Source organism: Pseudaminobacter sp. Soil_N_29 (assembly GCF_057656055.1).
The window spans coordinates 1-54015 of sequence record NZ_JBDGLC010000014.1; the positions used below are offsets into that span (position 1 = coordinate 1).

A 54015-nucleotide genomic window follows, 5' to 3' on the forward strand; every position below is an offset into this window, starting at 1 on the left:
GGGCCAAGCCGCAGCGCCAAAACGGCTAGCGCTTCGCGGCACCGCTGTCTGCTTCGTCCCTGCTCAGGAACATCTTGGTAGTGGGCGCCAGATGATCGCCGAGCCATTCGGCCATGGCCTCTTCCTCGCGAAGGTTCTGCAGGCAGACCCGCGCAACTTCGTTTTCACCAATGGCCTCCGCAGCCGCAATCAGGATCGTGTATGAGGCGATCTCCATGTGTTCGAATGTGTAGCTGGCGAGCGAGCCCTTCATTACCTCGTCGCTGGAAAAAAATCCGCTGAAGGCCTGGCCCATGGCCGTCAATTTTCCGCTGAAGTCCTTCAGCGCCGAGGTGTCTTCACCCAGTTGCTCCAGGCATTGTCTCAAGCGCTTTGCCTGCTGCCTGGTCTCGTCCAGGTGGACCCGGATGCGCTCCCTGAGTTCGGGATAGCTGTCGAGCCGGTTGATCTGGCCGGACAGCATTGTTTCGGCTTGTTCTTCCATGGCGTGGGCATCCCGCAGCCACTGGATCATCCACTCGCGCGCCTCGGACATGGCAATGCTCCTCTTTCTGGAGCAACCCAACCTCGAACCCGTGGGATTGTTCCGGTCGTTCGAGGGTGCATTCGGGCCGAGAAGCCGGCGGGCGCGCGGCCAGATACGGGAGTTGGATACGCCCTACGAGTGTGTTTTGCCGTCGTGCCTGCGTTCCGGGGCCTCGCCAGCTGCTGGCTCGGCCGATCACTGTTGCTTCGGAGTAGGGTTTACGCCTTCGGAGTGGCGCGCCTTCTCCTTGGTCTCTTCCACGGGCTCGCTGTTTCCGAACCCGCCAGGAGGAAGCTTGTTCTTCGCGGCATCCTGGGAGAATTCGGGATGGCCTGCGTACTGCGTGTCTTTCGGCGGCTTGTCATGATTGGCCGGTTCCGCCGGAGGTGGCTGCGCAGGCTCCGAGGAAAATGCAGGATCATCGAACGGAGGAAACGATCCTGCAGGATGATCGGAGCTATCTTCTTGTGATGCCGTCCGCTGATCAGTTCGCTTGTCTGCATCTACGCTGTTCTTGCCCGGCATGTCGGTCTCCCCGTCTGAGTAGGAAAGAGAACTGTGCGTCGGGCCAATTGTTCCGGGCGATGCCGAGGATTCGGCTGCGGCTGCCAGCTTCGGGAAGGGGCGCGATCACCCGCCTGGAAAATCCGGAGGCTTGGGTGTTGGATTCGGCTTGGGTCGTGGCGAGGGCGGCGGACCGAGCGGCACCGGCTTGTCGGGAACGTCGGGATGCTCTTCAGGCTGACCTTCCCGGTCTTCCTTCCTTGGCGCAGGCGTCTTGAGGTCCGGCATCGAAGACTTTCCTTTCGCGCCTAACTCCTGGCGGAACATAATCGTTCCGAACAAGGTTTTGACTCCTGTGGGGCCAACTTGTCGGCCCGCGCGTTCGCTCGGAGAGCATCGATGGAAACAGCGATCGTCAAGGTGATCTGTGCTGTGGGGCAGTCGGGTCAGATGGGCCTGCATGGGCGCCTGCCCTGGGAGGGCGACCGGGGGCCGGAATACAAGGCAGACGTCGCCCGCTTCTTTGAGCTCACAAAAGGACACGTCCTGGCTGCTGGACCCAAGACCATTGCCAGTGTTCCAAAATTTGCCCGCGAGGACCGGGACTTGTTTATCCTGCGCTCCAGCATGGACCCGGAGCAGACGCTCAAGCGCTTTGCCGGTCGTATCGTCTTCATCGGCGGCGGTCCGGCGGTGTGGGACGCTTATGCGCGCTTCGTCAGCCACTGGGATATAACGCGGCTGCCTTACGACGGTCCTGCCGACCGCTGGTTCGATCCGCGATGGCTCAATGCATCGTGATGGATCACCGCGCTACCAGCATCGAGGATGCACGCCGCCAAAAACAGCTTGAAGGTCGATCCAAATCAAGCCCTGAACAGGCCGGAGATATGCTGGGACCCCGCCTCCTATGTGGGCTCCCAGCATGGGCGCGAGACAGACGTGACAATCATCTTGACGTTCGCGATGTCTTTGCTCTGTCTGCCTCGGCGCGAGCAACGATAGCGTCGTAGACGGCCAGTTCGGCTTGGTCGATCGATGCGACGGCATAGTCGATCGCCAACGACGCCTCCACTTCCAACGCCTTGGCGTGGTTTTCGGCGTGCTTGACGTCCCTCTCGTGCTTTTGCTCGGCGATGTTGGCCTTGAGGGCCGCCTGATCCGCGCTGATTTTCGCCTGCAGCGCCTTCCATTTTTCGGCGAGCGTGGTGCCGACAGCGTGCATGTCCTCATTCACCTTCGCTATCGACGCCTCCACTGTGGCGCGAGTTTTCTCCCTGCGACTAACGATCTTGTCGTGCGCCTCCTTTAGTGCGGCGGAAACATGATCCTCGGCTTCTTTCGCGTGGGCAGACATCTCGGCGAGACCTTCGGAAAGCGGTTTGACCATGGTCGTTCTCCCTGGTGGCAAGTCCCAATGAGGAGATGTAGCGCATCACCTTACCGCTGGAAGAACCCGCACCCTTCAAAAATATGCACCGCCACCTTTGGCGGGTGCGCCGATGCCGAACATCAAGGCAGTCCCTTGAGACCATCGCCGCAATGGGCTGATGATCCGCTCTTCAGCCTGCCCCCTGCGGCCGTCCGGGTCGCGCAGCTCCTTTGCTAGCAACCTTTGGTTCGCCCGAATCCAGACGAACTCCTTCGATTCTGACGGACGCTTTGCGTCATCGGCCGCAAGAGCGGGTTGCGCTGCGTTTACTCCTTTAGATGGCTGCAGCCAGCCATTTGGTTGGAATGACACAGGCGCGGTTTATGCAAAAACTGCCAGGGCAACAGGCCCAGCGGACTTACTTGTCCGTAAGCGATAGAGAGTTCGGACCCGAAATGTCAGCAATCAAGCGTGCGCTCCTGCTCAGCACCGGCGACCGCTATTTCGCCCTCGTGACGAACTTCGCAACCGTATCCATCGTTTCCCGGATCCTGTCGCCGGGCGAGATCGGCGTATCGGTCATCGGCGCTGCCATCGTTGGCATCGTCCTGTCGATCAAGGAATTCGCCAGCAGCAACTTCCTGATCCAGCGCGGCGAGCTGTCGCGCAACGACATCCGCAGCACCTTCACTGTGATGCTGATCCTGACGCTTGCCATTGCTGCCGCACTTCTGCTGGCCGCGCCGTGGCTGGCCTCGGCCTATGAAGAGCCGCAACTGGCCCCCTATCTCCGGCTGGTTTCCGTCGCTCTGCTCGTGGAACTGATCTCCACGCAGATTCTGGCACTGTTGCGCCGCGACATGGTTTTCGGGAAGGTCGCCATCACCAACATGGCCGGAGCCGCTGCTGGCTCTATCTCGACGATCGTGCTGGCTTTACTGGGTTTCAGCTATATGAGCTTTGCCTGGGCGTGGCTGGCCTCGGCCACCGCGATGGCGCTCTTCGCCATTGTCTTCCGCCCGCATTTCTGGATGTTCAAACCCTCGCTGCGCCATTGGCGCGAGATGGTCGCATTCGGCGGCTATCACGGCGCCACCGTCGTCCTGCTCCGCGCCTACGAGGCGCTGCCCTACCTGCTGCTCGGCCGCATGTTTTCGCCCGATGCAGCGGGCTTGCTCAGCCGTGCCAACATGATCTGTCAATTGCCGGACAAGTTGATCATCGGCGGCGCGGTTCCCGTGGTGCTGCCGGCATTCGCCACCGAGGTCAGGCAAGGACGCGACTTGAAGCACCCCTATCTCAAGGCGATCGAACTGGTCACTGCCCTGCAATGGCCGGCCCTCGTCTGTCTGGCCCTGCTCGCCCACCCCGTGATCCACATCTTGCTTGGCCCCCAGTGGAAGGACGTGGTCCCTCTGGTTCAGGTGATGGCGATAGCGTCGCTTTTTGCCTTCTCCTTCGAGCTCAACTACCCCGTGCTGGTGTCGATGGGGGCGATCAGCGACATCTTCCGCCGCGCCCTAATCATCTTCCCCGTTTCGGCAGCCATGATCGGTGCTGCGAGCTTCTTCGGCCTGCAGGCGGTCGCTTCGTCCTTCCTGCTGGTGATCCCCTTCCAGGCTTTCGTGTCCATGCTGATCGTGCGCCGCCGCATTGCCATGCAATGGGCTGACATCGCTGCGCCGCTCTGGCGCAGCAGCGTCGTCACCGCTACTACGGCACTCGGGCCACTCGCAGTCATCATGGCCACCGGCTTCCGGCTTGATCTGCCAATCTGGCAGGGCATATTTGCCGGCTGTCTCGCCGGGGCTGGCTGGGTAATGGGGCTGAAACTGACCCGCCATCCCTTGTTCGACGAGTTGCTCAAGACCCTCTCGCTTCGCCGCTTCGCCGTCCAGCAGCTCCGAGAGATGCCCTAAATAGCCGACTCGCAGGAACGTCGCAGTGCCCGGACGCGCCACGCTGCGATTGCGCGGAGACCGTAGATTCTCAGGGCGTGTGCCGTCCGAGGGCCTCGGCAAGGCGCATGCGCATATGCGCCATAGGGTCACCCATCCGCATCAGGTAGTCGAGAGGCGGCAGCACCGCCAGGCGCGGCGACAGCTCGAAAGCGAGCTTGAACAGCTCAAGCCCGGCCGCGCGCTGCCCCCGCACGATGTGCGAGATGGCAGACCAGTAGGCCCGCTTGCCGAGATTGCCATAGACGCGCCGCCGCAGCCCGCCAACGCCGGGCGCAGCAGCAGCGTCGCGGGTGAAGAAACTGTCGAAGGTCTGCCTGGTTTCGACCAGATCGCGCTTGAAATCGCGCCAGAAGATGGCCGAGATGTTGGCACCATGCACGCGCCTGATGCCGTGCACCGCGTTGGTCACCGCCACGCGGCGGTTCAGCGACAGTCTGAGGTAAAGCTCGAGATCCTCGTTGAAGGCTACGTCGGTTCGGAAATGGCCGACGCGCTTGAGATCGGCCGTCCGCACGAGGGCCGCCCCGCCGCCGAACAGCACCTTGGAAGGCAACGAGCGCTCCAGCGTGAACGCCTCCGACGACAGTAAGCGCCACGGCTCGTCCGGCCTATTCTCAATTGCGGGGGGAGGGTTGGTGGTATGCCAAACCAGTTCGGCGCCGCAGGCGAGCGAAACGTCACTCTCCTGCTCCAGCACTGTCAGGGCACGCGCGAAGCAGCCTTCGACGAGCAGGTCGTCGGCGCACAGCAGCATGAAATACTTCGACGCCGCCCAGTCCACGCCCTCGTTGTAGGAGGCGTGGTGGCCAAGGTTCTTGTCGCGCGCAACAAGCGTGATGCGCTTGTCGTGCTTCATCAGCCTGCGTGCCACCGCGACGCTGTCATCGGTCGAGGCGTTGTCGACGATCAGTATCCGGATGTCATCGACGCCCTGGACTCTGATGCTGGCAACGCATTCCTCGAGATAGCGACCATAGCAATAGTTGGGAATGGCGATGTCGATCAGGGCCATGGCTCGGTCTCCATGCGGCCTTGCGGCAGCGGCGTTGGACGGGAAGCCGGTGTCGCAAGCCGGTTCTCGATCACGCCGATAGCGGTCTCGTAGCGACGGACGGTCCGGTGCCGGCGAATGGCATTGAGAAAATAGCTGACACCGTAGTCGAAGGTACCCGCCGGCAGGGGCAGCGCCGTCTCAGCCGATATGCGCCTTAGCAGGGCATACTCCCTGCGGTCGCAGCGCCACGACCGCATCGGCATGAATTTCACCCGGCCGGTATAGTGCCTGACCAGCGCCGTCGACCAGGCCTTGGTGTGTAGGGCCGACTTCTGGACATTGTAGCGAACCGGCAGCATCCTGCAGTCGCCGCCAAAGGTGAGGTTGAGCGCGCACTGGTCGTTGGGTACGCATTCGCTCATGTAGGCGCAGGCATGTGAATGGGCGAAGAGGTTGCGGGTGAAGCGATCGAGCGCCCGCGTCCGCAGCCACTTCGCGCCATTGATCACCATGACACCGGCGTTGAAGAAATCGGGCGAAACGCCGTTTCGATTGCAGTTCAGGGCAAAGGCGGGATCGTCGAAGCCGGTCGACACCGACAGGTCGAGACAGGCCGCGGCCGACTCCTCAAAGCCGACGATGTGCTCCAGATGCAGATCGCCGAAAGCCAAAGTATCACCGTCGAGATAGGCGATATATGCATAGTGGCGGGCAAGCTGTTCGATCACCGCCACCCTGAGATAGGTGGTCGAAGTCAGATGTTTGCCGATCGTGACCTCGTTGGCCGGCGCATAGCCCGGAGCCGGCGCGACAGCCAGGCCGTGGCCCCGCGACTCGACTGCCTGTCTGAACCGCGGCGGCACCTCGCTTTGGTAGCCGTGCTGGAACAGGAAGAAATCGACCGGCGTGCCATGCGCGAGTGCCACGGAAGCCAGCGCAAACAGCGTCATTTCGTGGTAGTTGGCGTCGGTGACATAGGCGACTGCCACCGGGCCATGTCTGGGTCCGTCATGCGCCGTGCTGGTCACGCCAGGCCCCTTTTCCGTTCGGGCAGGTGCCGGACCTGCTCCAGCAGGATCGTCTCCTGCTCCGATAGTTCCGCCAGATAGCGCGCCACCGTCGCGCGCACCTGAGCGGCGCGCGCGTCGCGCTCTTCGAGTAGCCCCTCCAGGCGCGAGATCAGCCATTCCACCTCGAACTGCTCGACATCGGCGCAATAGTCGGCGAGCCCCATGTCGGCTGCGAGCACGTCGTGCTTTTCGAGATAGCCGAGCGAGATCACCGGGATGCCGACGCGCAGCGCGCAGACCACGTTGTGGAAGCGGGTTGCGACGATGACATCGGTCGCCTGCATCTGCGCCATCACGTGATGCAGTGAACTCGCGGGCTCGTAAAGCACACGCGCAAGCTCCGCCTCGGCCAGTTTCGGTCGCAGGCGGGCCATGAGATCGACCACCGCGACGTGGTCGTTGTCCTGGCCCAACATCAGGCGAACCGCAAAACCGCGTCCGAGCACCAGTTCGACGAACTCGGCAAGCTTCGCGATGTAGGCTTCATAGATGCGTTGGCCCTCGCCGGTCCGGCCGCGATAGTTCATTACCCCCAGCCCGACGATCAGCGGTGCGCCCGGATAGCGCGCCAGTGGCGGGGGCACCGGCAGACTGAACGCAAGGTCCGGGAACACCTCGTCCGCGCTGGTGTCGATCCCCAGCGACGAGACGAAGTCGCGGGAAATTACATCGCGGAACGACCGGTACGTCGCGCAGCGGGACGCGCCGGAAAAGAAGAGCCGACTGAGGTAGTGATAGGCAGGCCCCGCCCCGATGCTGACGAAGGCAATCGCGCAGCCACGCAACCTTGCCATCGCCAGCCATTTGAAGAACACGTATGGCATGCCGAAGGGGGTGTCGCCGAAATCGTCGAAGGCGCCGGTTCCCGGCAGCACCACGATGTCAAAGCAGGCAAGCTTACGGAAGGCGCGGACAGGACCATAGAGCTTGTAGGGAAGCCGGCCAAGCAGGCGGTTCGCCCGATCGAGCCATGGTTGTTTGATACCCCGCCGCGTCAGCTTGATAGTGTTGATGCCGAAGGTCTCCGCAACGACCTCCGGCTCGGTGCAGATCACCGTCAGTTCGGCCTTGGGGCAGATGCGCGAAAGCGTCCGGATCATCGCCTCGAGCGACCCGTCATTGCCGAAATTGCCGACGCCGAACTGGCCCAGAAGGGCGATGCGCAGCGACCTTTTGCCATGATCGGAAACCGCGCTTTCGGCCGGCCGTTGCGGCGTGGGCAACCATTCGGCGCTGCCGGTGGCGCGCTCCTTCCGCATGGTAGCGTCAGCGGCCACACCGCCGGCCAACACGCCCAGCCCCTTGCTGCCCCTGCCCACCATCAGAATGCGCCTCCGCCTCCTGCCTGCTGTTCGGGATGAACCGCATCGGCCGTCGCCATGAGCTTGAGATATATCTTCGTGATGCCCGGCCAGGTGTATTCGGCCGCCCTGGCAAGGCCGGCCTTGACGTGGTCGTGCCGCAGTGCCGGCCTGGAATGCAGGCTGCGCACGGCGTGGGATAGGAGCGAGACGAAATCACCGTTGATGCCCCAGCGTCTCCCAGGGCGAGGGGCTCTCCTGTCAGTCGTTGCCGCGTCCATGTAGGCGCCGGGTAACGGCAGCACGATGACGTTGCTGTTGCCTGGCGACATCCGCTGCGAAGCCCGGACCTTTCTCGTGTCCATCAGGTTTCTTCCGCGCCCATCGGTTAGAGTCTTTGCGGACGAGCGGCACTGCATTGCAGCGCAACTTTGCCCTGACCGTAGCATTGTGTGGCACAAGCGCGGTTTCAAACGATGGGCTTACCGGCCTACTTCTTCGGATTGGAGCCAGTGCGGAGCATTCAGCGATTTACTGACGCGGGCGAGGCTGCGCATGGCCCAGCGTGGTTCATCTCAGTTCGTTTTTTTGGCTGCCTGCCTCTGGAATTCCGGCCAGAGCGCGCCATCTCCCGGGTCTTCCAATCTTGGTGGAATGGCCATTGCCACCAAGCGCCTGCCGTCGGCAGACGGCAGGCATTGTTCTCCCGCGGTGGAGACTGGAGCGGCCGATGCGCAGTTATCTTGCCCAATCCCCTGAAATGCTCCTCCATGTTTTCCGACGATGTGCTGAACGTGATGGACGAGTTGGTGCAGCGCGCAGCCGAGGCGCTACACATCGATGGTCCGGCGGAACGGAACGCGTAGGAACCGCAGCTCCTTTGGTGGAGCACGAAACCGAGACATGGGCTTATTGTTTCCGGCGTGTCCGCAGCGGTTGGTCCGTTCCAAACAGATGACCGGATGCTTCCCGGCAGAATGGAGAGCGTACCAATGACTAAACACAAGGTCGGCTATCTTATCGGCAGCCTCGCAACGGCGTCGATCAACCGCAAATTGGCGACGGCGTTGGTGCGGCTTGCGCCCAAAGAGCTGGAAATGGAGGAGATTTCCTTCAGGGAACTGCCGCTTTACAGCTATGACTATGACGCTGATTTCCCACCGGAGGCGCAAGCGTTTAAAGCGGCAATCGCCGCCGTCGACGCCGTGCTGTTCGTGACTCCGGAGTATAACCGGTCGATCCCGGGCGGCCTGAAGAACGCAATAGACTGGGCCAGCCGCCCCTATGGCAGCAACTCGTTCACGCGCAAGCCGTCAGCCGTCATCGGCACCTCCCCGGGCGCAATCGGCACTGCGGTGGCGCAGCAGAGTCTGCGAAGCGTCCTCAGCTTCTGCAATTCGCCGCAGATGAACGCGCCCGAAGCCTATATCCAGTTCCGGCCCGGTCTCATCACCGATGACGGCGAGGTAACCGACCCCACCACCGAAGAGTTCCTGCGCAACTACATGGCCGAGTTCGAGGCATTCATAACGCGGGTATATACCGCCGTGCCGAAGGGGACATGACGATTGCACGTGCCGGCTGCCCGCTTGAACGTGTCGCGAACTGTCCAGTAAGCGGCTCGACTACCGGCTGCCGTCATTGATGCGGGTCAATGCCTTCTGGGGAAACCCGTCCCACTCTGGCTGCCGCGGCATGGGCACCTCCACGACCCATCGAGCGCAGAATTTCCAAGTTTCAATGCTGAGGAGTGAGATCATGACACGCGTCAAGATGCTGGCAGGCATTGCAGTGGCCGGACTAATGATGGCGCTACCGGCGTCGCCGAGCTTTGCGCAGGAACAAACTCCCTATCAGACGGCCCAGCAGCAACAACAAGGCGGGCCGCAAGTTCAGATCAGCCCTGACCAGTTGCGCCAGATGATCCGGCAGGTCGTCCGTGAGATGATGGCGCAGCGCATGGAAGAGCAGGGAGGGCCAGAAGCCCCGAGAGGCCCGGGGCGGCCCGGAGCCGAGATGATGGGGGAGAGAGGCGGGATGATGCGCGAAAGGCTGCGTGAGCGGGCAGCCGAGGCGCGTGAAGAAGGCGGATGGCGCAAGCACCGTCACGGCCCGCCGTGGATGCGCGGCGTGGGTTTGAAGATCATCTTCGCGGTCATGGATGCCAACGGTGACGGAAAGGTGACCTTGGACGAGGTCAACGATTTCCACGCCCGCATCTTCAGGGCGATGGACGCGGATCAGAAGGGCTACTTGACCATAGAGGATATCCAGGACTTCTTCCGTGATGGCATGCATCGCGGCGGTGCTTCTGGCGATGGCGGCGGTGGAGACTACGGTCAGGAATAAGAGCTGGCCGCGCGCCACCCGCCTGTTGACGCGGAGGGTGGCGCCCAATCGAAAGCGCCGCGGCATTACACCAGGGGCATTTGCAGGAGCGAGCCCAGCTTCCCTCGAGCATAACAGTGCCGCGGCCAGCGCAGCACTCCGCGTGGTCAGCAATGAAAGTGGCGGTCGTTCGCGCTCCCAGACGCCCTTGGCGGCCGTGTGTCACATTTCCTTGATCGTCCCCGGTTAGGCAGGCCCAAATCCGGAGACCGTCAATGCGCTCGACCGCACAACCAAAGCGCCCCAAAATCGGGGAGACCGTTGTCCACGCGACGGCGAGCATAAGAGATTCAACCATAGGCAGATGCTGCGAGATCTTGGCGGACACCTCTCTGCACACGGTCGAACTGGGGGATTATTCCTATCTGGGGCCTCGCTGCATTGTCGGAGACGCGACGATTGGAAAGTTCTGCGCTATCGCCGCGGAAGTCAGGATTGGTGCGCCCAATCACCCGATGGACCGGCCGTCTATGCATCGTTTCAGCTACTGCCCAGAATATTACTCAATGGATGCAGTGCGCGACGGTTCCTTTTTTGATCAGCGAAGGGAAGATCGCGTTGTCATCGGGAATGATGTCTGGATTGGCCACGGGGTAATCGTGTTGCCGGGTGTAAAGGTTGGAGACGGTGCCGTGCTCGCAGCAGGCGCGGTCGTCACCAGGGACGTTCAGCCATACACCATCGCCGGTGGTGTTCCTGCAAAGATCATTCGCGAGCGGTTTACGCGAACGATAGCGGAGAGGCTCACGTCAATTGCTTGGTGGGATTGGCCATTCGAGACAATCATGGCGCGGCTCGCCGACTTTCAGTCAAGCGATATCGAGGCCTTTTGCGAGCGCTGGTCCTAGTACACCTCGCGACGCTTCTGGCGCAAAGCGGTCCTCGTCGCCTGTGACCTCAACGCGATACGCCACGTCAATGGCATCACCGCACCCGAGAGCCAGCAGATCTGCTGCCACGCCCCATCAGGCGGTCGACAGGCTCGGCTTGCGGTTAGCTCGCAAGAGCCCACAGAGACATTATCCTGGCTGCGAGCAAACTTCGTCGCCAACGGTCGCCAAGCTGTCATCAAATTGCGCTAGCGCAGGGCCGCTGCAATGTGAGATCGGCCCGCCATGAACACAATCCCCCCGGGGCAATGTCCTCGCCAATCGCAGGTTCTCACTCGCTGATCAGACGGCTTAAGCGGCCTGCCGCGCTCTCTTCCCAGTTTCAACCAGGCAAGACGATGAACAAGACCAACACACTCGGGCACAATTTTCGCGGTCCCGTTTCGACAGCCATTTTTGACTGGGCCGGCACGGTTCTCGATTTTGGTTGCATTGCGCCGGTGGCGGCGTTTCGTGAGGCCTTCGCCGAGGATGGCGTGGCCATCTCGGAGGCCGAGGCGCGCGCCCCCATGGGCGCCGCCAAGCGCGAACACCTCGAGATGATTCTCGCCCAGCCCGCCGTCGCCGAGCGCTGGCAGGCAAGCAAAGGCGCCGCGTCCACACCAGCGGATGTGGAGCGCCTCTACGCGGCGTTCCTGCGCATCGATGAGGTCCAGTGCGCGCGCTACAGTGCGCTTATTCCGGGGGCGCTCGAAACCATTGCCGCGCTTCGCAGCCGCGCCATCGCCATCGGCAGCACCACGGGCTATCCCCGCAGTGTGATGAACAACCTGATGCCGCTCGCCAAGGCGCAGGGCTATGAGCCTGATCATTGTGTTACGGTGAGCGATGTCAAACGTGGTCGGCCCTATCCGGACATGGTTCTGGACAATGCCATCGCGCTTGGCGCGCCAGATGTGCGCGCCTGCGTGGTGGTGGACGATAGCCCAACGGGTCTGGTTTCGGCTCGTGCCGCCGGCATGTGGGCTGTCGGTATCGTCGCCAGCGGCAATGAAATCGGTTTGTCGCTCGCCGACTGGCAGGCGCTGGACGAGGCGGCCCAGGACGCGCATCGGCAGCGTGCAGGGCGCGTGCTGCGCGAAGCGGGCGCCCACTACACGATCGATACCATTGCCGATCTCCTCCCGGTGATCGAAGCCATCGACGCCCGTTTGCGGGCCGGAGACAAGCCGTGACGCGGTCGTGAAAACGAGCGAACTTACGGCCTGCGGCCGGCTCCGCATCAGTCCCGGCGAGAGCCGGATGCCGGTCACATCGCCGATGATCACTGCCAGCTCGCAATAGTCGCCAAGGTTCACCATAGCGGAATAGCGGACGTCCACTTTTAGGGCCTCACCCCATTCTTCGATTCTGGTGGCAGTGACAGGCCGCTTATTGACTCGTGATTCAAAATCCTCCTACGCTGCTTCCATAAATATCCAGAAAATCAACTGGAGGGGAGCAATATGCAGCGCATCAAGTTCATCGACAGGATGGCATCGGGCGCACTGACAAGGCGCCAAATGCTCCAGGGTGCAGCCGCTTTCGGCGTGGGCCTTACTTTGTCACCGAGATTGTCGGCTGCAGCGGAAGTTCTGACGTGTCTCGAATGGACGGGCTACGACAGTGACGACTATTTCCGATCTTATGTCGGCAAGCATGGGACTGCCCCGAGCTTTTCCACCTTCGGTGGGGAAGAAGAAGCGCTGGCCAAGGTGCGGGCGGGATTTGCCGCGGATCTCATGCACCCTTGCAACTATTCTGTCGGACGCTTCGTGGAGGCCGGTCTGACGGTGCCGATCGACACCGCCAAGCTCTCCAACTGGAAGGATGTTTTCCCCGCGCTTCAGACGGCAGACGGCGTGGTCGTGAATGGAGACGTGGTGATGGCACCAGCCGACTGGGGCAACGCCAGCATCGCCTACCGGCCCGACCTGATTGGAGATGCCTTCAAGGACGGCGAGAGCTGGGGGATCTTCTACGACGACGCCTTCGAGGGCAAGGTTTCGATGCTCGATGATCCGCTCGCTATCGCCATCGGCCAGATGGTCAAGGGCGTAAGCTACCGTGACGCCAATCTACTCACCGGCGACAAGCTCCAGGCTGCCAAGGAGTTCGGGGCCAAGGCGGTGAAGAATTCGCGCTTCCTCTGGACCGACTCGACCGAGCTGCAGCAAGGCCTGGCCTCGGGTGAGATCGCCGCTGCCTATGCGTGGAACGACACCGTGAAGAACCTTCTCGCGGAAGGGATCGAGGCCAGGTATGCCAAGCCGAAGGAGGGGTACTTCACCTGGTTCTGCGGCATGACGATCCTCAATTCCGGCAAGGCGGACCCGGCGCTCGCCTATGACTTCATAGATGCGTGGCTCTCTCCGGAAACCGGCAAGCTCCTGATCGAAGGCTCGGGTTTCGGTCATGCCAACATGAAGGCCTTCGAAATATCCGACCCCGAAGCGGTCAAGGCCATGGGCATCACCGATCCCGTCGAGCACATGAAGAGTGCGATCCTGTTCGAGCCGCAGCCAAGTTCGGTTGTCAATGAGCAGCAGAAGGTCTGGGAAGAGATCAAGGCGCTGAAGCTGTAGTCGCCATGAAGATCGCGCCGGATCGTCAGGTGCGGGCATGGCGAAAGCGGAGCGTCGGCTACGGGCTCGTCGCCTCGATTCTGCTGGTGCTCCTTGCTCCGCTCTTTGCGCTTGTTGTCCTGAGCTTCTGGACCCAGCACGGCTTTGCCATCGATCGGACGCCTACGCTCGCCAACTACTGGAGCCTTATTGAACCTTCGGCGACGGCAACAGTCTATTTCGGCATCCCCTTCTATCTGAAGAATCCCGTGCCGGCGATACTGCTGCTGAAGTCGCTGGCGATATCATTGGTCGCCACTTTGGCGGTCCTGCTCGTCGCCTACCCGATGGCTTACTTTCTCGCCTTTCGGGTGAAGCGCTACAAGGTGCTCTGGCTGATCCTGATCACCATTCCGTTCTGGACGAGCTACCTGCTGCGGGTCTTTGCCTGGAAGATCGTCCTCGGCTTCAACGGCGCAATCAATTCAGGGCTGATCAGCCTCGGCCTGATCGATAAGCCGCTGGACTTCCTTCTCTATAACCCCTTTGCCGTCATCATCACCCTCATCCATGCCTGGGTGACCTTCGCCATCCTGCCGATCTACGTCTCCCTCGAGAAAGTCGATCGCACGCTGCTGGAGGCCGCCACGGACCTCGGCGACGACCGCTGGGTCCGCTTCCGCCGGATCACTTTCCCGCTTTCATTGCCGGGCGTCATCGCCGCGGCACTGCTCGTCTTCATTCCGACGGTCGGCGACTACGTCACGCCGACGCTGGTCGGAGGACCAGGGGGAACAATGATCGGCAACTCCATCCAGACGCTGTTCTTCAAGCAGGACAATGCGCCGCTTGGCGCCGCGGTTTCGATCGTCATGATGCTGGTGATCGCGGCCCTTTGCGCCTTGTTTCTCTGGGCGGTCGGCTACAGCCGGTTGCGCGAACGGGGTGCACGATGAAAGGGCGGTTCCGCTTCCTCACACTTTACGCCGCGTTCTTCCTCATATTCCTCTATGCGCCGACGGTGCTGCTGCCGCTGTTTTCGTTCAACGACAACACCTTCGCCGTCTTCCCGCTGAAGGGCTTCACGCTGCGGCACTATGGAGCCATGGCCGGCAATATCGCCATGATCGATGCGCTGGCAAACAGCCTCATCGTCGGGACCATCACTTCGCTGCTCGCCACGGCCATCAGCATCCCGCTTGCAATCGCGCTGACACGCCGTCTCCTGCCGGCCAGCGGGCTGGTTCTATTTACGGTAACACTACCGCTTGTCGTGCCCTCGATCGTCTTTGCCGTTGCTTTCCTCATCCTGCTGGTGCGAATCCTGCAGATTGAGCTTTCATTGCTGACGATCACGCTTGCGCACATTTTTCTCTGCCTGCCATTTTCGGTGATGGTGATGATGTCGCGGCTCGACGGGCTCGATCGCAGTCTGGAAGAAGCCTCGCGCGATCTTGGCGAGACGGCACTCGGCACCTTCCGGCGCATCACGCTGCCGCTGATCTCCCCGGCGGTCATTTCCAGCCTCTTGATGTGCTTCATCACCTCGTTCGACGAGTTTGTACTGGCCTTCTTCCTCAGCGGCACGCGACCGACCTTGCCGGTGTTTCTGTTTGGACAACTTCGCTTTCCCAACAAGCTGCCCTCGGTGCTGGCGCTAGGCTCGCTGATCCTGATCGCCTCCACCATCCTCGTCATCGTGTCGGAACTCATTCGGCGCAGAGAAGGCGCCGCATCAAAGTCCGAAGCTCTCGAACTGCCCATTCAAGCCAACGCAACATAGAGGCGATCATGCTCCGACCTGAACTTATCGTCGTGAATGCCAATATCGTCACCATGGATCCGCTGACGCCGGGGGCGGAGGCCCTCGCGGTGGTCGACGGCCGCGTGGCGGCGCTGGGAACAAGCGCCGAAATCCGGGCACTTGCGTGCGCAGATACGCAGGTCGTCGATGCGGGCGGTCGCCTGGTCCTGCCCGGCTTTCAGGACACGCATATCCATTTGCAGGACAGCGGCTACCACTACGGCATGACCGCGGCGCTCGACGACGCCCGTACGCCGCAGGACCTCCAGGCGATCCTTCGCGAATTTGCGGCCAGCAACGACGGCAGCTGGGTCAATGGCGTCGGCTGGAATACGGGCATATTCACCGAGCACAATCTCGATCGCCATGTGCTGGACGCGGTCGTGCCGGATCGGCCATGTTTCATCCTTGCCGGGGACGGACACAATGCCTGCATCAACACCAGGGCCTGCGAAGCGGTCGGACTGGTCAAGGGTACAGCCGATCCGCACAACGGCCATTTCGTCGTTGACGCCGCCGGAGTGCCGACCGGCCTGCTCTATGAAGATGCGGTGAAGTGGGTCGAGGATCGCATGCCCGAGGTGACCGATGCCGACTATGCCGACGGCGTCCGCTACGGGCAGGCGCTCTGCAATCGCAATGGCATCACCGGGGTCCTCGACGCACTCGTCGAAGAGCGTCATGCACGTGTATACAAGGGCATGGCTACGCGGGGGGAGCTGACGGTTCGCGTCTGCGCCACGGCCAAGGTCTTTCCTCGGGAGACTACGTCTGCGGCCCTTGCGCGTGTGAACGAGCTTCGCAGCAACAATGCCCTTGAGATGTTCCGCATCCACTCGGCGAAGTTCTTCCTTGACGGCGTCATGGAGAACCGTACGGCAGTGATGCTCGAGGACTACTCCGATGAGATCGGTGGTAATGCACCTTTGATGTTCGGATACGAGCAGGTGAAGGAACTCTTTGTCGCCTTCGACGCCGCCCGCTACCAGATTCATGTGCATGTGATCGGCGACGGCGCCGTGCGTGCTGCACTCGACGGGCTGGAGGCGGCAAAGGAAAAGAACGGGCTTTGGCCGAGCCACCACCAACTTGCGCACATCCAGTGCATAGACCCGGCCGACATTCCGCGTTTTCGCAAGCTTGGGGCAGTCGCCAACGTTCAGGCACTTTGGGCGCGAAACGAACCCTCCGTAACCGATGTGGCGCTACCGATGGTAGGTGAAGAGCGAGGCAAATGGATGTACGCGTTCCGCTCGCTGATCGATGCGGGTGCCGACTGGACGCTCTCCTCCGACTGGGGCGTATCGACGCTCAACCCGTTCCAGATCATGGCGACCGCGCTCACACGCCAGCCTCCCAGGAAGAATGGCGATCATCCGGTCTTCCTGGCCGAACAGCGGCTAACCCGAGAGGAGTGCATCAAGGGCTACACCGTCAACGCTGCGCGGTCGGCCTGGCGCGAGGCGAGCACAGGCTCGCTATCTGTCGGCAAACACGCCGATCTTATTGTCCTCGACCGGAATATCTTGACCTGCGATGTCTACGATATCGGCGACACAGAAGTGCTGTTGACCCTGCTGGGTGGAAGGCAGGTGCACCGCTCAGAAGCCTTTGCGTCATAGTTGGCGTGCTCAACGGGGTTTTTTGCAACGGCTGAATGGGAGCGCAAAGGGTCTGCTGCGCGTCATCGCGGTGGTCATGAGAGGAGTTGCGTGTGCGGGGCTCAGGAGGGCTCCCAACCTGTAGCAGTGTCTCAAACCTGCTTGAGCCCGAGTCTTGACGAACCCATCTGGTCGGACCAAAATCTCCAAGGGTGCATAAGGCAGCACTCGGAGGGGAAATGGCCTCGATCAAGCTCTTTTCGGGCGCGTTCGGGCATGTGTCGGTTCTGAGTGCGGCCAGCGACCTGGTCACACATGCTCATACGGAGGCGCACATCATCGTCTGGCTCGAGGGCGATCCGGGCTCGATGATCGTAGGCGGCAAGGAAGTGCGGCTTGGGCCGGACGAAGCAATCTGCGTGAACTCCATGCAGCCGCACAGCCACCATTTCCCGGAAGGCAAGCCCGGCTCGTTCCTCGCCTTTTATATTCGGCCCGAATGGGCGGCTCTGCGGCTTGGACGCAAGCCGGGCGAGCCGCTGTTTCGCAGACCCGCCGCACCGCTGGACGACGAATTGCGCGCGACAACGACGGGGCTCTTCAACACTCTCACGGGTGCTGTCGAAGCGGGTGACTTTGCCGCTTACGAAATCGAGCGCATGACAGAACGGCTGATCGAGGCAATCGATGCCGCGCAATTGCCGATGTCTACCCGGGCGGGGAAAGCCGGGCATCTCGACTACCGCATTCGCAAGGCGCTGGCCTTGATGGAGGCCAATCTATGCGGCCGCGTCGGACTTGACGAGGTGGCGCGCAGCGTCGGGCTTTCGCGGCCGCATTTCTTCACGCTGTTCAAGGAACAGATGAAGCTGACGCCGAACGTCTACTGGAACACGCTGCGCATGGAGGAGGCGCTGCGGCAGATCAAGGGCTCGGAGGAGCCCCTCACCTCCGTTGCCTGCAATCTCGGTTTCACGACGCAAGCCAACTTCACCCGCTTCTTCCGCGACCATGCGGGCGTCGCCCCAACGCTCTACCGCGAGGCGGCGCGCGCCGGCGCCTGAACTTTTTCAGACTTCTCGATAAGGCTTCCAGACGCATCGATAAGCGAGGCTTCCCGGCGGCGCTAGGCTGATCCTTGTTGCAACGGGAGGAGCCGGCATGCCGACAGTGACCATCTCAAGCGTGATCGACGCGCCCGTCGAAAAGGTCTGGCAGCGCATTCGCGACTACAACGGATTGCCGAGCTGGCATCCGCGCATGGTCGAAAGTCATATCGAGGACGGGAGGGCAGCAACCGACATAGGCTGCGTGCGCAATTTCAAGGTGGTCAGCGGCGCCACCATCCGCGAAAAACTGCTGGCCTTCTCCGATGACGATCATCTCGTCAGCTACTCGATCATCGAGACGCCGCAGCCGATCTCGAACCACGAGGCGACACTGCAACTGCGCCGCGTGACCGATGGCGAGCGCACCTATGCGGAGTGGACCGCCACCTTCGATACCCCTGCCGATCAGGCCGAGACCGTTGCCAAGGGCATGGGGGAAAATGTCTTCCAGGGTGGTTTCGACGCGCTGAAAAACCATTTCGCCGACGCGTAAGGAGGCGGCCATGCCACTCTCGCTACAGACTTTTGCCACGGTCGAGGAGGCCAGTGTGACGCTGAGAGCCGCCGGCACGCGCTATCTCGGCGGCGGAACGCTGTGCGTACGCGCGGCCAATGAAGGCGATCTGTCGTTCGGCACATTCGTGCGCTCCACGGAGAAATCACTGCGCGAAATTCGCATGGCCGATGGCGTCGTGAGCATCGGAGCGTCGGTCACGATGGCCGAGATCGCGCGCCACGAGAAGCTGTCGCCCATCGCCAATGCCGCGCGCGCCGTCGGCGGACCCGCCGTGCGCAACATGGCGACCGTCGGCGGAAACCTCTTCGCGCCTTCGCCCTATGGCGATTTTGCGGTGGCGCTGCTGGCGCTGGACGCGGCGGTGACGATCGAAGGCCGCGAAATGCCGCTCGACGCCTTCTTGCCGAACCGCGATGCGGCCAGCGGGATCGTCACCAGCGTGCGCTTCGGCCTGCGCGGGGCAGAAAACTTTCGCTTCCTGAAGGTGTCGCGGGTCAAGCCGAAGGGCGTTTCCGTGCTTAGCATCGCGGCGGTCGTCGAATTGGCGGCGGACGGCACGGTTGCATATGCACGCCTCGCGCTCGGCTGCATGGCCGACCGGCCGATACGCGCAAAAGGAGCGGAGGAAGCACTAATCGGCAAGCCTCTCACGGCAGTGGGCGTCGCCGGGGCAATCGAACGCGCGGGCGAAGGTATCGACCCGCCGACCGATCCGGTCGCCAGCGCCTGGTATCGCCGGGAGGTATTGCCGGTGCATTTGCGCCGGCTGCTGGTCGGTTGAAGAGAATCTACCCAGCCGAGCGCCAGGGAGGAGACGATGGCGAAGAAGGTTCCAGTCGAACTGACGCTGAATGGCGAGGAGCGCGCCGAGTTCGTGGAGAGCGGCTCGACGCTGCTCAACGCGCTGCGCGAGAGGTTCGGCGATACCTCGCCGAAGGGCGGCTGCCACCAGGGCACTTGCGGCGCCTGTTCGGTCCTGATTGATGGCGAATTGACGCTCTCTTGTCTTGTATTGGCGGAAAGCTGCCAGGAGGCGCGGATCGTCACAACGGCCGGTCTTTCGCAGGATGGCGTCATGCATCCGCTGCAACGCGCCTTCCTCGACGGGTTTGCGGCGCAGTGCGGTTTTTGCACGCCGGGCATGATCATGGCCGCCAAGGCGCTTCTGGACACCACGCCCGATCCGAGCCGCGAAGAGGTGATCGAGGCGCTTTCCGGCAATATCTGCCGCTGCACCGGTTACGAGCCCATCATCCAGGCCGTGCTTTCAGCGGCGCGCGCCAATACGCTCAACATGGCCTGAGGAGGAAGGCATGATCCGCCTCGCGAAGGAATACTTTTCCGACGAACGTCAGGACGATCTCAATCAGATCGGACAGAGCCTGCAGCGCTCCGACGTGCCGGGGCACGTGACCGGCAAGACCGCCTATTTCGCCGACCGCAGCTTCCCCGGCATGCTCCATCTGAAGATGGTGCGCAGCCCGCATCATCATGCGCGCATCCGCTCCATCGATGTGTCGGAGGCCGAGCGGCACCCGGGCGTCGTGCGGGTACTGACCCACAGGGACGTGCCGCACAATGTCTACACGATCCTGATCCTCATCCAGATCGGCCCGGAAGACGAACAGGTGCTCGCGGCCGACAAGGTGCGCTGGAAAGGCGAAGCGGTCGTCGCTGTGCTCGCTGACTCCGAGCGCGCCGCGCATGAGGCCGCGGCCAAGGTCAAGGTGGACTATGAGGTGCTGCCCGCCGTGCTTGACATGGATGCCGCACTCGCTCCGGGCGCGCCCATCGTCAACGAGTACCACGGCAACAACTACTACACCTATGACAGCGGCAGCCACCGCAAGGTTCGTTTTGGCGATGTCGAGAAGGGCTTTGCCGAGGCCGATCACATCCTGGAACAGACCTACGAATCTTCGCCCATCGAGCAGGCGCCGACCGAGACCACCGGCTGCATCGTCGTGCCGGAAGGCAATGACCGTTTCACCTGCTACACCAATACGCAGGCGCTGTTCTTCACGCTCGACAATACCTCGATCATCCTGCAGATGCCCGGGCACAAGCTGCATTTCATCGGCGGCACTGTGGGCGGAGGCTTCGGCGGCAAGGTGGACGTGATAGTCGAGCCGATTGCCATCCTGGCCTCCCGGCTAACCGGCAGGCCGGTCAGCTTCATCTACAGCCGTTATGAGGAAATGCAGATTTCCTCGCCCCGCGCGGCAGAAAAGATCGTGATCAAGGACGGCGTGACCCGCGACGGGCGCATCCTGGCGCGCAAGGTCACCGGCTACACCGACGCCGGCGCCTATTCGCGCCACTCGCCCTATGGAGCGCAAAAGGGTGCGGCGCACTACCCCGGCCCCTATACGGTGCCCAATGTGTGGATCGACACTTACTGCGTCTACACCAACCGCACGCCGTCATCCGCCATGCGCGGCTTCGGCGTCACCATCGCCGCTTTCGCGCTTGAAGTGCAGATGGACAAGCTGGCGCGGTTGATCGGCATCGATCCGCTCGAATTCCGCTTCATCAACGCCTATCGCGACGGCGACATGAAGGCCCATCGTCAGCCGACCGAAGGCGCGGCGCTGATTGAATGCATGCAGGAGGCGTCGAGGGCGGCAAACTGGCCGGTGGCCGAAAAATACCTGCGAATGTCTTCCTACAAGGAGGTCTGAAATGGCAATCAGGCGCGGGCGCGGCGTTGCGGCGGTCAACTATCCGACCGGTATGAATCTGGGTGGTGATCCGAGCCAGGCGCTCGTGCACTCCACCCCGACCGGCAACTTCATGGTGACACTGTCATCGGTGGACCTCGGTCAGGGGCTGAAGCAGGTGATGGCACAGATCTGCGCCGAGACGATTGGCGTCTCGGCGGACCAGGTCACGATCGACACCGCGGATACCGACACCGGTCCGCACTGCATGGGGACATTTGCCTCACGTGGCACGCACCGGATCGGCAACGCCATCATTCAGGCTGCGACCGAGGCCCGGCAGGTCATGCTGGAAGTGGCGGCCGAGGAGATGGAGGTCGACGCCGCAGACCTCGAAACCGACGGCAAGGGCAACATCCATGTGAAGGGCGCGCCGCAGAAGTCGATTTCGATCTTCGACACGGCGCTTGCCGCGCATTTCAAGCGCGGCCGCTCGATCTCCGGTCGTGGAATGTTTCTGGTGCCGCGGTCGTACCCAGAGACGGAGACCGGCGCCATGAAACCGGCGACTTGCTACGCGCATGCCTGTACCGTGGCGGAAGTCGACGTCGATGATGAAACCGGCGAGGTCGCCGTCGTCTCGATCAAGAACGTCTTCGAGATCGGTCGGGCGCTGAACCCGAAAATGGTCGAGCAGCAACTGATCGGCGGCTCCTGGATGGGCATCAGTCATGCGCTTTACGAGACGACCGAACCCTACTATCCGAACCGTGATCATTGTGGCACCGACTTCAACCAGTATCTGATGCCGGGGCCGGGCGACCTTGCGCAGACGGAAATCATCGTTCTGGAGCGCCCGTCCTCCGATGGTCCCTATGGTGCCAAGGGCCCAGGGGAAATGTGCGCGAACCCGCAGATTCCCGCAGTGGCCAACGCGGTCTTCGATGCGGTTGGTGTGCGCATCGACAGGCTGCCGATCACACCCGAACGCATCCTGCGTGCGCTGAAGCAACAGCGCGCTGGCGCCGGAGCCTGACGGTGGCAGGCCAGCCGTCAGCTCCGTTGCCGGTGGCATCGCCCGAGGATCTGGCCGGGCGCCTTGCCGAGGCGGACTATATTGCCGATGACGGTCTGGCGACAGCGATCTTCCTGGCGATCCGGCTCGGCAAGCCCCTGCTGCTCGAAGGCGTGCCGGGGGTCGGCAAGACCGAGGCGGCAAAGGTCCTGGCCGGCCTCTTGGACACCGAACTCGTCCGGCTGCAGTGCTATGAGGGCATCGACGCCGCCCACGCGCTCTACGAATGGAACTACCAGCGCCAGCTCCTCGCCATCCGGCAGGCCGGCGAGCGCGAGGTCGATATCTATGACGACCGCTTCCTGATCGAGCGGCCGCTGCTGCAAGTCCTGCGCGCGCCATCGCAACGGGTGCTGCTTATCGACGAGATCGACCGCTCCGATCACGAGTTCGAGGCGCTGCTGCTGGAGTTCCTGTCGGACTTCCAGATCACCATTCCCGAGCGCGGCACGATCCGCACCACCTCGCGGCCGATTATCATACTCACCTCGAACCGGACACGCGAACTGGCGGAAGCGTTGCGCCGCCGCTGCGTCTACCATTGGATCGGCTATCCGGATGCGGAGCGCGAGGCACGGATCATCGCCATGCGTGCCTCTGACGTTGTTCAGGCGACGGCGCACGCCGTGGCGACCGCAGTTCGCGATATTCGCGCCCGCCCGCTCGCTAAGCCTCCCGGCATCTCGGAGGCGGTGGAATGGGCGAATGCAGCGATGGTGCTTGAGAGGGCCGGTAGCAGCTGGCCGGAAGCGTTCCGCCGCGCCCTAGGCGTCCTCATCAAGGACGAGGAGGATCTCGCATATATCGCGCCGGAACTCGACCGAATCGTGGAGAGGGCACTGGCATGACCGCGCTTCCACCTGCTGCGGCGAATCTGCTCGGATTTGCGCGTCTGCTGCGCGCTGGCGGCTTCATTGTCGCGCCCGAGCAAGTCGTTACCTTCATGCAAGGAGTCACTCTGCTGGGTCCCCGTTCGATGAAAGATATCCATGGCGCGGCCCGTGCCGCCCTTGCGCCCCCGCCGGACCGGATGGACGAATTCGAGGCCTTGTTCCGCAGCTGGTTCTGGGGCGACGCGATGGTCGTCGCGGACGGCGAGGACGACGAGGAGACGCGCATCAGGGATGACAGCGGCATCGTGAGGGAGAAGCGGGAACCGCCGCGCAGGGAAAGGGGCGGGGAGCTTTCTTCCCGCAAGGAACAGTTGGGCGACAGGGTTTTCGTCGCCGATGACGACGCGCGCCTCGAGCATTTTGGCAGGCGCCTTCGAACCGCACTCCCGACGCGGCGCTCGTTTCGCAGCAACCGGGCCGTTTCGCGGGGTAGGATCGACTTGCGGCGGTCGCTGCGCGCGATCGTTGGCGCAGATGGCGACATTCCTCGCCCGGATCTGCGACGGCGTGCCGAGGTGGCGCGCAAGCTGTTGCTCCTCATCGATATTTCGGGATCAATGAAACGGCACACGTCAGACTATCTGAAACTCGCGCACGCTATCGTGCAGAATGCCCCGCGCGTCGAGGTGTTCACTCTGGGCACGCGTCTGACGCGCATCACGCCAAGCCTCAAGCTGCGCGACCGCAGCCGGGCGATGGCTCGCGCGGCAGAAGTCGTCGAGGACTGGGACGGCGGTACGCGCATCGGGCCGACGCTGCTCGCCCTGCTGGAGATACCGCGTTTCGCCGCCTTCGCCCGCGGCGCTGCTGTGGCGATCCTGTCCGACGGGCTGGAGCGCGGCAGCCATGCCGAGATGGAGGCAGCGATCCGCCGACTTTCCGCGCGGGCTTTCCGGACTTTGCTGCTGACACCGCTTGCGGCCGATCCCCGCTTCCAACCGCAGACAGCGGCCCTTAAGGCCATCCTGCCCTATCTCGATGATCTGGTCGACGGCTCCTCGATCGAGAGCATCACAACTTCCATCCTGTCCCTCTCTCGGCCTGCTGTGGAGACGATCTGAAGGTGCCATGATGCAGAAGATCATCGATTCCCACTTCCATATCTGGCGGCAGAAGGACCAGCCGTGGCTTGTCGGACCCATGGTGCCGCGCATTTTTGGGCCTTATGAGCCGATCCGCCGCGACTACCCGATCGAGGAATTTCTTGAAGACCAGCGGCACGCGGGCGTCGAGAAAGCCGTCTATGTCCAGACGAACTGGGCCAAGGAGGATTTCGAGAAGGAGGTCGCCTTCGTCAGCGAGACGGCGGCGTGCACCGGCTGGCCGCACGCAATCGTGGGCTATGCCGACATGACGGTCGACGACGTTCGGCCCCAGCTCGACCGTCTGATGAAATACCCGCTGCTGCGCGGCGTGCGCATGCAGCTTCACTGGCACGAGATGCCTGCATTCCGTTTCGCAAGCCACGCGCGTCAGGTGATCGATCCGAAGGTGCGCGCCAATGTGCGCTGGTTGCAAGACTACGGCCTGTCCTTCGATCTGCAGCTTTTCCCGCCGCAGATGGAGGATGGGCTGCAACTGATCGGCGAGAACCCACAGATCGAATTCATCCTCACCCACGCGGGTATGCTGACCGCAAGTGACGAGAAGACGATCGACGAGTGGCGCAGCGGTCTGAGCACGCTCGCCAAGGCGCCGAACCTCACCGTAAAGCTGTCGGGACTGGGGACCTTCGAGCACCGCAACGACCCGGTTTTGATCGCGATGGTCTATGATACGGCCATCGAGATCCTTGGTAGTGGCCGGCTGATGTTCGGGTCGAACTTTCCGATCGAGAAATTATGGACCAGCCATGCCGATTTGATCACTGCGCACCGCACGGCAGCGGCGACATATAGCGAGGTCGATCAGGCTAACATTTTCTGGCGCACTGCAGAGCGCATCTACAGACCGGCATAGCGACCCAAGAACCCACCGATCAGCGCTTTGGGTGCCGCGGAATATCCGCTTAGGGTCATCACTTCCGGTTCCGGGGCGACGTGCGCAGCGGGTTCCTTCCTCGGCCCCCAAGCTGCCGGGCGGCAACGCGCCCATAAGCTTGAGGTCCTGAAGCAGGAAGTCCCAGACATGAAGATTGAGCCGCACCCGACTCTGATCAAGCGTCACCTCGATGTCACTGCAAAACCCCAGCCACTTCTGGAGAAGGGCGCTCACGCGGACGTTCCTGACTTGGTGATCATTCGTGACCTGATTGAAAAGGTCGTCGTGAATCCCGACAAGTCGCTCCAAATCGTCCGGCGCTTGGACGCTTTAACAGACGCTATTCAGAAGTTTGGCAATCCCACGGAGACTGTGTGGGGAGCGATGGTAGCGGAGGACGGATTTGAACCGCCGACACAAGGATTATGATTCCTCTGCTCTAACCAACTGAGCTACTCCGCCCCCGCAGCAGAAAGCTTGAAGTCCGCCCCAATAGGCGGGGCATTTCGAAGCGCTTTGCTAAGGCTGGGCGGATATAAGGTGGTGCTGCCCACCCTGTCAAGCAGCTTAGTTCGGGGTTTGTTGACGATTTTTCCATGCGGCGGCAGCGCTTGGCGGAATCGATGGAGAGCCCGGGGGTTGAGTTCGAAACGGCGCGCCGTTATGTCTCCCCCCACCTGTTCTTTGAGTTCAAAAAATCGATGAAACCGCGAATTGCAGTTCTGGGATGCGGATATTGGGGCTCCAACCACATCCGTACCCTAAAGGCTTTGGGCGCCCTCCATGCGGTTTCGGACGCCAACCGCGCGCGCGCCGAAGGGTTTGCCAGCGAGCAGGATTGCCTCGCCATCGACCCGGACGCCTTGTTTTCGCGACCTGACGTCGATGCCATCGTCATGGCGTTGCCGCCGCAGTTCCACGCCGAAGCCGCGATCAAGGCGGTCGAGAACGGCAAGGACGTTCTGGTGGAGAAGCCGATCGCGCTCACCGTGGCGGATGCCGAACGCGCGGTGGCGGCAGCCCGCGCGCATGGGCGCATCTTCATGGTGGGCCATGTCCTGCGCTTCCATCCGGCCTTCGAGAAGCTGAAGGCGCTGATAGACCAGGGCGAACTTGGAGAGGTGCGCTACATTCACTCGCACCGGCTCGGGCTTGGAAAATTCCACACCGAGAACGACGCGCTGTGGGACCTGGCGCCGCATGACCTTTCGATGATCCTGGCGATCACCGGCGCGGAGCCTGTGGAAATTCGCGGCGAGGGCGCGGCCCTGCTCGACCATCTCAGCGATTTTGCGCATCTGCACATGCGCTTCCCCAATGGTTTGCGCAGCCATTTGTTCGCTTCGCGCCTCAATCCCTATCGCGAGCGCCGCCTGACGGTGGTCGGCACTCGGGCCATGGCGGTTTTCGATGACGTCGAGCCGTGGGAGCGAAAGCTCGCCGTCTATCGCCACGCGGTCTGGCAGGACAGCGGCCAGTGGGCCTTCACCGCCAACGAGCCCACCTATATCGACGTCGAAGAGGGCATGCCCCTCACGCGCGAACTGGAACATTTCCTGTCGTGCATTCAGACGCGTCAGCCGCCGCTGACTGGCGGCGAGGAGGCGATCACCGTGCTGCGGATCCTGACGGCGGGCTCCGTCACTCACGGTTGATGCGAAGGCGGCCGGATAACCCGGCCACCGTTCAGCCAACTTGAAGCCTATTGCAATCTGCGGGTGCGGCGGACCGCCGGTGGAAACCCGCGCGCTGCTGCAGCGGCCTATTCTGCCGCCACCGGTGTCGAAGCCAGCTTCGAAAGCATCGCCTCGGCTTCGGCGCCCCGCTCCGACCGTTCGATGAAACCGCCGCCAAGCACGCGCGCATCGTTGCCGTCGTCTTCATAAAGGACACAGGCCTGTCCGGGCGCGACGCCCGATTCGCCGTCGCCAAGCTCGACCCAGGTGACGCCGTCGCGATTGTGCAGCATGGCGGGGCGAGGCGGCCGGCTGGAGCGTACCTTGGCGAAAAGCTCCACGCCTTCCGGCGCGATTTCGTTCAGCGGCGTGTCGCCCAGCCAGTTGATGTTGCGCAGATAGATCTTGTGCGTCTCAAGCGCCTCACGAGGGCCTACGATCACGCGGGCCCTGTCTGCGTCGAGGTGAACGACATAGAGCGGTTCGCCCGATGCGATGCCGATTCCGCGCCGCTGGCCGATCGTATAGCGCAATATGCCCTCGTGCTTGCCCAGCACACGGCCGTCGATGTGGACGATCTCTCCCGGCGTGGCGGCTGCCGGCTTCAGCTTTGCGATGATGTCGGAATATTTGCCCTGCGGCACGAAGCATATGTCCTGGCTGTCGTGCTTGTTGGCGACCGACAGGCCGAGTTGTTCCGCGATGGCGCGCACTTCCGGCTTGGACATGCCGCCAAGCGGAAAGCGCAGGTAGTCGATCTGCTCCTGCGTGGTGGCAAACAGGAAATAGCTCTGGTCGCGGTCGGCATCGACCGGCCGGTAGAGCGCACGGTGGACGCCATTGGGCCGGGAGCGAATGTAATGGCCTGTCGCCAAGGCATCGGCGCCAAGCTCGCGCGCGGTTTCCAGCAGGTCGGCGAACTTCACGGTCTGGTTGCAGGAGACGCAGGGAATCGGCGTTTCGCCCGAGACGTAGCTCTCCGCGAAGGGATCGATGACGGCCTTGCGGAAGCGTTCCTCATAGTTGAGCACATAGTGAGGAATGCCCAAGGTCTCGGAAACCCGGCGTGCATCATCAATGTCCTGGCCGGCGCAGCACGAGCCGATGCGGTGCGTGGCTGCGCCGTGGTCGTAGAGCTGCAGCGTCACGCCAACCACGTCATAGCCCTCGCGCTTGAGGATGCCGGCGACGACGGAGGAATCGACCCCGCCCGACATCGCAACCACGACGCGGGTGTCTTCAGGCCGTCCGGGCAGGTCCAGGCTGTTCATCAAAGAAGTCCGTTTCAGCTTTTGCGGGGTTCATGCCAACGACCGGAATATAGGTCAAGCAAGGCGCAAGCGCCACCTTTGGCGTCCCGACTTGGAACGTTGCGGCCCAGGAGTGGCGTGCGGCACCCGGCCGGTGAGCAAGTTTTATGGCTAACAAATGGTTTACGAACAATACACAAGGCCGGCTCCGGATTTAGGCAATTTTTAAAGCTAGGGCGATAAGGTGGTTCCGATTGGGTCTTTGAGTTTTGTAGAGAGTACTATGACCGATCTGGTTAGACCGCGCGTCAAATATGTTATTGGGCCGGATGGCAGCCCGCTTACGGTTGCTGATCTTCCACCGTCGAACACCCGGCGTTGGGTCATTCGGCGGAAGGCCGAGGTGGTGGCAGCCGTGAGGGGAGGGCTTCTCAGCCTCGATGAGGCGTGTCAGCGCTACAAGCTCACCACGGAAGAGTTTCTCTCGTGGCAGGCTTCCATCGATGAATATGGCCTTGCCGGATTGCGCACCACTCGCATTCAGCAATATCGCCATTGAGTTGCACAGAGGCGCCGTCGAAGGTTTGAGCCTTTCGGCGGCTCTCGTTACGAAGACCTATCCGGCCGGGCCCTCGGGTCCGGCCGTTTCCATGTGGCAATGCGGCGATGTCTCGATGGCTGGTTGACGTCGCTCCCGCACCACGCGGGAGACGGCGGCCAAACGTAATCGCTGATGCGGCGATCAGTTTGCCGGTGTGGATTCTTAAAAAGTATGGATGTGCCGCGCTTGTGGCACTGGGGCCAAGGTCCGACTGCGCCTGAGCCCAATTGCGCACGACCAGGGCTCAATCCAGCGGTTTCCCTATTCGTCCGCTTCCGAATATTGTGGCCCGGCGGCGGTCAGGTTTGCCCGGAAATACAGGGGCCGTTGGCCGGCAGTCAGCCGATCATGGCGCTGCGGCCAGTCGCCGCGACGTCCCGCGTCTTGCCGTCGCGAGATTCCAGCAACTCGGCCTTGGAAAGCTCCGCTTCAGCTTCGTCGAGTAATGATTCGGCAGCGGCCCTCTGCTGCATCAGATCGGACTTAGAGTTCTTGAGATTGTCGCGGCGCAGGCGCGCCGCCTTGGCGAAGGTCGGATAGGCGAAATGGTTGATGTCGGTGATGCCGGCCTTCTTTTCCTCGGCTTCGATCTGAAGCTCGAGCTCGGTGGCCATTCGGTCGAATTCCGCGATCATCATGTCGAGCTGCATGAGTTGGCGGCGTTTCTCGCTCACCTGAAACTGCTTCAGCCTAACGAGGTTTTCACGTGACTTCATTATTCGATACTCCCGCACACGCGCACATCCCAATCAAACCGCTTCTCTCAGGCCCGACCGTCGGTGAAGGCTCTGGTGTGGCGACACGATAGGAAACAAAGTCCTAAGATTCTCCGCGTCGGTAACCATTCGTTTACGGGCGTTGTTAATCATACGGGGCAGGGCTTAAGGGGCGGTAAAAATCCAGTCGCGAAAGCTAATGATCGGAAGCGGAATCCACAGCGGCGCTTATTGTCATTTGTTAATGTGACGCTTTAGGAATTGGCCTCGCGATTCATGTTTAGATTCAATGGGGTGTAGACGAGGGTTAAAAAACCGATATTGCTTGAAACGAAAAATTAGGTTTTGTTAACCATTCGATGACAGCCTGTGATCCAGGCAATCACTGCCGCGGCGCCGAAAGCTGGCGAAGCGGTTCGGCGGCAGAAAAGGGGATTGAAATGCGTGTTCTGCTGATTGAAGACGATAGTGCGACCGCACAGAGCATCGAGCTGATGCTGAAGTCCGAGAGCTTCAACGTCTACACGACGGATCTCGGCGAAGAGGGCGTCGATCTCGGCAAGCTCTACGACTACGATATTATTCTTCTGGACCTGAACCTGCCGGACATGTCGGGTTACGAGGTGCTGCGCACGCTGCGGCTCTCGAAGGTCAAGACGCCGATCCTCATCCTGTCCGGCATGGCCGGCATCGAGGACAAGGTGCGCGGCCTCGGCTTCGGCGCCGACGACTACATGACCAAGCCGTTCCACAAGGACGAACTGGTCGCGCGCATCCACGCCATCGTGCGTCGCTCGAAGGGGCATGCGCAGTCGGTGATCACCACTGGCGACCTCGTCGTCAATCTCGACGCAAAGACCGTCGAGGTGGCTGGCCAGCGCGTGCATCTGACCGGCAAGGAATACCAGATGCTCGAGCTGCTTTCGCTGCGCAAGGGCACGACGCTGACGAAGGAGATGTTCCTCAACCATCTCTATGGCGGCATGGACGAGCCCGAGCTGAAGATCATCGACGTCTTCATCTGCAAGCTGCGCAAGAAGCTCGACACCGCGTCCGGTGGCCAGAACTATATCGAGACCGTTTGGGGCCGCGGCTATGTGCTGCGCGAGCCCGAGGAAATTCGCGAAAGCGCCTGATCGCATCCTCTTTTCGCGATGGTTGCCTTGCTGGACCCGGCTCTGCCGGGTCTTTGCATTTTGGGGCACGGCGCCAGGTCCGCAGGGAACTTGCGCGTTCAGGCGGCTTCGAGGTTGCGGAACCGCGCCAGAAGTTGCGAGCGATCGAACGGCTTGAGCAGGTAGTCGTCCGCGCCGGCACGCTTGGCGCGCATGATGGCGCTGATGTCGAGTTCGACGAGGCAGACGGCTATTCGGGGCCTCACCGGCGTTTCAAGGGCGCGGATGCGGCGAATCACCATGTCGCTTGGCATGTCGGGCAAGGCTCCGTCGACAACGATGATGTCGGGCATTTCGGTCGCACATGCATCGATTGCCTCGGAGCCGGTCGAGGCCTCCATAACCAGCATGTCGGAACCGCTCAGGATTCGCCTGGCGACCTTGCGCACGACGTTTGAATCGTCAACGAACAGACAGCGCTTCAATTCCATTTCCGAAGCTCCCAGCAGCCGAATGCCTTGCAATGTGACGGCACCTTAGGGCGGAGAGGGTAAAAAAGCGGACAATTGGTTGGGTAAAGTTTGGGTAAAGCACCAACGCGGGCACACCCCCAAATGCAAAATGCCCCCGCAGTGCGGAGGCATTCCATTGGTTGACGCGTGGTGCTGTGTTCCGGCTCAGGCGGCCGCGAAGACGATCTCTTCCGATGTGGCGTGGATCGATATGGTCATGCCGGCCTCGCGAGACAGAAGCAGGGTGTAGTAGGGCTGGATGGCGTGGGCGTCGATCGGCTCCTCCGGGGTCCTGCCGGAATGCAGTTCGAGGAACTTCGGCGGCACGCGCAGCATCGGGCCGCTGGCCTTGATCGAGAACTTCGGCTCCGTCTCGACGTCGTCGAGCGTCACGTCGATCTTGCCGCCGCGCGGGATCGCGCCATTGGCCACCAGGATCATGTTGAGCAGCAGCTTGACCTTGTTCTTGGGCAGCAGCGCGCGACGCCCGGTCCAGGTCAGTTCAGGCTTCTCGTTCTTCAGGAACGCGGTGGCAACCGTTTCAGCGTCGCCCGTGTCGATCATCATTCCGGCCGAACCGGCTGCTCCGAAGGCAATGCGGGCAAACTGCAGCCGGGCCGAGGCGTTGCGCGCGCTGGTGCGGATGAGGTTCATCGCATCCTCGTCGGCCCCGCCTTCGTCGAGAAGTTCCAAACCGTTGTTGATGGCGCCGACCGGCGAAATGATGTCGTGGCACACCCGGCTGCACAGGAGCGCGGCAAGGTCGGGCGCGGACAGGGCAAAGGTGTCGGCCATGGTAGGAATCCCCTCGAAAAAATATTGCCGGCGCCGGCTGGGCTGCCGCGCCGCCTCAGACGAATCATTTTGAACGCCGATAATACAGACTGGGACGGCGGGGAGGGAGTTCCTGTCATCAGCGCCTGCGTAGGCCAGGCTTCCGGTGGAAAAGGCTTCTTTGTGCCGTACCTGCCTTCTATCCGCCTTCTTCTGGCCAAGCTTAATAGTTGGAAAACGTTTGGGGCATAATTTGCGGATAATCGAATGCGGAAGCGGCCGCCAAAGAGCCGCACAGCAGAGGCGTCAGCGAGAGTGCTCGCGGACGGAGAATTGAAAGCATGCTTTTCACAAGTTACGACCGGGTCCTGTATCGTTTGATCGCAATGGTTCTTGCGGCGTTGAGCCTCCTGGCCTTTTCGCCATTGGCGGCGCGCGCGCAAGAATATTCGGCCCAGGAGATTGTCGATTCCGGGCATCGCTTCTTCGGCGCGACCTCCGGCGGCCTGGCATCTGCCGTCGAGAAGATATTCGCCTCCTATGGCCTGCCCAACGGGTACATCCTGGGCGAGGAAGGCTCCGGCGCCTTGATCGGCGGGCTGACCTATGGCGAGGGGACGCTCTACACGAAGAATGCCGGCGACCACAAAGTGTTCTGGCAAGGGCCTTCCCTCGGCTGGGATTTTGGCGGGCAAGGGTCGCGCACGATGATTCTCGTCTACAATCTGGATGATATTTCCAGCTTGTACGGGCGCTTCGGCGGCGTTTCCGGCGCTGCTTATATCGTGGCCGGCTTCGGCTTCAATGTGCTGAAGAACAACAACATTCTGCTGGTTCCGGTCCGCACGGGCGTCGGCGCTCGCCTTGGCGTCAATCTCGGCTATCTGAAGCTCACCTCGGAGCCGACCTGGAATCCGTTCTAGGCATCGCCTACGGATCTCGCTGACTTCTGCCGCAAACGTTGCTCGCGGGGCACGCTTGTGGCAGAGAAATTGAGGGTGTGGAGGCGTGCTCGCCCGCAACGGATAATGTAGCGTGATCCAGTCGGTCCTGTTCTTTGTTCTCGGCTTCCTCTGCGCCGGCTTCGTCGTGGCGCTGTTTGCGCCTGCGGCCCTGCGGCGCGCGGCCAGGCTGACGCGCAAGCGCATCGAAGCCACCATGCCGCTGACACCCGCCGAGATCCAGGCCGACAAGGATCAAGTTCGCGCAGAGGCCGCCATGGCGGTCCGCCGGCTTGAGATGACGGTGTCCTCGCTGCGCGACCGCACCGCCACGCAGATGGTCGACATCGGCCGCGGGCTCGAGGAGATCAAGGCGCTCACCGCCGCGGGTGACCAGAAGAGCCAGACAATCGCGACCCTGGAGGCGCAGACCGAAGCCCTCCGCGCCGACCTTGCGGCCCGGAACGAGGAAATCCGCCACCTGACGGCCAGGCTGGCGGATGCCGAAAGCGCGCAGGCGATGAATGCCGCTGAGGTGGAGAAGCTTGGCGCGATGTATGACGAGGCCAGTTTCGCCTCCAGCACGCGCCAGATCGAGCTCGTGGCGCGCGAAAGTGAAAACGAGAAACTCGCCGAAACGGTGCTGCAGCTCAAGGCTCAGCGCAAGGAGGCCGAGGCGCGCGCCCAGGCGATGGCGCTGGACGCCAGAACCGCGCGCGAGGAGGCGAAGGCCGAAAGGAAGCGGGCGAACGACATGGAAAAGAAAATAGAGCGATTGACGTCCAAGCTCGCCAGCAGCGAGGAAAAGCGCAAGGCGGCAGCCCGTTCTAAGGCGCCTGTGCTGGATGGCGACGTCGACCAGGTGGTTGCCAAGCTTTCGGCCGATCGGGATCGGCTGGAGGAGCGGCTGACCGCGCTGGCGCGCGAGAACAAGCGCCTCAAGACTTCCAGGGATGCTGCCACTGCATCGCCGGTCACGGTCGCGAGGGACGGCGAAAGCGCACGGCTCCGGGAGCAGATGAACGAACTGGCCGCAGAAATGGTCAGCCTGACGGCCATGCTGGACGGCCCGGACTCGCCGATCATCAAGGCGCTTGATAATCCACCCGTCGAGTTCGACGGCCCCGAGCGACCGATCAGCCTGGCAGATCGCGTAAAGGCATTGCGCAAGGCGGCGTCAGCCGGTTGACGCCGGCTGGGCAAAGTGATGCAGCGTGATCGCTGAAGCGGCGGCGACGTTCAGGCTGTCGAACCCGGGCGCCATCGCAATCCGCACCGTCCGCAGCCGTCCCAGAATCTGTTCCGGCAGGCCATCGCCCTCGGTGCCGAAATAGACCGCCAGCCGAGGCGGCCTTTTCATGCCGCGGCACTCGATCTCCCCGCGGGGCGAGAGTGCGACCTGCTCGAAACCCCTGGCCGCCAGAGCTTCGATGAGTTCGTTTGGGGTTGCCGCCACCGCGAATGGTACTTTCAGCGCGGCGCCCACTGAAACCCGGATCGCCTTTCGATAGAGCGGGTCGCAGCACGTATCGTCCAGGAGCACGGCGTCAGCGCCAAAGGCGGCGGCGTTGCGGAAGATCGCGCCCATGTTGTCGTGATTGGAAATGCCCACAAGCACCACGACAAGCGCCTGGGGGGGCAGGGCGTCCAGCGCGGATTCGATCGGCTCATGCGCTCTCTTGCGCCCAATCGCCAGGACGCCGCGGTGCATGTGGAAGCCGGCGATGCGGTCGAGTACGTCGCCCGACGCCACGTAGACGGGCAGGTCCGGCGGAGCCAGCCGCAACGTGTCCGCCATGCCGGCGACCCGGTTTTCCAGCAGCAGCACCGATTCGGCCTCGAAGCGCCGCGCAGAAAACAGCACGTTCAGCACGACCTTGCCTTCAGCCACGAACAGCCCCTGCCGGCCGGCAAGGTCGCGTTCGCGTATGTTCATATAGGCGGCGACACGCGGGTCCGCCGGGTCGTCGATTCGTAAAAGCTGCATTGCCGCCTCGGCCGCTGATCGGGAGACGGCCGTTAAACGAGCTGGCCGGAGACTGGTCAAGTCTTCAGGTCGCCCGCACGCAGCCGGCTCTCTTCCATGATCCTCAAGGTCGCCGGCGTCTGCCCATCTGCCTCATTGAAAATGGCATCGAGCGTGCTCAGCAGGCGGCGCACGGCGTCCGAGTTGCAGGAATAATAGATGGTCTGCTTGTCGCGGCGGGTTTCCACCAGCCCGGCGCCGCGCAGCTTGGCCAGATGCTGCGACAATGCCGATTGGCTCAGCCCCACATGATCGGCTATCGCCCCAACCGACATCTCGCCCCGGCCCAGCAGGCGGCTGACAATGATGAGGCGCTTTTCGTTCCCCAACAGGGAAAGAAGTGTCGCTGCCGCGCCGGCGTGTTCGATAACAGGTTTCGATAGCATTAGTGCCCCCGCAAATTCTCGGTGGTGGACGTTACGGGGGCAGATAACGTCGATTGTCTTCTGTTAGCCGGCGTCTGGCGGCGTGCGTCTCGCTCGGCGTGTTCGCGACAGCTTCCCGAACGATAAACTAGCTTGGCGTGCCTGCAGTTCTCCCAGCCTTGGCCATGTCGACCAGCATCTTTCTCAATTCGCCGGCATCCGTCAACTTGTGCGGGAAAAATATGCGCTTGATCGTGTCGCCGGAGGCGATGTCCATTCCTTCCGGATCAAGGCCGGTCAGCGTCCAGCCGTCGCCGCTGGCGCCGGCAAAATGGTGGGCATAAATTTCGATGGCATCGCGATGGTCGGCATTCATGTGGTCCAGCGCGCCCTGTTCGCTCTCGGCCAGCGCTTCCAGGGCGGGACTTTCGGTGATCAGGTCGGCGCGGGTGAGGTTGTAGGCGCGGCCGAAGCCGCCATTCAGGCTTGCGCCCTGCACGTCGAGCCGGAAGAAGGAAAAATCGCCGAGGCCGACATAAAGCTGTGCCTTCGGGTTGCGGTTCAGGTAGCGGCGCTGCGCCCGTTCATGCTCGGGCGTGCCGCGCTCCAGCTTCACGGCCCGGCAAGCCAGCGAGATGCGCGGATGGGCCAGCGGATCTCCCTTGCCGGCTTCGCCGAGCAGCAGCGAACAGCGCGGATCTGCCAGCAAGGCCGGCGTGTGAGCGGCAAGCATCGAGATGAGGATCAAAGGCGTTCCGTCAATATCATTGGCAACGCCGACCCTGCTTGCCAGCGGCGCACCGGTATTCGGCTCCAGCACAGCGATGGCCCCGTGACGGGCGGTGCGCAGCAGCGTCTTGCCGAGCGTGATCGCCTCCTGCGTGGTCTCGAGTACACCGTCCTTTTTCTTCTCGCCACCAGCCACGCCAATACCCTCGCAAAATCATGACAAACATTGTCTACTTATTTGCCGACAATGCCGTCCTTGGCAAGTGCCTCCGCCTCCGCTTCGGAAAAACCGAAGCGGGCAAGGATGGAAGCGGCATCGCAGGCGGCGCCGGCCGGTGCGCCCGCGGGTTCTGCAGCGGTACGCGAAAAGCGCGGCGCGGGGGCAGGGCGAACGAAGCCGCCGGCTTCGATATGGCTCTGGCGGGCGCGGTTGTGCGGGTGGCGTGCTGCCTCACTGAACGAAAGCACCGGCGCCACGCAGGCTTCGGTTCCCTCGAAGATCGCCGCCCATTCGTCGCGGCTCTTGCGTGCCACCCGTTCGGCTATCGCCGCGCGCATTTCTTCCCAGGCGCTTCTGTCATACTGCGCCGCCACGAAACGGGCGTCGAGCGGCAGCAGCCGCGCGAATTCGGCGAAGAAATGCGGCTCCAGACAGGCCACGGCGATGTGGCGGCCGTCGGCGGTTTCATAGGTGTCGTAGAAGGGCGTGCCGGAATCGAGAAGGTTGTTGCCGCGCCACTCGTTCCATATGCCTGCGGCCATGAAGCCGAAATAGGGTGCGGCAAGCATGGAGGCGCCTTCGATCATCGATGCGTCGATGACCTGGCCCTTGCCGGAGCGGGAGCGCTCGAACAAGGCCGCCAGCAGGCCTGCGATCAGCATCATGGTGCCGCCGCCGTAGTCTCCCACGAGGTTGAGCGGCGGCACCGGCCTGCCGCCCTTGTGGCCGATTGCATAGAGAGCACCGGAATAGGCGAGATAGGTTAGGTCGTGGCCGGCGCGGGGGGCCAGCGGGCCGGTCTGGCCGAAGCCGGTCAGACGGCCGTAGATCAGCCGCGGGTTGCGCGCGCAGGCGACTTCCGGTCCGAGGCCGAGCCGTTCCATGACGCCAGGCCGAAAGCCCTCGATCAGCACGTCGGCGCGCTCCACCAACCGCAGCACGAGTTCGGCCCCTTCCGGGCGCTTGAGGTCGACCGTCAGTATCTCACGGCCGTGGCGGTCGAGGTCATACTGCGGCGGCAGGCGCAGGAAGGCGCGGTCGTTGCTCGGCCGCTCGATGCGGACAACGCGCGCCCCCATTTCGGCCAGCATCAGCCCGGCCAACGGGACGGGGCCGAGCCCGGCCAGTTCCACCACCGTCAGGCCGGCAAGCGGTCCCTTCATGTCGCAATCGGCCTGCGCGGAACTCATTTCGCAGTCTATCTCGGCGGCATGCGGATCGCGCCGTCGAGCCGGATCGTCTCGCCGTTCAGCATCTGGTTTTCGACGATGTGAAGCGCGAGCGCGGCATATTCCGACGGCTCGCCGAGGCGGGGCGGGAAGGGCACGGCCGCGCCCAGCGAATCCTGCACTTCCTGCGGCATGCCGGCCATCATCGGCGTCTTGAAGATGCCCGGCGCGATGGTCACGACGCGGATGCCGGAGCGGGCAAGGTCGCGCGCGACCGGCAGCGTCATGCTCACCACGCCGCCCTTGGACGCCGAATAGGCGGCCTGGCCGATCTGTCCGTCGAACGCCGCCACGGATGCAGTGTTGACGATCACGCCGCGCTCACCGCCTTCGAGCGGGTCGAGCTTGGCCATGCGGTCGGCGGCCAGGCGGATCATGTTGAAGGTCCCGATGAGGTTGACCTCGATCACCGTGCGGTAGACGTCGAGCGGGTGCGGCCCATCCTTGCCGACGGTTTTCATGCCGACCGCTATGCCGGCGCAATTGACCAGTATGCGCGGCGTGCCGAGTTTCTCGGTCACTTCGGCTATGGCTCTTTCCGCATCTTCGGCGCTGACCACGTCGCATTTGACGGCTACGCCACCGATATCGGCTGCCACCTTGTGTGCACGGTCGATGCCGATGTCCAGAACGCCGACCTTGACGCCATGAGCCGCAAGTGTCCGCGCGGTAGCCTCGCCCAGCCCCGAGCCGCCACCGGTTACGATTGCAATCTGGTCCTTGGGGTTCATGGGGAGCACCTCTCCGGTTATCTGCCCCATGCTACGGAGCCCTGCGCGGCCGCGCAACAGGGCTAGTGCTGGCTTACCCCGTCGACCAGGTTGGCATGGCAGACATCGCCTGCAAGCAAAGCCACGGCACCTGGCCGGATCTCGACTGCGAGCAGCCGGTTGGGATCGACCGGGCGCGGCATGGCGACCTGGCCGTATGGGATTTTCTTGAAGCCGAGCGGGCCATAATAGGGCTCGTCGCCGACGAGAACCACCGAAGGTGCGCCCGCCTGTTCTGCCGCCTCCAGCGCCATGGCCACCAGCCTGCGCCCGATGCCGATATTCTTGAACGACGGCCTGACTGCAAGCGGCCCCAGCAGCAGCGCGCGGCCCTTGCCAGCCGCGATCCAGGTCATTCGCACCGAGGCAATCACGATGCCGTCATGCAGTGCCACGAAGGAAAGCTGGCGGTCGTGCGGGCCGCCTTCACGGATCTTGTAGGCGGCACGCGTGAAGCGGCCGGGCCCGAAGGCCTCCTCGTTGATGGCATCGATTTCAGGATCGTGCGCCGGCAGTTCCGGCATATAGGTCACGGCAAGAGTCATCGTCATTGCAGTCCGTCGAGGGAAGACTAATCGCCGCGCGCAGCGGCGCTCGCTGTCCGCGCTGGTTCAAGCGCGGGTGCTGATTCGTCGTCGGTCGAACCGGATATGTGCAAAGACGTTTGCCATCGGAACGTCCGCTAGCATCAAATCTGTCCCGCGTCCATCCGACATTCACGCGTGCGCACCGCATTGACGAAGTGTTTCCGCGCCCGGGCTTTCCGCGCCGGCGCTTTCGTCACTAAATAGGATCGAGAAGCGAAGGAGCATGACATGGGATTGCTGGTAGACGGAAAATGGGTGGACCGCTGGTACGACACCAAGGAATCGGGCGGTCGGTTCGTCCGCTCCCAGTCGCAGTGGCGCGACTGGGTTAGCCCTGACGGGCGGCCGGCGCCGGGCAAGACGCGCAGCTTCAAGGCCGAGCCGGGTCGCTATCACCTCTATGTCTCGCTGGCCTGCCCCTGGGCGCACCGCACCCTCATCTTCCGCGTGCTGAAAAAGCTGGAGAACATCATCTCCGTGTCGGTCGTGCACCATTTCATGGGCGAGAACGGCTGGACGTTCCTTGCCGAGGACGGCGCCACGGGCGACACGCTCTACGGCCTCGACTACCTGCACCAGATCTACACCAAAGCCGATCCGCACTATTCCGGCCGGGTGACGGTCCCGGTGCTGTGGGACAAGCAGCAGCAGACGATCGTTTCCAACGAGTCGTCCGAGATCATCCGCATGCTCAACTCGGCATTCAACGAATGGGGTGATGCCTCGCTCGACTTTTATCCCGAAGCGCTGCGCGAGGAGATCGACGCCGTCAACGAGAGCGTCTATCCCGCAATCAACAATGGCGTCTATCGCGCCGGATTCGCTACGACGCAGGCGGCCTATGAAGAAGCGTTTGGGGAACTCTTCGGGGCGCTTGACCAACTGGAGCAGCGCCTGTCACGGCAGCGCTATCTCGTCGGCGACCGGCTGACCGAGGCCGACTGGCGACTGTTCACCACGCTGGTGCGCTTCGACCCGGTCTATGTCGGGCATTTCAAATGCAACCTGCGGCGCATCGCGGATTATCCGAATCTGTCGAACTACCTGCGCGATCTCTACCAGGTGCCGGGAGTGGCAGGCACGGTCAACTTCCTGCACATCAAGGCGCACTATTACGGCAGCCACGTCACCATCAATCCGACGCGGATCATCCCGGTCGGGCCGGAAATCGACCTGCTGGCCGCGAATGACCGCGACCGCTTCCGCAAGGCGGCCTGATCACCAGTAGGGCGATGGCGCCACGCCGTCGAACACCTCGGCGATGCGCCTCAGCGTTCCAGGCGTCGTCGCCTGGGGCAAGCTGGCAAGCGGGAAGAAGCCCGCTTCCGCGATCTCGTGGTCCGGCAGCTTCGAGGCTTCCTGGCTGAAGGCTTCGATCAGGTAAAGGGCGACGTGATCGCGGCGGCTGGCATGGCTGTTGAGATGCACCGATTTGAGCTGTGGCGGCGCGGTGAAGGCGATATTGCCTTCCTCCCAAACCTCCCGCTCCAGCGCTTCAAGCATCGTCTCGCCGGTTTCCACGCCGCCGCCCGGAAGCTGCCAGCCGGGCACATAGGTGTGCCGAATAAGGAATACGGAGTTGCGCGGCTTGTCGTAGACTAGGCCGCGGACGCCGAGGGTCATCGGCCGGCGCAACACGAAGTAGAGGTGGAACAGGCGCGAGCGCAACTGCGCCCAACCTCTCTGTTGGAGCCGGTCAGAGCTTTCGTCGCCAGACATCAAGCCGCAACCGGCGGGTAGAAAGCGGTGATCGTGTGGCCTAAAAGGAATCCATGTTCAGGCTTGCGCATATTTCCGATGTCCATATGGGGCCTCTGCCCGCTGTAACCTATCGTGAACTCGCTTCCAAGCGCGTCACAGGTTACGTCAACTGGCAGCGAAATCGCAGGCATCTTCTTCACGACGGCATTATCGACACCATCGTCACCGACCTGAAGGCGGCGCAGCCGGATCACATTGTGGTGACGGGCGACCTGGTGAACCTGGCACTTAACGGCGAAATCGAGTTGGCACGCCTGTGGCTGGAAACGCTCGGCAGCCCCCGCGACGTATCGGTGGTGCCGGGCAACCATGATGCCTATGTGCCGGGCGCCTTCGACAAGATCTGCCATTCCTGGGCGCCGTGGATGAGGGGCGACCGACAGACGGCGCCGGTGGGCCGACATGCCTTCCCTTACATGCGGGTGCGCGGCCCGGTCGCGCTTATTGGCGTTTCCACTGCGCGGGCGACGGCGCCCTTCATGGCCAACGGCTTCTTCCGCGAGGGCCAGGCGCATCGGCTGGGGGGGCTTCTCGACGCGGCGGCCGGGCAGGGGCTGTTTCGCGTCGTCATGATCCATCACCCGCCCGTGCGCAGCGCAGTGGCACAGCACAAGCGGCTGTTCGGCATCGCCCGTTTCCAGCAGGTCATCAATCGGCACGGCGCGGAACTCATCGTGCACGGCCACTCGCACCTGCCTTCGCTTTTCTGGATCGGCACCGCCGAAAAGCCGGTGCCGGTGGTCGGCGTCGCGGCGGCCGGTCAGGGCGTAGGCGGCCGCAATCCGGCGGCGCAATACAATCTGTTCGACATTGGGGGCGAGCCGGGGGCTTGGGAGCTTCACCTGAGCCGCCATGGCCTGACCGGACCGGCCACGCCGCCGGCGCAACTGATGTCGCTCGACCTGACCTTGCACTCCGTCAGGGCATCGCAGGCGGCGCGGTAGTCAGAAGCCTGACATGAGCGCCGAGAGCCCGACGCGCAGCCAGGCCATGGTAAGGGCGAAGCCCACCACCGCGCCGGCGGCGAACAGACCGAAAGCGGCGAAGACGTTCTGCCAGCCACTGGCGCGCGGGGCCTGAAGAGCCGCTGCGGCCTCCGGAACGGCCTTCGTGCCTGCGTAGCTGTGGCTTATCCCGCCATCCATTTGGCGCTGGCGTTCGACAATGCGCTCGGCAATGTAGCGGGTTACCTGCTCTGCAACGGGCTTCATGTCGGTCGACTCGGCCAGCACGACACGACCGATGCGGGTATCCTTCAGGAAGCGGTAGGTGCGGCGGTCGCGACCGAGGCCGACATGGCTGACGGCGTCGATCCAGAGGCGCGGCTGCAGGCCCGCGGAAACGGCAAAGTCGAACATGTCGATATCGGTAGGCACTTCGGCGAATACCGGCGCCAGTTCCTGCGCCAGCAGTTCCAGCCGCATGCGGCTGGCCTCGCGCAGTTCCACAACCACGTCTTCGCGGTCTGCGGCTGCATTCTTGACGTCACGAATTGCGTCGGCAAGCCGCCGCTGGGGGTCGATCGGCGTAATATTTTCCCCTGCATCGGCCATGGGAAGTCACTCCAAAAGACGGGTTAGGAAATTTTTACCATAGCCGCGGGGCCAATGCATCAGGTGCTGCATCATCATCGCTTGTTGCCGGGAAGGCGGAACGTCCTGTCTAGAGAGACATTCGCCGAATGACATCCACGACCAGTTCGGGGCGTTCTTCCACCAGCATGTGGCCGGCGCCGCCCGCGGGGTGAAGCTGGAAGGCGGGCGGCAGGTCCGCAGTCTGCGCGAAGGGCAGCACGGGATCCTCCGTGCCCCAGATCACCGCGACCGACCTGGGCAGGCTCGCCAGCCTTTCGCGGGGAATGACGCCCTGCCTGTCATCTCGCGCGATAATTGAGGCGATTTCGGTAAGTTTCTCCTTCTGCCCGGGCGCGGCGCGCATCTCGGCAAAGGCGGGGAGGTTATGCGTTTGCGGCGTGATGCCTGGCGCTGACATAGCCGCCAGGCATTCGGCGAGCTCGGCTTGCGTGGTCGCGGCCGCATAGCGGTGCAGCAAGGCGCCGTTGATCTGCTCGCCGAAGCCGCCAGGCGCCAGCAGGGTCAGCGATGCCACGCGTTCGGGCTGGGCAAGTGCTGCCAGAGCAGCCACTGCGCCGCCCATCGAATGGCCGACGAAATGGGCGCGTTTGATGCCCCGCGTATCGAGGTCGGCCAGAACTGCCTTCGCGGCGGTCCTGGCCGGCCCGGCATCAGGCCAGCCGAGGGAGCGACAGTGGCCGGGAAGGTCGTAGGCGATCATGTGCCTATCTTCCTCGGCGAGAGCGACAACGATTGGCCGCCAGACGTCGTGGTAAGCGCCGAAGCCGTGAAGCAGGACAATGACGTTCTGCCCCGCGCCATATTCTTCCGCAAAAAGCGAGGGCGGCGGGACGGAGCTTGTCGAGGCAGGTTGCATTGAAGTTCCCTGGCCTCAGCTCGGATTGGCGAGGCCAGTGGCGCGAATGGTAGTCGCGAGCTTTTCAACGAGATCAGCCGGGTAGTTTGCCTTTTCGAAGGCCAGACGTGGATTGGCGGCGAAGTCGGGGAAATCGGTGACGATTTCGTCGGCGAGGCTCCTGGCCAGCTCGGCATTGCCGGCATTGGCGGCAGCTATCAGCCTCGCGGCGAGGTAATGCGCCTTCTTCGTCGACACCAGCGCGTCGGTGGCCGTTGATGCCCTGTCATCGTTGCCGATCATGAACTCGGCGATGAACAGCCCGTAGTCCCACCAGTTCGGGTGGGCGCTCGATGCCTCGACCGCACGCCTCATGATTGGCACGCCGGTTTTGTAGTCGCCGGAAAATATGAGCGCATAGCCATAGGCCGCTGCCATGCTCAGATCGTAGGTGTTGAGTTCATAGGCCTTGCGCATGAAGCGGATGGCTTCGGCGGTGTTTCCGGCGCTGGAGTTCACATACCCGTAGGACCGGTGCGCATACGGGCTGGTAGGTCCGGTAAGAACGCCGCGGTATGCAAGCGTCATGGCCTTTTCGAGCGAGCGGTCGGCCGGAAAGTCATAGCGTTCCGAAATCGCCTTCTGAAGCAGCGACGCCAGCTCCGCATGGATCAACGGCGACTTGACGCCGCTTTCGGCAAGGTCGCTGAAGCAGCGGTAGGCGGCTTCGTGTTTCTGCGGCATCTGGTCCAGGTAATAGCGATCGTTGAGAAGGAGGCATTCCACCAGTCCGGAAGCAAGGCGGTTCTGCTCGATAAAGCCATAGAGCGCGCCCGACACCGGAATGGTCGCGCTCAGCAGATCGGCGAGGCGGTCGTCCAAGGTGGCCGTATTAAGATCGGCCGGGGCGAGCGTCTGCGACACCAGAAGCTTGGCGCTGGCGCTGTTCTTCAGGTCTATGGTCACGCTGCCAGTGACCGAGCCTGGCGTGACCTCGAAGACGAACTGAAGCGGGTTTATGGACGTGCCGTCCTCCGCATCCGGGTCCCGGGCAATCATGTCGATCGTGTCGAAGCCGGTGAGACCGCCGCGAAGCAGGGCGGCAACGCGGGCGACGGCCTGGTCGTTCGCCGTGCTGATGACATGAACCGTCGGCAGGGCCACTGGTGAGGACACTGCGGCGGCAACGTCTCCGGTCGTAGTCATCCCCGTGTCCGTCGCCAGTGCGGCGTCACCCGCGGCGTCTGCCGTGAGGAGGCGGAAGGTGACAAAACCGAGCATGGCGATGATGACGACCATGGCAGCCCAGAAGAGCCGCAGATGCCGCATCACGCGGGCTTCCGACGCCGAAGGGGCGTGGAGCGGCATGGTGGCTCTGGCGGCAAGCGGAGGCGAAGCGGCGGCCTCGACCCGCGAGGCGATAGGTATGGCTTCTTCCGTCTTGCCCGCCACTTCGTAAACGGGAACGTAGCTGCCGCGCGGAATGACGACCCGCAGCGGATCGTCGGCGCCTTCCGTCTCGGAATATTGCTTCAGAAGGTCGCGCAGCCTTCTGGCCTGCACGCGCACCACCGCGTCGGCCGAGGAATCGAAATCGGCATCGCGTCCGAACACATCGACGGCAATGGTGAAGCCCTTGAGCCTGTCTGCCTCGCCCGCCTGCTCCTGTTCGACAAGGTAGCGCAGCAATTTGCGTGCGCGCTCGGAACGGCTAAACGTTTCGCTGGCTAGTATCTTGTCCAGCGCATCGAGCACTGCGGGGGCGGCAGGCTTGATTTGTAGCAACCATCGGACCTTTCGAGAGCGGTGCCCATGAAGGCCCGATGATAGCGCGGCCACCGCCCGCGACAAGAAGCTAATGTGGCTTCGTCAAGCAACTCAGCCCTAAATCCAAGGGCTGAGTCTCGATTTGGTTAACATCGGTCGCGTCAGCCGACGATGCAGTTGGCAGCCGAAACCACCGCCTCGAGCGATGCGGCGACGATGTTGGTGTTGATGCCCACGCCGAAGGCGCGCCCGCCCGGATGCTCCATTTCCATGTAGCAGACGGCCGTAGCGTTGGAGCCGCGCTGGATCGAATGCTCGGAATAGTCGAGCACTGACAGCGGCACGCCGATATGGCGCGACAGCGCGTCGACGAAGCCGTCGACGGGGCCGTTGCCGTGGCCGGTAATCTTGATCTCCTTGCCGCTGTCGACGATGGTCGCCTCGACCACGCGCTGCCCCTTGTTTTCCGTGTCCGGGTAGGTGTGGTGATCGATGAATTTCAACCGCGCGCCGGGCTGCTCCACGTATCGCTCGATGAAGCGCTCGTAGATGCGCTTGGGCGAGACTTCCCTGCCTTCCGAATCGGTGATTGCCTGGATGTCCTGGCTGAACTCGATCTGCAGGTTGCGCGGCAGGTTGAGCCCGTAGTCGGCCTGCAGCACATAGGCGATGCCGCCCTTGCCCGACTGCGAGTTGATGCGGATGATCGCTTCGTAGGTGCGGCCGACGTCCTGCGGGTCGATCGGCAGGTAGGGCACTTCCCACAGCGGCTTGTTGGAGGTCTTGATCGCCTTCATGCCCTTGTTGATCGCATCCTGGTGCGAGCCCGAGAAGGCGGTGTAGACCAGTTCGCCGACATAGGGGTGACGCTCCGGAATCCTGAGCTGGTTGGAATATTCGTAGACGTCCTTCATCCGGTTGATGTCGGTGCAGTCCAGCTCGGGGTCGACGCCTTGCGTGAACATGTTCAGCGCCAGGTTGACGACGTCGACATTGCCGGTGCGCTCGCCATTGCCGAACAGCGTGCCTTCGACGCGGTCCGCACCTGCCATCAGCGCCAGCTCGGTGGCGGCCACGCCGGTGCCGCGGTCGTTGTGCGGATGCAGCGAGATGATCAGGTTCTCGCGGTTGTCCAGGTGGCGGATCATCCACTCGATGCGGTCGGCATAGGTGTTGGGAGTGCCCATCTCGACGGTCGAGGGCAGGTTGAGGATCAGCTTGTTTTCGGGCGTGGGCTGCACGATCTCGGTGACCGCGTTGCAGATTTCCAGCGCCACTTCCAGCTCGGTGCCGGTGAAGCTTTCCGGCGAATACTGGAAGCGGTAGCCGCCGCCGGCTTTGGCGGCCATGTCGGTGATCATCTTGGCGGCGTCGGTGGCGATCTGCTTGATGCCGGCGACGTCCTTGGCGAAGACGACGCGGCGCTGCAGTTCGCTGGTGGAATTGTAGAAGTGGACGATCGGCCGGTGCGCGCCCTCCAGCGCCTCGAAGGTGCGGGTGATCAGCTCAGGCCGGCACTGCACCAGCACCTGGAGCGAGACGTCCTGCGGAACATCGCCTTCCTCGACGCACCAGCGGGCGAAGTCGAAGTCGGTCTGCGAGGCCGAGGGGAAGCCGATCTCGATTTCCTTGAAGCCCATGTCGACCAGCAGGCGGAACATGCGCACCTTGCGGTCGTGGCCCATGGGGTCGATCAGCGACTGGTTGCCGTCGCGCAGGTCGACCGAGCACCAGATCGGCGCCTTGTCGATGGTCTTCGACGGCCAGGTACGATCCGGCAGGTCGACCTTGGGGTAGGGCTCGTACTTCATGGCGGCAAACGGCATGCCGGCCCGTTTCGGAGCGGCGGATACTGGGGTGGGCTTGGTCATCTTCGGTCTCGTTCTCTTGGCCGCCATGCGCGCACGCATCGTTCAAGCGGTCTTAAACCAGAAATTCGGTTCTGTTGTGAAGAGCAAAGGAGCGTATGCCTGGCGGCAATTTCGACCGCCGGACGCTCCTTCAACGAGCCCGGCGATCGCCGATAAGGCCGAGGAGAAGCAGCGTTGCCGAAAGCGCGCGCGCGGTCTCGGCCGCGAAGGCGGTCGGACGGGAGACGGGCTTGTTCGGACGCGAGGTCATGCCGGGTGTAATACAGGAGCCGTGCGACGGAAGCAAGGGGGCGCCAACGCCTCCCTCCTCCTCGAGGGGAGGGTGCCGAGCGAAGCGAGGCGGGAGGGGATCTTGCCGCAGTGCGCGACCCCTTTTGACCTTTCCGTCGCCCCCGTACCGGCCGTACTTCATCCACCTGAAGGCGTGCGTTGGATGAAACCCGGTTCGGGTCTATTCTGCCCGTGAGGAGAAAGGGTGGCGATGAAGGTGACGCCCGGAATGGCCCTGTTCAGCATAGGCGGCACGCTGGCCTATCTCGGGCTGGCGATCTTCGGCAAGGGTGGGTTTGGCGCCTTTTTCGGAAATCCCGCGCTGGTGGCACTGGCAGTGATCCTGCTGGTGATGGTCGTAGTTGCGCTTTTCACTCAGGGGAACCTCAGTTCCGGCGAGCGCGAGGACCGCTCCAACCGCTGGGTTCTGATTGCCTTCGGGCTGCTCAGCGTGGCCGCCGGCTATCTGCCCGCCTATACCGACCGGATCGACTTCTGGACCTTTGATGGCCAGACGCTGCGCTGGGTCGGCGTGGCGCTGTTTGCTCTTGGCGGCGGGCTGAGGCTCTGGCCGGTCTTCGTGCTGGGACGCAGGTTCAGCGGGCTGGTGGCCATTCAGCCGGGGCACAGGCTGGTGACGACCGGCATATATAGGGTCATCCGCAACCCCAGCTATCTCGGCATGCTGATCACGGCGCTGGGATGGGCGCTGGCGTTCCGGTCCGGCGTCGGCGTGCTGCTGACGGCGCTGCTGCTGCCGCCGCTGGTCGTGCGCATCCGCGCCGAGGAGGCGATGCTGCGCAGCCAGTTCGGGGAAGAGTACGACGCCTATTTCGGCCGCACCTGGCGGCTGGTGCCGGGGATTTATTGAGGCTGCCGGCTCACTCCTTCACCAGCCGTGCCACCAGCCGCGCGACCGAGGGGCCGAAGATCAGCACGAACAGGAAGCGCGCCGTCTGCAGCGCCATGACGAAGGAGAGGTTCACATTGTCGGAAGCGGCGGCGATGATGGCCACCGAGTCCATGCCGCCGGGGCTGGTGGCCAGGTAGGCGGTGAGCGGGTCGACACCGAGATAATGGCTGAGCATCCAGGCCAGCCCGCCGCAGAAAGCCATCAGCGCCAGTATCGACAGGATGACCTGCGGCAGGGCGCGCGTGGCGTGGATGAGAATGCTGCGGGTGAAGTTGAGCCCGATGGTCCAGCCGATTGCCGCGTAGCTGATGGCGAGCAACCATTCCGGCAACTGGAATGTAACCAAGCCGCCAAGATGCAGCGCGACGCCCAAAATCATGCTGCCGAGGAAGAAGGGCGAGGGCAGGCGCAGCCAGCGCCCGGCCAAGCCGCCGACGACGGCAATGGCGATCGTGGACAGGAAGGGCTGCCAGTCGATGGGCGGGAACCACGGCGTCGGCGGCAGTTCCACGCCTGAGGTGTCGACCCACAGCCGCGCGATGAAGGCGGCGGTGACCGAGACGAAGATGACGCGCATATATTGCATGAAGGCAACGAGGCGGGCGTCTGCCCCGAAGGCGCCGGCCATCAGCACCATGGCGGTGGAGGCGCCCGGCGCGGTGCCCCAGACGGCCGTGGTGCCCGGCAGGATGCGCCAATGGCTGATCAGCCAGCCGAGGAAGCTTGACGCCGCCAGCGTGGCGAAAACCGCACCGGCGAAAAGCGGCCAGTCGTGCAGGAAGGAGACGAAGATCTCGAACTCGATGGAGGCCGCGACGAGGCACCCGATGACGGCCTGCGCGGAAGAGAAGATCGGGCGCGCCAGGCGCACGGTGGCGCCGTTGGTGCCGGCGACGACGGCCGCAAGCATCGGCCCGATCAGCATCGCGGCGGGAAGGTTGGCAAGCTCGAGCAGGCCGGCGAAAACGAGCGAAAGCAGAAGGATGACGCCCCACTGCAGGCCGGGCGCAAGGCGGGCCATGGGTTCCGGGGCGGTGCTTTGCGCGGGTAACTCCATGGATGCTCCACATTCTCGCCGGCCGGATGCCGACCTGGCGGACGCCTCTGCCTGGAGGGAAGCGCCCGCTATTCTTTACGCGATTCCCTGCCGCGGGCGAACGCAGTGCTCTTGATCATTCTCATAACGGGGCAAAGGCGGTGCAAATTGTGCGCAGCGCACTATTTTCCCGCATGAGCCGCGAGGGGGCAGCGCCATTGACGAGGTGTGCCGATGCCGTCGAGCCTTCTTCGTCTTGCCATCTGCCTCGTGCCGGCTTTCGCCGTCATGGCGCTGTCGCAGGAGAAGCCGCCCGCCGCCCCACCCGGCGCCACTGGCAAACCCCTGGGCAAGCAATTCCCGCCGAGCCAGCCCTTCTGCTACGGCGTCGATTTCGACGCGGCCCATCTCGAACAGCATCCCGACCAGCAGACGGTTTCGGTACGCGTCTCGCGTGGGCCGGCCGAGATAGCCGCCTATGCCGAAGCGGGCAAGCCGAAGAACTGGCCGGACGGCGCCAACATCGCGATTGCGGCGAAGACAAGGGAGAGCGACGAGGTCCAGTCGGAATACACATGCTCGGCGGAAGGCGAACAGTGGCGCTGCATCTCCGGCGCGTCGGCAAATGCGGCCTGCGACATGCTGACGAAGGAGGTTGTTCTGCGCAAGGGCGACGGCGACACGATCACGCTGGCCAATCCCAGCGACGGTCTGCCCAGCCTGGAACTGTGCTCCAGGCTCGACATTCATGAGACGGGCGACGAACTGTTCCAGCTGAAGCCGATGCCGCTTTCGGCCTGCGGTCAATAGGGCAAGCCGACCTCCCGCAGGTCAGGCGAAGGGAACCGCCGTGGTGCCCTTGGGCAGCTTGGCCTCGTCGTCGGGCTCGACATGGATGGTGACGCGCACCGAGGGGATTTCCGCCTTCAGCGCTTCCTCGATGCGGTCGCAGATGACGTGGCTATCGCCCACGCTCATCCCGGCGTCGACCACCAGGTGGAACTCGATGAAGACGGCACGCCCGGCTATGCGTGACTTGAGGTCGTGCACCTCGATGGCGCCCTTGGAATTGGCCGAGATGATGTCGCGGATGCGCAGCGTCTCCTCGTGGTCGACCGCCACGTCCATCAGGCCCTGCAGCGACGAGCGGATGACGTGCCAGCCCTGCCACAGGATGTTGAGCGCCACGATGACGGCAAGCGCGGGGTCGAGGATGGTCCAGCCGGTGAAGACGGCGCCAACAAGGCCGATGATGACGCCGACGGAGGTGACCACGTCGGTCATGATGTGCTGGCCGTCGGCCAGCAGTGCGGGCGAGCGGTGGCGCCGGCCGGTGCGGATGAGCAGCATGGCCCAGCCGGCATTGATGGCCGCAGCCGCGCCATTGACGGCGAGGCCGAGCCAGGGCTGCTCCAGCGGGCGCGGCTCCTGCAAGGTGAACCAGACCTCGCGCAGGATGAGCAGGGCCGCCAGCACGATCAGCACGCCTTCGAGCACGGCCGAGAAATATTCCGCCTTGTGGTGGCCGTAGGGATGGTCCTGGTCGGCCGGCTTGTGGCTGACGCGGATGGCCCAGAAGGCCGCCGCCGCGGCGATGACGTTGACCACGGATTCCAGCGCGTCCGAATAAAGCGCCACCGAGCCGGTCAGGTGGTAGGCCAGATATTTCAGCCCCATCACGCCGAAGGCGATGAAGATGGACCACAAGGCCAGGCGCTGGATCTTTTCCTTGGACGTCATGCGCTTCACTTCCCCGTGGCGGGTGCCACTCAGGTATCAAAAAAATCGAGGCATGGTTCCAGTGTCTGCCACAGGAACCATGCCTCATTATGTCAAATGCGGTGTCGGGTCGAATCCGGCCTACGCCGCCTTTTCCCTGGCCTTGCGCGGCATGTGGGCGACCACGTTCTCGATCATGCGCATGCCGGCGTTCTGGCCGAGCGTCATAATCGATTCGGGATGGAACTGCACCGCGGCAACGGGTTCCTTCTTGTGCTCGAACGCCATGATGACGCCGTCATCCGTCTCGGCGGTGACGACGAAATCCTCCGGCAGGCGGGCAGGGTCGGCGAAGATCGAATGATAGCGGCCGACCGTGACCTCCTGGGGCAGGCCGGAGAAGATGATGCCGGGCTGCGAGACGCGGATGCGCGAGGGCTTGCCGTGCATGGGCACGTGCAGCTGGCGCAGCTCGCCGCCATAGGCTTCGGCCAGCGCCTGCAGGCCCAGGCACACGCCGAAGATCGGCAGGTCGCGCGACCGCGCCTTCTTGATCGTGGCCGCGGTGTCGAAATCCTTCGGCAGGCCGGGGCCGGGCGACAGCACGACGAGATCGGGCTGAAGCGTGTCGAACAGTTCGTCCGGCACCGGCGCACGCACGGTCGAGACATCCGCGCCGGTCTGGCGGAAATAGTTCGCCAGCGTGTGCACGAACGAATCCTCGTGGTCGACGAGCAGGATCTTCACCCCGTCGCCGACGCGGGCGGACTGGCGTTCGGTGGCCGCAATGTTGCCGGCCTTGGCGTCGCGGATGGCGGAGAGCATGGCGGATGCCTTCAGTTCGGTTTCGGCTTCTTCTTCCTCCGGCACGGAATCGAACAGCAGTGTAGCACCGGCCCGCACCTCGGCGATCCCGTCCTTTATGCGGATGGTGCGCAGCGTCAAGCCGGTGTTGAGGTCGCCGTTGAAATGCACCATGCCGATGGCCCCGCCATACCAGGCGCGCGGGCTCTTCTCGTGCTTTTCGATGAAGCGCATGGCCCACAATTTCGGCGCGCCGGTGACGGTGACGGCCCAGGCGTGGGAGAGGAAGGCGTCGAAGGCGTCCATGCCCTCGCGCAGGCGACCCTCGATATGGTCGACGGTGTGGATGAGGCGCGAATACATCTCGATCTGGCGCCGGCCGATGACGCGCACCGAGCCCGGCTCGCAGACGCGGGACTTGTCGTTGCGGTCGACGTCGGAGCACATGGTGAGCTCGGACTCGTCCTTCTTGGAATTGAGCAGCTTCATGATCTGCTCGGCATCGGCAATGGCGTCGTCGCCGCGCTTGATGGTGCCGGAGATGGGGCAGGTCTCGACGCGGCGACCGGTGACCCGCACGAACATTTCCGGCGAAGCTCCGACCAGATATTCACCTTCGCCCAGATTGATGAAGAAGGAATAGGGCGAGGGGTTGATCTTCTTCAGCCGGCGCGAAATTTCGGACGGCGCGGTTTCGCAGCGCTCGTAGAACATCTGGCCGGGCACGACCTCGAACAGGTCGCCGCGCTGGAAGCTTTCCTTGGCCTTCTCGACGATCTTCGCATATTCGCCCGGCTCATGGTCGCCGCGCGGCGGAATGCGGTCGGACGGGCGGAACGGCTCGATGTCGCCATAGCGCGGCAGGCCTTCGGTGGAAAAGCCTTCGCCGGCAAAGTCGTAGCGGTCGTGCCAGGCCTTGGCGGCGTGGTGGTCGACCACCAGGATCTCGTCGGGCAGGTAGAGCACCAGGTCGCGCTGGCTTTCGGCGCGCTGCAGCGTGTGCTCGATGGGATCGAACTGGAAGGCCAGATCGTAGCCGAAGGCACCGTAGAGGCCGAGATTGCTGTCGTGCTCGCTGCGGAACAGCGCGGTGATGGCGCGCAGCACGGTGAAGACGGAAGGGGCTCTGCTGCGCTCTTCCTCGGTGAAGACCCGGCCGGGCTTGGCCACGTCGAGCGTGATCAGGCGCTTGGTCTCGCCGGTGATCTTGACCTCCGAGAGGGCCTTGACCGCCGGGGCGATCACGACAAGCAGTGCCTCGCCGCGTGCGTTCAGTGCCTCGATGCGCATGGCACGGCCCCGCGCGCTGATGGCCAGCGGCGGATCGATGATTGCCGTGTCCCAACGGGTGTAGCGGCCGGGATATTCGTAGTTGGAGGAGAAGACCGCGCCGCGCCGCGTGTTCAGCCCGTCGACATAGGCGTCTATCGCGTCGCCATAGACCGCGTCATGGCGCTGCCGGGTGACGACCACGCCGCCCGCCGTTCTGTAACTTTCCGAACCGTCTTCAAGGGTTTCGATCGACATTTCCGTTTCCTTCCCATTTGTCGGCAGGGTTCCGGAAAGCCCAAAAAAACAAAATGGCCGCCCGGATTACTCCTGCGGCCACCAAGTTTTCAACGCGCACGCGCGCTCGAGGCCGCTGTCAGCAGGCCCACCACCAGAGCGTCTTGTGCGAAATCGTCATCATGCGCTTTTACATAGCGGCGAACGAAGGGGCCGGCAAGGGGGATTCCGTCGGGCGCAATTCCCCTTGGAGCTGGCTCAGCCGTCCTGCTTGATGAAGCGCTTGAAGATATAGCCTTCCTGGCCGTCGAAGGAGACCTTGCACCAGATCTTGCAGCTGATGACGTCGACGGAGCCGTTGGTCGGGACCACCTTCACCACGTCTGCGTCGTTGTCCGGGCCGGCGCGCATCTTGACGGCCGTGGTGACCTGGGCGTTGCCGGGCGTTATGCCCGAGGACGCCGTCTGCACCGGAGCAGCGGGCTCGGGCGCGGCGGCGGGCTTGGCTTTCGCCGGCCTGGCGGCACGGGGCTTGCTCGGCGCGGGTTTCGCGGGGGCGGGGTCGACCGGCACTATGCTGCCGGTGGTGCCGTTGTCGGACGGCGCGGCATCACCCGGGCGCGACTCGTCCATACCGCTGTCGGACGCTGCCGTATCGACCGGCTCTTCGAAAGAAGATCCGGCGGTGGCTGGGCCCCAACGGTCGTCGTTCAGTTCCGGCGTTGCGGCGGGCGAAACCTGCTGCGGGGCCGATGCCTGCGGCTGGACCAGCGCGGCGCTGGCGCTCGAGGGAGCAGCTGGAGCGGCTTCAGCGACCGGGGCCGGTGCGGTCGCCTCGGGCGCGGGCGCGGCGGTCGGGGCGGATGCCAGGTCTTCGGAAGCGGCGTCCGGCGTCGGCTCCGTTTCAGCAGTCGTTTCCGCCGCAGGAGCCTGCGCTGCGGCGACCTGCACCGCATCATTGCCCTGCGGATCGGAAAGCAGGGTCATGCCGGCGCCGATGCCGGCCAGCAAGGCGATGCCGGCAATGCCGAGCGCCAGGCGGCGCGGCGGCATGGCCTGCAGCCAGGCCGCCTTTTCAGCGACCTGTCGGTAGGCCTGCGTGGTCCTGTCGAGGAAGCTCGGAGGAACCGGCACTGTCCTTTCCGAAATCTCGATGGGGGCATCCCAGTCATAGCGGAGAAGCGATGCGCTGCCCTCGACCGGGGGCGTCTGCGCGGCAGCGGCCGGGTTGGCCGCAGG

54 protein-coding genes and 1 tRNA gene are annotated in these 54015 nt (G+C 63.2%); 28 read left to right on the top strand and 27 right to left on the bottom strand.

Going from position 1 to position 54015, the window contains the following annotated elements; genetic code table 11:
* Window positions 1-25 precede the first annotated feature (25 nt).
* Both AC3A4H_RS22630 and AC3A4H_RS22635 read right to left on the bottom strand, forming a co-directional pair.
* The gene (locus AC3A4H_RS22630; protein ID WP_487768723.1) at window positions 26-535 is read right to left on the bottom strand and encodes a ferritin-like domain-containing protein; all 510 of its coding nucleotides are present in this window, start codon (window positions 533-535) and stop codon (window positions 26-28) included.
* Window positions 536-721: 186 nt separating this feature from the next.
* Window positions 722-1051, bottom strand: coding sequence for a hypothetical protein (locus AC3A4H_RS22635; protein WP_487768724.1), 330 nt, complete (start codon window positions 1049-1051; stop codon window positions 722-724).
* A 378-nt stretch (window positions 1052-1429) separates the two neighbouring features.
* Between AC3A4H_RS22635 and AC3A4H_RS22640 the strand changes: the two genes are divergently transcribed.
* The gene (locus AC3A4H_RS22640; RefSeq protein ID WP_487768725.1) at window positions 1430-1831 is read left to right on the top strand and encodes a dihydrofolate reductase family protein; all 402 of its coding nucleotides are present in this window, start codon (window positions 1430-1432) and stop codon (window positions 1829-1831) included.
* 148 nt (window positions 1832-1979) lie between these two features.
* Here the strand turns inward: AC3A4H_RS22640 and AC3A4H_RS22645 are convergent, their stop codons facing one another.
* Window positions 1980-2420, bottom strand: a complete 441-nt coding sequence (locus AC3A4H_RS22645) for a hypothetical protein (RefSeq protein WP_487768726.1) — start codon at window positions 2418-2420, stop codon at window positions 1980-1982.
* Window positions 2421-2857: 437 nt separating this feature from the next.
* On the opposite strand from AC3A4H_RS22645, the gene AC3A4H_RS22650 reads away from it, so the two are divergent.
* Window positions 2858-4321, top strand: a complete 1464-nt coding sequence (locus AC3A4H_RS22650) for an oligosaccharide flippase family protein (RefSeq protein WP_487768727.1) — start codon at window positions 2858-2860, stop codon at window positions 4319-4321.
* 70 nt (window positions 4322-4391) lie between these two features.
* Here the strand turns inward: AC3A4H_RS22650 and AC3A4H_RS22655 are convergent, their stop codons facing one another.
* The 4 genes from AC3A4H_RS22655 to AC3A4H_RS22670 are packed head-to-tail and all read right to left on the bottom strand — an operon-like array spanning window position 4392 to window position 8093.
* Window positions 4392-5375, bottom strand: coding sequence for a glycosyltransferase family 2 protein (locus tag AC3A4H_RS22655; protein WP_487768728.1), 984 nt, complete (start codon window positions 5373-5375; stop codon window positions 4392-4394).
* Window positions 5366-6385 (bottom strand): glycosyltransferase family 8 protein, encoded by a 1020-nt coding sequence (locus AC3A4H_RS22660; RefSeq protein WP_487768729.1) that lies wholly within the window; start codon window positions 6383-6385, stop codon window positions 5366-5368. The genes AC3A4H_RS22655 and AC3A4H_RS22660 overlap by 10 nt, the downstream gene beginning before the upstream one ends.
* Window positions 6382-7749: a polysaccharide pyruvyl transferase family protein gene (locus AC3A4H_RS22665; RefSeq protein WP_487768730.1), complete on the bottom strand. Its 1368-nt coding sequence runs from the start codon at window positions 7747-7749 to the stop codon at window positions 6382-6384. The genes AC3A4H_RS22660 and AC3A4H_RS22665 overlap by 4 nt, the downstream gene beginning before the upstream one ends.
* Window positions 7749-8093 (bottom strand): hypothetical protein, encoded by a 345-nt coding sequence (locus AC3A4H_RS22670; RefSeq protein WP_487768731.1) that lies wholly within the window; start codon window positions 8091-8093, stop codon window positions 7749-7751. Before AC3A4H_RS22670 ends, AC3A4H_RS22665 begins: the two co-directional genes overlap by 1 nt.
* Window positions 8094-8720: 627 nt before the next feature.
* Between AC3A4H_RS22670 and AC3A4H_RS22675 the strand changes: the two genes are divergently transcribed.
* From AC3A4H_RS22675 to AC3A4H_RS22755, 17 genes are all read left to right on the top strand, one after another.
* Window positions 8721-9293, top strand: coding sequence for an NADPH-dependent FMN reductase (locus AC3A4H_RS22675; RefSeq protein ID WP_348781066.1), 573 nt, complete (start codon window positions 8721-8723; stop codon window positions 9291-9293).
* A 193-nt stretch (window positions 9294-9486) separates the two neighbouring features.
* Window positions 9487-10077, top strand: coding sequence for an EF-hand domain-containing protein (locus AC3A4H_RS22680; RefSeq protein WP_348781065.1), 591 nt, complete (start codon window positions 9487-9489; stop codon window positions 10075-10077).
* Between the two features lie 254 nt (window positions 10078-10331).
* Complete coding sequence (locus AC3A4H_RS22685; protein ID WP_487768732.1) at window positions 10332-10964, top strand: DapH/DapD/GlmU-related protein; 633 nt, start codon at window positions 10332-10334, stop codon at window positions 10962-10964.
* A 380-nt stretch (window positions 10965-11344) separates the two neighbouring features.
* A complete protein-coding gene (gene phnX / locus AC3A4H_RS22690; RefSeq protein WP_487768733.1) occupies window positions 11345-12181 on the top strand; it encodes a phosphonoacetaldehyde hydrolase in 837 nt (278 codons plus the stop codon).
* A gap of 270 nt (window positions 12182-12451) precedes the next feature.
* Window positions 12452-13570 (top strand): ABC transporter substrate-binding protein, encoded by a 1119-nt coding sequence (locus AC3A4H_RS22695; protein WP_487768734.1) that lies wholly within the window; start codon window positions 12452-12454, stop codon window positions 13568-13570.
* Between the two features lie 5 nt (window positions 13571-13575).
* Window positions 13576-14505 carry an ABC transporter permease gene (locus AC3A4H_RS22700; RefSeq protein WP_487768735.1) on the top strand — a complete coding sequence of 310 codons (930 nt, stop codon included), beginning with the start codon at window positions 13576-13578 and terminating at the stop codon, window positions 14503-14505.
* Window positions 14502-15332, top strand: a complete 831-nt coding sequence (locus AC3A4H_RS22705) for an ABC transporter permease (protein ID WP_487768736.1) — start codon at window positions 14502-14504, stop codon at window positions 15330-15332. Before AC3A4H_RS22700 ends, AC3A4H_RS22705 begins: the two co-directional genes overlap by 4 nt.
* 8 nt (window positions 15333-15340) lie before the next feature.
* Window positions 15341-16975, top strand: coding sequence for an amidohydrolase (locus tag AC3A4H_RS22710; RefSeq protein WP_487768737.1), 1635 nt, complete (start codon window positions 15341-15343; stop codon window positions 16973-16975).
* A gap of 218 nt (window positions 16976-17193) precedes the next feature.
* Entirely contained in the window at window positions 17194-18018 is an 825-nt protein-coding gene (locus AC3A4H_RS22715; protein WP_487768738.1) for a helix-turn-helix domain-containing protein, read from the top strand.
* Between the two features lie 97 nt (window positions 18019-18115).
* Window positions 18116-18556: an SRPBCC family protein gene (locus AC3A4H_RS22720; RefSeq protein WP_348781056.1), complete on the top strand. Its 441-nt coding sequence runs from the start codon at window positions 18116-18118 to the stop codon at window positions 18554-18556.
* A gap of 10 nt (window positions 18557-18566) precedes the next feature.
* Window positions 18567-19361 carry an FAD binding domain-containing protein gene (locus tag AC3A4H_RS22725; RefSeq protein WP_487768739.1) on the top strand — a complete coding sequence of 265 codons (795 nt, stop codon included), beginning with the start codon at window positions 18567-18569 and terminating at the stop codon, window positions 19359-19361.
* Between the two features lie 36 nt (window positions 19362-19397).
* On the top strand, window positions 19398-19883 hold the full coding sequence (locus AC3A4H_RS22730) for a (2Fe-2S)-binding protein (protein ID WP_487768740.1): 486 nt from the start codon (window positions 19398-19400) through the stop codon (window positions 19881-19883).
* A 10-nt stretch (window positions 19884-19893) separates the two neighbouring features.
* Window positions 19894-21261 (top strand): xanthine dehydrogenase family protein molybdopterin-binding subunit, encoded by a 1368-nt coding sequence (locus AC3A4H_RS22735; RefSeq protein WP_487768741.1) that lies wholly within the window; start codon window positions 19894-19896, stop codon window positions 21259-21261.
* A gap of 1 nt (window position 21262) precedes the next feature.
* A complete protein-coding gene (locus AC3A4H_RS22740; protein ID WP_487768742.1) occupies window positions 21263-22276 on the top strand; it encodes a xanthine dehydrogenase family protein molybdopterin-binding subunit in 1014 nt (337 codons plus the stop codon).
* Between the two features lie 2 nt (window positions 22277-22278).
* Window positions 22279-23163 carry an AAA family ATPase gene (locus AC3A4H_RS22745; RefSeq protein ID WP_487768743.1) on the top strand — a complete coding sequence of 295 codons (885 nt, stop codon included), beginning with the start codon at window positions 22279-22281 and terminating at the stop codon, window positions 23161-23163.
* Entirely contained in the window at window positions 23160-24269 is a 1110-nt protein-coding gene (locus tag AC3A4H_RS22750; protein ID WP_487768744.1) for a vWA domain-containing protein, read from the top strand. The genes AC3A4H_RS22745 and AC3A4H_RS22750 overlap by 4 nt, the downstream gene beginning before the upstream one ends.
* 10 nt (window positions 24270-24279) lie before the next feature.
* The gene (locus AC3A4H_RS22755; RefSeq protein WP_487768767.1) at window positions 24280-25167 is read left to right on the top strand and encodes an amidohydrolase family protein; all 888 of its coding nucleotides are present in this window, start codon (window positions 24280-24282) and stop codon (window positions 25165-25167) included.
* A 406-nt stretch (window positions 25168-25573) separates the two neighbouring features.
* On the opposite strand, the gene AC3A4H_RS22760 is transcribed toward AC3A4H_RS22755, so the two are convergent.
* A tRNA-Met gene (locus AC3A4H_RS22760) sits at window positions 25574-25650 on the bottom strand.
* Window positions 25651-25889: 239 nt separating this feature from the next.
* On the opposite strand from AC3A4H_RS22760, the gene AC3A4H_RS22765 reads away from it, so the two are divergent.
* Window positions 25890-26843 carry a Gfo/Idh/MocA family protein gene (locus AC3A4H_RS22765; RefSeq protein ID WP_487768745.1) on the top strand — a complete coding sequence of 318 codons (954 nt, stop codon included), beginning with the start codon at window positions 25890-25892 and terminating at the stop codon, window positions 26841-26843.
* Window positions 26844-26950: 107 nt separating this feature from the next.
* Here the strand turns inward: AC3A4H_RS22765 and mnmA are convergent, their stop codons facing one another.
* A complete protein-coding gene (gene mnmA, locus AC3A4H_RS22770) occupies window positions 26951-28135 on the bottom strand; it encodes a tRNA 2-thiouridine(34) synthase MnmA (RefSeq protein WP_487768746.1) in 1185 nt (394 codons plus the stop codon).
* 262 nt (window positions 28136-28397) lie between these two features.
* Here mnmA and sciP point away from each other — a divergent pair, with 262 nt between their 5' ends.
* Window positions 28398-28673 (top strand): CtrA inhibitor SciP, encoded by a 276-nt coding sequence (gene sciP / locus AC3A4H_RS22775; RefSeq protein ID WP_128628601.1) that lies wholly within the window; start codon window positions 28398-28400, stop codon window positions 28671-28673.
* Window positions 28674-29053: 380 nt separating this feature from the next.
* On the opposite strand, the gene AC3A4H_RS22780 is transcribed toward sciP, so the two are convergent.
* Window positions 29054-29431 (bottom strand): flagellar export protein FliJ, encoded by a 378-nt coding sequence (locus tag AC3A4H_RS22780; protein WP_348781109.1) that lies wholly within the window; start codon window positions 29429-29431, stop codon window positions 29054-29056.
* Window positions 29432-29871: 440 nt separating this feature from the next.
* On the opposite strand from AC3A4H_RS22780, the gene ctrA reads away from it, so the two are divergent.
* The gene (gene ctrA, locus AC3A4H_RS22785) at window positions 29872-30567 is read left to right on the top strand and encodes a response regulator transcription factor CtrA (RefSeq protein WP_348781108.1); all 696 of its coding nucleotides are present in this window, start codon (window positions 29872-29874) and stop codon (window positions 30565-30567) included.
* Window positions 30568-30665: 98 nt separating this feature from the next.
* On the opposite strand, the gene AC3A4H_RS22790 is transcribed toward ctrA, so the two are convergent.
* Complete coding sequence (locus AC3A4H_RS22790; RefSeq protein WP_487768747.1) at window positions 30666-31031, bottom strand: response regulator; 366 nt, start codon at window positions 31029-31031, stop codon at window positions 30666-30668.
* Window positions 31032-31223: 192 nt separating this feature from the next.
* Window positions 31224-31853 carry a histidine phosphotransferase ChpT gene (gene chpT / locus AC3A4H_RS22795; RefSeq protein ID WP_487768748.1) on the bottom strand — a complete coding sequence of 210 codons (630 nt, stop codon included), beginning with the start codon at window positions 31851-31853 and terminating at the stop codon, window positions 31224-31226.
* Between the two features lie 320 nt (window positions 31854-32173).
* Between chpT and AC3A4H_RS22800 the strand changes: the two genes are divergently transcribed.
* Together AC3A4H_RS22800 and AC3A4H_RS22805 are read left to right on the top strand one after the other, a co-directional pair.
* A complete protein-coding gene (locus AC3A4H_RS22800) occupies window positions 32174-32755 on the top strand; it encodes a DUF1134 domain-containing protein (RefSeq protein ID WP_487768749.1) in 582 nt (193 codons plus the stop codon).
* A 112-nt stretch (window positions 32756-32867) separates the two neighbouring features.
* Window positions 32868-33962 carry a coiled-coil domain-containing protein gene (locus tag AC3A4H_RS22805; RefSeq protein ID WP_487768750.1) on the top strand — a complete coding sequence of 365 codons (1095 nt, stop codon included), beginning with the start codon at window positions 32868-32870 and terminating at the stop codon, window positions 33960-33962.
* On the opposite strand, the gene AC3A4H_RS22810 is transcribed toward AC3A4H_RS22805, so the two are convergent.
* The 6 genes from AC3A4H_RS22810 to AC3A4H_RS22835 form a co-directional block, all read right to left on the bottom strand.
* A complete protein-coding gene (locus AC3A4H_RS22810) occupies window positions 33951-34760 on the bottom strand; it encodes a TrmH family RNA methyltransferase (protein WP_487768751.1) in 810 nt (269 codons plus the stop codon). The genes AC3A4H_RS22805 and AC3A4H_RS22810 overlap by 12 nt on opposite strands.
* A 56-nt stretch (window positions 34761-34816) precedes the next feature.
* Window positions 34817-35185, bottom strand: a complete 369-nt coding sequence (locus tag AC3A4H_RS22815) for an ArsR/SmtB family transcription factor (RefSeq protein ID WP_487768752.1) — start codon at window positions 35183-35185, stop codon at window positions 34817-34819.
* A gap of 127 nt (window positions 35186-35312) precedes the next feature.
* Window positions 35313-36089 (bottom strand): HugZ family pyridoxamine 5'-phosphate oxidase, encoded by a 777-nt coding sequence (locus AC3A4H_RS22820; RefSeq protein ID WP_487768753.1) that lies wholly within the window; start codon window positions 36087-36089, stop codon window positions 35313-35315.
* 38 nt (window positions 36090-36127) lie between these two features.
* Window positions 36128-37303 carry a CaiB/BaiF CoA transferase family protein gene (locus AC3A4H_RS22825; protein WP_487768754.1) on the bottom strand — a complete coding sequence of 392 codons (1176 nt, stop codon included), beginning with the start codon at window positions 37301-37303 and terminating at the stop codon, window positions 36128-36130.
* Window positions 37304-37311: 8 nt separating this feature from the next.
* Window positions 37312-38073, bottom strand: a complete 762-nt coding sequence (locus tag AC3A4H_RS22830; RefSeq protein ID WP_487768755.1) for a 3-hydroxyacyl-CoA dehydrogenase — start codon at window positions 38071-38073, stop codon at window positions 37312-37314.
* A gap of 62 nt (window positions 38074-38135) precedes the next feature.
* Window positions 38136-38657: a GNAT family N-acetyltransferase gene (locus AC3A4H_RS22835; protein WP_487768768.1), complete on the bottom strand. Its 522-nt coding sequence runs from the start codon at window positions 38655-38657 to the stop codon at window positions 38136-38138.
* 270 nt (window positions 38658-38927) lie between these two features.
* Here AC3A4H_RS22835 and AC3A4H_RS22840 point away from each other — a divergent pair, with 270 nt between their 5' ends.
* Window positions 38928-39917, top strand: a complete 990-nt coding sequence (locus AC3A4H_RS22840; protein ID WP_487768756.1) for a glutathione S-transferase family protein — start codon at window positions 38928-38930, stop codon at window positions 39915-39917.
* Here AC3A4H_RS22840 and AC3A4H_RS22845 read toward each other — a convergent pair whose 3' ends face one another.
* Window positions 39918-40418: an NUDIX domain-containing protein gene (locus tag AC3A4H_RS22845; RefSeq protein WP_487768757.1), complete on the bottom strand. Its 501-nt coding sequence runs from the start codon at window positions 40416-40418 to the stop codon at window positions 39918-39920. It abuts the gene before it with no gap.
* Between the two features lie 53 nt (window positions 40419-40471).
* On the opposite strand from AC3A4H_RS22845, the gene AC3A4H_RS22850 reads away from it, so the two are divergent.
* Entirely contained in the window at window positions 40472-41404 is a 933-nt protein-coding gene (locus AC3A4H_RS22850; protein ID WP_487768758.1) for a metallophosphoesterase family protein, read from the top strand.
* Here the strand turns inward: AC3A4H_RS22850 and AC3A4H_RS22855 are convergent, their stop codons facing one another.
* The 4 genes from AC3A4H_RS22855 to leuA all read right to left on the bottom strand — a co-directional run bounded on the left by AC3A4H_RS22855 (window position 41405) and on the right by leuA (window position 46483).
* Window positions 41405-42013 carry a hypothetical protein gene (locus AC3A4H_RS22855; protein ID WP_487768759.1) on the bottom strand — a complete coding sequence of 203 codons (609 nt, stop codon included), beginning with the start codon at window positions 42011-42013 and terminating at the stop codon, window positions 41405-41407.
* Between the two features lie 109 nt (window positions 42014-42122).
* Window positions 42123-42911: an alpha/beta fold hydrolase gene (locus AC3A4H_RS22860; RefSeq protein ID WP_487768760.1), complete on the bottom strand. Its 789-nt coding sequence runs from the start codon at window positions 42909-42911 to the stop codon at window positions 42123-42125.
* Between the two features lie 15 nt (window positions 42912-42926).
* Complete coding sequence (locus tag AC3A4H_RS22865; RefSeq protein ID WP_487768761.1) at window positions 42927-44579, bottom strand: tetratricopeptide repeat protein; 1653 nt, start codon at window positions 44577-44579, stop codon at window positions 42927-42929.
* Between the two features lie 239 nt (window positions 44580-44818).
* Window positions 44819-46483 (bottom strand): 2-isopropylmalate synthase, encoded by a 1665-nt coding sequence (gene leuA / locus AC3A4H_RS22870; RefSeq protein ID WP_487768769.1) that lies wholly within the window; start codon window positions 46481-46483, stop codon window positions 44819-44821.
* A 526-nt stretch (window positions 46484-47009) separates the two neighbouring features.
* Between leuA and AC3A4H_RS22875 the strand changes: the two genes are divergently transcribed.
* Window positions 47010-47669, top strand: a complete 660-nt coding sequence (locus AC3A4H_RS22875) for a methyltransferase family protein (protein ID WP_487768762.1) — start codon at window positions 47010-47012, stop codon at window positions 47667-47669.
* A gap of 10 nt (window positions 47670-47679) precedes the next feature.
* On the opposite strand, the gene AC3A4H_RS22880 is transcribed toward AC3A4H_RS22875, so the two are convergent.
* The gene (locus tag AC3A4H_RS22880; RefSeq protein WP_487768763.1) at window positions 47680-48732 is read right to left on the bottom strand and encodes an AbrB family transcriptional regulator; all 1053 of its coding nucleotides are present in this window, start codon (window positions 48730-48732) and stop codon (window positions 47680-47682) included.
* Between the two features lie 249 nt (window positions 48733-48981).
* Here AC3A4H_RS22880 and AC3A4H_RS22885 point away from each other — a divergent pair, with 249 nt between their 5' ends.
* Window positions 48982-49557: a hypothetical protein gene (locus AC3A4H_RS22885; RefSeq protein WP_487768764.1), complete on the top strand. Its 576-nt coding sequence runs from the start codon at window positions 48982-48984 to the stop codon at window positions 49555-49557.
* A gap of 21 nt (window positions 49558-49578) precedes the next feature.
* On the opposite strand, the gene AC3A4H_RS22890 is transcribed toward AC3A4H_RS22885, so the two are convergent.
* From AC3A4H_RS22890 to AC3A4H_RS22900, 3 genes are all read right to left on the bottom strand, one after another.
* Window positions 49579-50487 carry a cation diffusion facilitator family transporter gene (locus AC3A4H_RS22890; protein WP_348781092.1) on the bottom strand — a complete coding sequence of 303 codons (909 nt, stop codon included), beginning with the start codon at window positions 50485-50487 and terminating at the stop codon, window positions 49579-49581.
* 120 nt (window positions 50488-50607) lie between these two features.
* Window positions 50608-52797: an anthranilate synthase gene (locus tag AC3A4H_RS22895; RefSeq protein ID WP_487768765.1), complete on the bottom strand. Its 2190-nt coding sequence runs from the start codon at window positions 52795-52797 to the stop codon at window positions 50608-50610.
* Between the two features lie 237 nt (window positions 52798-53034).
* On the bottom strand, window positions 53035-54015 hold a 981-nt coding region (locus tag AC3A4H_RS22900), incomplete at its 5' end, for an SH3 domain-containing protein (RefSeq protein WP_487768766.1).

Excerpts from the sequence above, each read along its gene's own strand:
- AC3A4H_RS22630 (WP_487768723.1), bottom strand. The coding sequence starts at position 535 with ATGTCCGAGGCGCGCGAGTGGATGATCCAGTGGCTGCGGGATGCCCAC.
- AC3A4H_RS22635 (WP_487768724.1), bottom strand. The coding sequence starts at position 1,051 with ATGCCGGGCAAGAACAGCGTAGATGCAGACAAGCGAACTGATCAGCGG.
- AC3A4H_RS22640 (WP_487768725.1), top strand. The coding sequence starts at position 1,430 with ATGGAAACAGCGATCGTCAAGGTGATCTGTGCTGTGGGGCAGTCGGGT.
- AC3A4H_RS22645 (WP_487768726.1), bottom strand. The coding sequence starts at position 2,420 with ATGGTCAAACCGCTTTCCGAAGGTCTCGCCGAGATGTCTGCCCACGCG.
- AC3A4H_RS22650 (WP_487768727.1), top strand. The coding sequence starts at position 2,858 with ATGTCAGCAATCAAGCGTGCGCTCCTGCTCAGCACCGGCGACCGCTAT.
- AC3A4H_RS22655 (WP_487768728.1), bottom strand. The coding sequence starts at position 5,375 with ATGGCCCTGATCGACATCGCCATTCCCAACTATTGCTATGGTCGCTAT.
- AC3A4H_RS22665 (WP_487768730.1), bottom strand. The coding sequence starts at position 7,749 with ATGGTGGGCAGGGGCAGCAAGGGGCTGGGCGTGTTGGCCGGCGGTGTG.
- AC3A4H_RS22670 (WP_487768731.1), bottom strand. The coding sequence starts at position 8,093 with ATGGACACGAGAAAGGTCCGGGCTTCGCAGCGGATGTCGCCAGGCAAC.
- AC3A4H_RS22675 (WP_348781066.1), top strand. The coding sequence starts at position 8,721 with ATGACTAAACACAAGGTCGGCTATCTTATCGGCAGCCTCGCAACGGCG.
- AC3A4H_RS22680 (WP_348781065.1), top strand. The coding sequence starts at position 9,487 with ATGACACGCGTCAAGATGCTGGCAGGCATTGCAGTGGCCGGACTAATG.
- AC3A4H_RS22685 (WP_487768732.1), top strand. The coding sequence starts at position 10,332 with ATGCGCTCGACCGCACAACCAAAGCGCCCCAAAATCGGGGAGACCGTT.
- phnX (WP_487768733.1), top strand. The coding sequence starts at position 11,345 with ATGAACAAGACCAACACACTCGGGCACAATTTTCGCGGTCCCGTTTCG.
- AC3A4H_RS22695 (WP_487768734.1), top strand. The coding sequence starts at position 12,452 with ATGCAGCGCATCAAGTTCATCGACAGGATGGCATCGGGCGCACTGACA.
- AC3A4H_RS22700 (WP_487768735.1), top strand. The coding sequence starts at position 13,576 with ATGAAGATCGCGCCGGATCGTCAGGTGCGGGCATGGCGAAAGCGGAGC.
- AC3A4H_RS22705 (WP_487768736.1), top strand. The coding sequence starts at position 14,502 with ATGAAAGGGCGGTTCCGCTTCCTCACACTTTACGCCGCGTTCTTCCTC.
- AC3A4H_RS22710 (WP_487768737.1), top strand. The coding sequence starts at position 15,341 with ATGCTCCGACCTGAACTTATCGTCGTGAATGCCAATATCGTCACCATG.
- AC3A4H_RS22715 (WP_487768738.1), top strand. The coding sequence starts at position 17,194 with ATGGCCTCGATCAAGCTCTTTTCGGGCGCGTTCGGGCATGTGTCGGTT.
- AC3A4H_RS22720 (WP_348781056.1), top strand. The coding sequence starts at position 18,116 with ATGCCGACAGTGACCATCTCAAGCGTGATCGACGCGCCCGTCGAAAAG.
- AC3A4H_RS22725 (WP_487768739.1), top strand. The coding sequence starts at position 18,567 with ATGCCACTCTCGCTACAGACTTTTGCCACGGTCGAGGAGGCCAGTGTG.
- AC3A4H_RS22730 (WP_487768740.1), top strand. The coding sequence starts at position 19,398 with ATGGCGAAGAAGGTTCCAGTCGAACTGACGCTGAATGGCGAGGAGCGC.
- AC3A4H_RS22735 (WP_487768741.1), top strand. The coding sequence starts at position 19,894 with ATGATCCGCCTCGCGAAGGAATACTTTTCCGACGAACGTCAGGACGAT.
- AC3A4H_RS22740 (WP_487768742.1), top strand. The coding sequence starts at position 21,263 with ATGGCAATCAGGCGCGGGCGCGGCGTTGCGGCGGTCAACTATCCGACC.
- AC3A4H_RS22750 (WP_487768744.1), top strand. The coding sequence starts at position 23,160 with ATGACCGCGCTTCCACCTGCTGCGGCGAATCTGCTCGGATTTGCGCGT.
- AC3A4H_RS22755 (WP_487768767.1), top strand. The coding sequence starts at position 24,280 with ATGCAGAAGATCATCGATTCCCACTTCCATATCTGGCGGCAGAAGGAC.
- AC3A4H_RS22765 (WP_487768745.1), top strand. The coding sequence starts at position 25,890 with ATGAAACCGCGAATTGCAGTTCTGGGATGCGGATATTGGGGCTCCAAC.
- mnmA (WP_487768746.1), bottom strand. The coding sequence starts at position 28,135 with ATGAACAGCCTGGACCTGCCCGGACGGCCTGAAGACACCCGCGTCGTG.
- sciP (WP_128628601.1), top strand. The coding sequence starts at position 28,398 with ATGACCGATCTGGTTAGACCGCGCGTCAAATATGTTATTGGGCCGGAT.
- AC3A4H_RS22780 (WP_348781109.1), bottom strand. The coding sequence starts at position 29,431 with ATGAAGTCACGTGAAAACCTCGTTAGGCTGAAGCAGTTTCAGGTGAGC.
- ctrA (WP_348781108.1), top strand. The coding sequence starts at position 29,872 with ATGCGTGTTCTGCTGATTGAAGACGATAGTGCGACCGCACAGAGCATC.
- chpT (WP_487768748.1), bottom strand. The coding sequence starts at position 31,853 with ATGGCCGACACCTTTGCCCTGTCCGCGCCCGACCTTGCCGCGCTCCTG.
- AC3A4H_RS22800 (WP_487768749.1), top strand. The coding sequence starts at position 32,174 with ATGCTTTTCACAAGTTACGACCGGGTCCTGTATCGTTTGATCGCAATG.
- AC3A4H_RS22810 (WP_487768751.1), bottom strand. The coding sequence starts at position 34,760 with ATGCAGCTTTTACGAATCGACGACCCGGCGGACCCGCGTGTCGCCGCC.
- AC3A4H_RS22815 (WP_487768752.1), bottom strand. The coding sequence starts at position 35,185 with ATGCTATCGAAACCTGTTATCGAACACGCCGGCGCGGCAGCGACACTT.
- AC3A4H_RS22825 (WP_487768754.1), bottom strand. The coding sequence starts at position 37,303 with ATGAGTTCCGCGCAGGCCGATTGCGACATGAAGGGACCGCTTGCCGGC.
- AC3A4H_RS22830 (WP_487768755.1), bottom strand. The coding sequence starts at position 38,073 with ATGAACCCCAAGGACCAGATTGCAATCGTAACCGGTGGCGGCTCGGGG.
- AC3A4H_RS22835 (WP_487768768.1), bottom strand. The coding sequence starts at position 38,657 with ATGACTCTTGCCGTGACCTATATGCCGGAACTGCCGGCGCACGATCCT.
- AC3A4H_RS22840 (WP_487768756.1), top strand. The coding sequence starts at position 38,928 with ATGGGATTGCTGGTAGACGGAAAATGGGTGGACCGCTGGTACGACACC.
- AC3A4H_RS22845 (WP_487768757.1), bottom strand. The coding sequence starts at position 40,418 with ATGTCTGGCGACGAAAGCTCTGACCGGCTCCAACAGAGAGGTTGGGCG.
- AC3A4H_RS22850 (WP_487768758.1), top strand. The coding sequence starts at position 40,472 with ATGTTCAGGCTTGCGCATATTTCCGATGTCCATATGGGGCCTCTGCCC.
- AC3A4H_RS22855 (WP_487768759.1), bottom strand. The coding sequence starts at position 42,013 with ATGGCCGATGCAGGGGAAAATATTACGCCGATCGACCCCCAGCGGCGG.
- AC3A4H_RS22860 (WP_487768760.1), bottom strand. The coding sequence starts at position 42,911 with ATGCAACCTGCCTCGACAAGCTCCGTCCCGCCGCCCTCGCTTTTTGCG.
- leuA (WP_487768769.1), bottom strand. The coding sequence starts at position 46,483 with ATGCCGTTTGCCGCCATGAAGTACGAGCCCTACCCCAAGGTCGACCTG.
- AC3A4H_RS22875 (WP_487768762.1), top strand. The coding sequence starts at position 47,010 with ATGAAGGTGACGCCCGGAATGGCCCTGTTCAGCATAGGCGGCACGCTG.
- AC3A4H_RS22880 (WP_487768763.1), bottom strand. The coding sequence starts at position 48,732 with ATGGCCCGCCTTGCGCCCGGCCTGCAGTGGGGCGTCATCCTTCTGCTT.
- AC3A4H_RS22885 (WP_487768764.1), top strand. The coding sequence starts at position 48,982 with ATGCCGTCGAGCCTTCTTCGTCTTGCCATCTGCCTCGTGCCGGCTTTC.
- AC3A4H_RS22890 (WP_348781092.1), bottom strand. The coding sequence starts at position 50,487 with ATGACGTCCAAGGAAAAGATCCAGCGCCTGGCCTTGTGGTCCATCTTC.
- AC3A4H_RS22895 (WP_487768765.1), bottom strand. The coding sequence starts at position 52,797 with ATGTCGATCGAAACCCTTGAAGACGGTTCGGAAAGTTACAGAACGGCG.